Source organism: Aeromonas sp. 604176, assembly GCF_049170755.1.
GTDB classification, from domain to species: Bacteria; Pseudomonadota; Gammaproteobacteria; order Enterobacterales; family Aeromonadaceae; genus Aeromonas; species Aeromonas veronii_A.
In genome coordinates, this window is record NZ_JAAKNE010000022.1 from 1 (window position 1) to 45,907 (window position 45,907).

37 protein-coding genes are annotated in these 45,907 nt (G+C 49.3%); 28 read left to right on the plus strand and 9 right to left on the minus strand.

Annotation, left to right across the window (positions count from 1 at the left end; all coding sequences use genetic code 11):
* The 3 genes from G5358_RS05980 to G5358_RS05990 all read right to left on the minus strand — a co-directional run.
* Positions 1-260 (minus strand): cation:dicarboxylate symporter family transporter (locus G5358_RS05980; protein ID WP_421323794.1); only part of this gene is annotated, 260 nt, incomplete at its 3' end.
* A gap of 192 nt (positions 261-452) precedes the next feature.
* The gene (locus G5358_RS05985) at positions 453-1,016 is read right to left on the minus strand and encodes a hypothetical protein (protein ID WP_216951699.1); all 564 of its coding nucleotides are present in this window, start codon (positions 1,014-1,016) and stop codon (positions 453-455) included.
* Positions 1,017-1,121: 105 nt separating this feature from the next.
* The gene (locus tag G5358_RS05990) at positions 1,122-1,760 is read right to left on the minus strand and encodes a TetR family transcriptional regulator (protein ID WP_337072713.1); all 639 of its coding nucleotides are present in this window, start codon (positions 1,758-1,760) and stop codon (positions 1,122-1,124) included.
* Between the two features lie 140 nt (positions 1,761-1,900).
* Here G5358_RS05990 and G5358_RS05995 point away from each other — a divergent pair, with 140 nt between their 5' ends.
* The 27 genes from G5358_RS05995 (at position 1,901) to G5358_RS06125 (ending at position 35,407) form a co-directional block, all read left to right on the plus strand.
* Positions 1,901-3,094, plus strand: coding sequence for an efflux RND transporter periplasmic adaptor subunit (locus G5358_RS05995; RefSeq protein WP_021231193.1), 1,194 nt, complete (start codon positions 1,901-1,903; stop codon positions 3,092-3,094).
* Between the two features lie 17 nt (positions 3,095-3,111).
* Positions 3,112-6,261, plus strand: a complete 3,150-nt coding sequence (locus G5358_RS06000) for an efflux RND transporter permease subunit (RefSeq protein WP_216951697.1) — start codon at positions 3,112-3,114, stop codon at positions 6,259-6,261.
* A 589-nt stretch (positions 6,262-6,850) separates the two neighbouring features.
* The gene (gene rfbB, locus G5358_RS06005) at positions 6,851-7,957 is read left to right on the plus strand and encodes a dTDP-glucose 4,6-dehydratase (protein WP_421323795.1); all 1,107 of its coding nucleotides are present in this window, start codon (positions 6,851-6,853) and stop codon (positions 7,955-7,957) included.
* Positions 7,957-8,844 carry a dTDP-4-dehydrorhamnose reductase gene (rfbD, locus tag G5358_RS06010; protein WP_216954300.1) on the plus strand — a complete coding sequence of 296 codons (888 nt, stop codon included), beginning with the start codon at positions 7,957-7,959 and terminating at the stop codon, positions 8,842-8,844. The genes rfbB and rfbD overlap by 1 nt, the downstream gene beginning before the upstream one ends.
* Before the next feature lie 99 nt (positions 8,845-8,943).
* Complete coding sequence (gene rfbA / locus G5358_RS06015; RefSeq protein ID WP_216954298.1) at positions 8,944-9,822, plus strand: glucose-1-phosphate thymidylyltransferase RfbA; 879 nt, start codon at positions 8,944-8,946, stop codon at positions 9,820-9,822.
* A 62-nt stretch (positions 9,823-9,884) separates the two neighbouring features.
* Complete coding sequence (rfbC, locus tag G5358_RS06020) at positions 9,885-10,430, plus strand: dTDP-4-dehydrorhamnose 3,5-epimerase (protein ID WP_216954296.1); 546 nt, start codon at positions 9,885-9,887, stop codon at positions 10,428-10,430.
* Between the two features lie 38 nt (positions 10,431-10,468).
* Positions 10,469-11,866, plus strand: a complete 1,398-nt coding sequence (locus tag G5358_RS06025) for a mannose-1-phosphate guanylyltransferase/mannose-6-phosphate isomerase (RefSeq protein WP_108540002.1) — start codon at positions 10,469-10,471, stop codon at positions 11,864-11,866.
* On the plus strand, positions 11,847-13,256 hold the full coding sequence (locus G5358_RS06030) for a phosphomannomutase CpsG (RefSeq protein ID WP_302055988.1): 1,410 nt from the start codon (positions 11,847-11,849) through the stop codon (positions 13,254-13,256). Before G5358_RS06025 ends, G5358_RS06030 begins: the two co-directional genes overlap by 20 nt.
* Before the next feature lie 14 nt (positions 13,257-13,270).
* Positions 13,271-14,392, plus strand: coding sequence for a GDP-mannose 4,6-dehydratase (gene gmd, locus G5358_RS06035; RefSeq protein WP_108540000.1), 1,122 nt, complete (start codon positions 13,271-13,273; stop codon positions 14,390-14,392).
* Positions 14,393-14,394: 2 nt separating this feature from the next.
* The gene (locus G5358_RS06040) at positions 14,395-15,483 is read left to right on the plus strand and encodes a DegT/DnrJ/EryC1/StrS family aminotransferase (RefSeq protein WP_302055987.1); all 1,089 of its coding nucleotides are present in this window, start codon (positions 14,395-14,397) and stop codon (positions 15,481-15,483) included.
* 63 nt (positions 15,484-15,546) lie between these two features.
* Complete coding sequence (locus G5358_RS06045; RefSeq protein WP_108539995.1) at positions 15,547-16,332, plus strand: ABC transporter permease; 786 nt, start codon at positions 15,547-15,549, stop codon at positions 16,330-16,332.
* A complete protein-coding gene (locus tag G5358_RS06050; protein ID WP_108539993.1) occupies positions 16,329-17,087 on the plus strand; it encodes an ABC transporter ATP-binding protein in 759 nt (252 codons plus the stop codon). The genes G5358_RS06045 and G5358_RS06050 overlap by 4 nt, the downstream gene beginning before the upstream one ends.
* Complete coding sequence (locus G5358_RS06055) at positions 17,084-19,369, plus strand: glycosyltransferase (RefSeq protein ID WP_216954292.1); 2,286 nt, start codon at positions 17,084-17,086, stop codon at positions 19,367-19,369. The genes G5358_RS06050 and G5358_RS06055 overlap by 4 nt, the downstream gene beginning before the upstream one ends.
* Positions 19,360-21,000: a glycosyltransferase gene (locus G5358_RS06060; protein ID WP_216954290.1), complete on the plus strand. Its 1,641-nt coding sequence runs from the start codon at positions 19,360-19,362 to the stop codon at positions 20,998-21,000. Before G5358_RS06055 ends, G5358_RS06060 begins: the two co-directional genes overlap by 10 nt.
* Positions 20,972-21,622, plus strand: a complete 651-nt coding sequence (locus tag G5358_RS06065) for an acetyltransferase (protein ID WP_254204284.1) — start codon at positions 20,972-20,974, stop codon at positions 21,620-21,622. Before G5358_RS06060 ends, G5358_RS06065 begins: the two co-directional genes overlap by 29 nt.
* A gap of 16 nt (positions 21,623-21,638) precedes the next feature.
* A complete protein-coding gene (locus tag G5358_RS06070; RefSeq protein WP_216954285.1) occupies positions 21,639-22,127 on the plus strand; it encodes a GDP-mannose mannosyl hydrolase in 489 nt (162 codons plus the stop codon).
* Complete coding sequence (locus G5358_RS06075) at positions 22,105-23,229, plus strand: glycosyltransferase family 4 protein (protein ID WP_216954284.1); 1,125 nt, start codon at positions 22,105-22,107, stop codon at positions 23,227-23,229. Before G5358_RS06070 ends, G5358_RS06075 begins: the two co-directional genes overlap by 23 nt.
* A gap of 19 nt (positions 23,230-23,248) precedes the next feature.
* On the plus strand, positions 23,249-24,199 hold the full coding sequence (locus G5358_RS06080) for a UDP-glucose 4-epimerase family protein (RefSeq protein WP_216954413.1): 951 nt from the start codon (positions 23,249-23,251) through the stop codon (positions 24,197-24,199).
* On the plus strand, positions 24,199-25,224 hold the full coding sequence (locus G5358_RS06085) for an MraY family glycosyltransferase (RefSeq protein ID WP_216954282.1): 1,026 nt from the start codon (positions 24,199-24,201) through the stop codon (positions 25,222-25,224). Before G5358_RS06080 ends, G5358_RS06085 begins: the two co-directional genes overlap by 1 nt.
* A complete protein-coding gene (locus tag G5358_RS06090) occupies positions 25,221-27,206 on the plus strand; it encodes a nucleoside-diphosphate sugar epimerase/dehydratase (RefSeq protein ID WP_323912958.1) in 1,986 nt (661 codons plus the stop codon). Before G5358_RS06085 ends, G5358_RS06090 begins: the two co-directional genes overlap by 4 nt.
* Before the next feature lie 30 nt (positions 27,207-27,236).
* Positions 27,237-28,493: a lipopolysaccharide biosynthesis protein gene (locus tag G5358_RS06095; RefSeq protein WP_421323796.1), complete on the plus strand. Its 1,257-nt coding sequence runs from the start codon at positions 27,237-27,239 to the stop codon at positions 28,491-28,493.
* 8 nt (positions 28,494-28,501) lie between these two features.
* On the plus strand, positions 28,502-29,269 hold the full coding sequence (locus G5358_RS06100; RefSeq protein ID WP_254204282.1) for a glycosyltransferase family 2 protein: 768 nt from the start codon (positions 28,502-28,504) through the stop codon (positions 29,267-29,269).
* A gap of 1 nt (position 29,270) precedes the next feature.
* Positions 29,271-30,365 carry a glycosyltransferase gene (locus G5358_RS06105; protein WP_254204281.1) on the plus strand — a complete coding sequence of 365 codons (1,095 nt, stop codon included), beginning with the start codon at positions 29,271-29,273 and terminating at the stop codon, positions 30,363-30,365.
* On the plus strand, positions 30,362-31,495 hold the full coding sequence (locus G5358_RS06110; protein ID WP_421208018.1) for a glycosyltransferase family 4 protein: 1,134 nt from the start codon (positions 30,362-30,364) through the stop codon (positions 31,493-31,495). Before G5358_RS06105 ends, G5358_RS06110 begins: the two co-directional genes overlap by 4 nt.
* 18 nt (positions 31,496-31,513) lie before the next feature.
* Positions 31,514-32,794, plus strand: coding sequence for a sugar transferase (locus tag G5358_RS06115; protein WP_421323797.1), 1,281 nt, complete (start codon positions 31,514-31,516; stop codon positions 32,792-32,794).
* A gap of 17 nt (positions 32,795-32,811) precedes the next feature.
* Positions 32,812-34,539: a Wzy polymerase domain-containing protein gene (locus G5358_RS06120; protein ID WP_421258154.1), complete on the plus strand. Its 1,728-nt coding sequence runs from the start codon at positions 32,812-32,814 to the stop codon at positions 34,537-34,539.
* Between the two features lie 457 nt (positions 34,540-34,996).
* Complete coding sequence (locus G5358_RS06125) at positions 34,997-35,407, plus strand: H-NS family nucleoid-associated regulatory protein (RefSeq protein ID WP_216954269.1); 411 nt, start codon at positions 34,997-34,999, stop codon at positions 35,405-35,407.
* Positions 35,408-35,942: 535 nt separating this feature from the next.
* Here the strand turns inward: G5358_RS06125 and G5358_RS06130 are convergent.
* The 6 genes from G5358_RS06130 to nadK form a co-directional block, all read right to left on the minus strand.
* Entirely contained in the window at positions 35,943-37,307 is a 1,365-nt protein-coding gene (locus G5358_RS06130) for an efflux transporter outer membrane subunit (RefSeq protein WP_421323798.1), read from the minus strand.
* A gap of 2 nt (positions 37,308-37,309) precedes the next feature.
* Positions 37,310-39,283 (minus strand): MacB family efflux pump subunit, encoded by a 1,974-nt coding sequence (locus G5358_RS06135; protein ID WP_407956626.1) that lies wholly within the window; start codon positions 39,281-39,283, stop codon positions 37,310-37,312.
* Complete coding sequence (macA, locus tag G5358_RS06140; protein ID WP_421323799.1) at positions 39,280-40,443, minus strand: macrolide transporter subunit MacA; 1,164 nt, start codon at positions 40,441-40,443, stop codon at positions 39,280-39,282. The genes G5358_RS06135 and macA overlap by 4 nt, the downstream gene beginning before the upstream one ends.
* A gap of 249 nt (positions 40,444-40,692) precedes the next feature.
* Complete coding sequence (locus G5358_RS06145) at positions 40,693-41,583, minus strand: manganese-dependent inorganic pyrophosphatase (RefSeq protein WP_421323800.1); 891 nt, start codon at positions 41,581-41,583, stop codon at positions 40,693-40,695.
* A gap of 321 nt (positions 41,584-41,904) precedes the next feature.
* Positions 41,905-43,569, minus strand: a complete 1,665-nt coding sequence (recN, locus tag G5358_RS06150; protein ID WP_216954260.1) for a DNA repair protein RecN — start codon at positions 43,567-43,569, stop codon at positions 41,905-41,907.
* 250 nt (positions 43,570-43,819) lie between these two features.
* Complete coding sequence (gene nadK, locus G5358_RS06155; RefSeq protein ID WP_005338038.1) at positions 43,820-44,704, minus strand: NAD(+) kinase; 885 nt, start codon at positions 44,702-44,704, stop codon at positions 43,820-43,822.
* 291 nt (positions 44,705-44,995) lie between these two features.
* On the opposite strand from nadK, the gene grpE reads away from it, so the two are divergent.
* A complete protein-coding gene (gene grpE, locus G5358_RS06160) occupies positions 44,996-45,571 on the plus strand; it encodes a nucleotide exchange factor GrpE (protein ID WP_005338036.1) in 576 nt (191 codons plus the stop codon).
* The last annotated feature ends 336 nt before the right edge of the window (positions 45,572-45,907 follow it).

Here is a 45,907-nt window from a genome sequence, read left to right on the forward strand (position 1 = left end):
GTAAAGGCGAACAGCCCCGCCAGAATGGTAGAGCAGTAGGAGAGGGCCACGGTTTTGCCCAGCAGCTTGCCGGAGTTTTTCGGCAGGCTGGCGATGCCGCTCATGATGAAGAACAGAATGATGAGCGGAATCGTGAAGGTGATCAGCTGACCTATCACTGTCTTGGCCGTAAACAGCACGCGCGCCACCCACTCAGGGGCGTAGAGACCGAGCAAGAGACCGGCAAGGATGCCAGCAATGAGTTTCAGGACAAGTTTCATAAGGAAATCCGGAGTTGGTTGTATTGTCTGTTTTGTTATTAAATTTTGATATTAATTGAACTTTTTAACACGTAAGCCGTGTTATGTCTGCCTTTTATGCGTTAATGCCGAGTTAAATATTGTCGATAGCCAAGATCGCCGACTAGCAGCCGGCTTGGCATTGAATGGGAAAATCCGTGATGAATTAGCCCGTTAGGTGGCCTGATGATCGCCGCGCAGCAACATGACGTACTGGTTGGCATATTGACTTGCGGAGTCTGAGGTGCTGGCTGATACGGCTTCCATTGAAGCCAGTTGCAGCGCTACCCCGGATGAGGTGACGATTTGCTGAAGATGCGGGAGCTGCTGGTCGTGGCTCATTTCGCCGCTTGGCTGTAGGGGGAAACAGAGCGGAGCGCCCGCTTTGAGCAGGGTCGCCAGCTGTTGCAACAGGGGGACAAGAGTGGCCACGTCGCTATCAAGCGGGCGGCTCAGCCAGATGCCATCGTAAGGGAGCACCGAGTGCATCTTCGCCAGCGGGCAGACCCGCACAGCTTGCCCGGATTGCTGTGAGGCTACTTTGGCGTCAGCCAGTACCGCTTCACAGGCGGTGACCACATACCCTTCTGCACGCAGCCAGCACAGATCCTCCCCCATACCGCACTGACCATTGAGCAGGTGAGCGCCGGGTTTGAGGTGCGCCACAAAGGCAGCTCGAACGTGGGCGTGCTGGTCGTTAAATGGCCGGGAAGCGGGGATGGCGTCAGAGTGTGGCACAGGGGTTACCTCAAGCAGGGGGCGCACAGGGTAACAAATCGGGGCCTGACTGCCAAAACGCGCGGTCAGTCCCCGATTTGGATGTGAGGACGTTGCCGGAGCCTGTTAGCGGCCGCAGGCAGGTCCGTGGGGGTGGGCCAGCATGGTAAACATGCTCTCTATCAGGAAGGCTGATTCGCTCTGCAGGTCGATCCGCTCCGGAAAGTGGAGCCAGTTTATGATGTAGCCATCCAGGGTACAGTGGAGCAGGGTGGCTGCACGCTGCAGGTTGAGGTTGGCAGGCAGCTGCCCCCGGCGTACCGCGTTGGCTAGGGTGGTCTCCAGGTCCCGGAAAAAGTTGGCTGACTCGCTGCGGATATGCTCGCGCAGGGAAATGGCTTCCCCCTCCAGCGATTCGAGATTGAACAGTATGGTGAACATCTGCCGCTGGGCCGGATTGTGAATGAAGCTGTGGAGCACCCCTTCGAAGAAGAGGCGCAGTTGTCCCAGCGGATCGGGCTCATCTGGGTTGAGGCAGGCATCGAGCTGGTGGGCGAGGGGGCTGCAGAGTTCCTCCCAGAGCGAAATGAAGAGTTCATCCTTGTTCTTGAAGTGCCAATAGATGGCCCCGCGGGTCAGGTCTGCCGCCCTGGCGATGTCGGTCAGGCTGGTCTTGGCCAGGCCCTGAGAGCAGAACAGATCCAGCGCCGTGCTCATGATGTGGCAGCGGGTTTGCTGCGCCTCTTCTTTGGTTCGTCTGGCCATCGAAATTTGTGCCTCATGCAAGCAAAAAGTCACTTACATACATTTATGAATGTATGTATATTGCCTCATCTTTCGACTATTTACCAACAGGGCCCATGCGGCCCTGATTGTTCATTGACTGGCAAAGGCTCAGGTGTTTCATGCATAAACATATTCTTGCTCGTTCAGTTGGTCTTGCCTTGCTGGCTACAGGCTTGCTGGCAGGTTGTGGTGACAAGGGGGGCGCACCCCAGGGACAGGGCGGCATGCCCCCCGCGGCGGTCAACGTGGTGACCCTGCAGAGCGGCCCGTTGATGTTGACCACCGAGTTGACCGGCCGCAGCGCCCCGTTGCGGGTGGCTGAAGTGCGTCCGCAGGTGAGCGGCATCATCCTCAAGCGCCTCTTTACCGAGGGGAGCGATGTGAAGGCGGGCGACCTGCTCTATCAGATCGATCCGGCTGTCTATCAGGCGGCGGTTGCCAGCGCCAAGGCCAATCTGGCCAAGGCAGAGGCCAACGAGCAGAGTGCCCGTCTCAAGGCACAGCGCTATCAGGAGCTGCTAAAGGTCAAATCCATTAGCCGTCAGGACTATGACGACGCCGACGCCAGCTGGAAGCAGGCCAAGGCCGAGATCATGGCGAGCAAGGCGGCCTTGCGCACTGCAGAGATCAATCTCGGTTACACCCGCATCACCGCCCCCATCAGTGGCCGCATCGGTAAATCCGCGGTGACCGAGGGGGCGCTGGTGACAGCCCAGCAGGCTGACAGCCTGACCGCCATCCAGCAGCTCGATCCCATGTATGTGGATGTGCGTCAATCCACCGCCGATCTGCTGCGCCTCAAGCGACTGGTCGCCGAGGGCAAGTTGACCCAGGACGAGCAGAAGGGAGCCAAGGTGACCTTCCAGTTGGAAGATGGCAGCACCTATGGCGAAGAGGGCTCGCTGCAGTTCTCCGATGTGACCGTGGATGAGACCTCCGGCATGGTGACCCTGCGGGTGATTGTGCCCAACCCTCACCAGCTGCTGCTGCCCGGCATGTTTATGCGCGCCACCCTGCAAGAGGGAGAGCGGGCACAAGGACTGCTGGTGCCGCAAACTGCGGTGACTCGCACCCCCAATGGCGGCGCCACCGTGATGGTGGTAACCGCTGACAACAAGGTGGAGCTGCGCAACGTGCAGCTGAGCCGGGTCGTCGGCAGCAACTGGGTGGTGGAGTCAGGGCTCACCTCCGGCGAGCGGGTGATCGTGGCTGGCTTGCAGAAAGTACGACCGGGCGCCGTGGTCAATCCCGCCGAGCAGGGGGCTGATGCACCGTCTGCTCAAGCTGCGTCCAACACCCCGGCCAACAAGTAGGATGGAGTAGTCGCTTCATGGCTCGATTTTTTATAGACAGACCCATTTTTGCCTGGGTGATCGCGCTGGTGATCATGCTGGCGGGCAGCCTGGCCATCATCAAATTGCCGGTCGCCCAGTACCCGAGCATTGCGCCGCCTGCTGTCGGTATTTCTGCCAGCTATCCGGGCGCATCCGCCAAAACGGTGGAAGACTCGGTGACCCAGATCATCGAACAGAACATGACCGGGCTGGATCACCTGCTCTACATGTCCTCCCAGTCTGACTCCGCGGGGCGGGTGTCGGTGACCCTCACCTTCCAGCCGGGGACCGATCCCGATATCGCCCAGGTACAGGTGCAGAACAAGCTGCAACAAGCGATGTCGCTGCTGCCGCAAGAGGTGCAGCAGCAGGGGATCCGGGTACAGAAGACCTCCAGCAGCTTCCTGATGGTCGCGGCGTTCATTTCCAGCGATGGCAGCATGAACAACGACGACCTAGCGGACTATGTGGTCTCCAATATCAAGGAGCCCCTGAGCCGTCTGGACGGGGTAGGGGATATCACCTTGTTCGGTAGCCAGTATTCCATGCGGGTGTGGCTCGATCCCAACAAACTCAACCGGGTGCAGATGACCCCGGGGGATGTGCAGGCGGCCATCAAGGCGCAGAACGCCCAGGTGGCCTTCGGCAAGCTGGGCGGTACTCCGTCGGTGGAAGATCAGCAGTTCACCGCCACCATCATGGGGCAGACCCGTCTCTCTACCGTGGAGCAGTTCAACGATATCCTGCTGCGGGTGAATCAGGATGGCTCCAAGGTACGACTGAAAGATGTGGCCCGGGTCGAGCTGGCGGGCGAAAGCTATGACGCCGATGCGCTCTACAACGGCCAGTCTACCGCCGCGGTTGCCATCAAGCTGGCGACCGGCGCCAACGCGCTGGATACCGCCGAGAAGGTGCGTGCCAAGCTCAATGAGCTGTCGGATTACTTCCCGGCCAACATGGAGATCGTCTACCCCTACGACACCACGCCGTTTGTGAAGATCTCCATCGAGGAGGTGGTGCAGACCCTGATCGAGGCGATCTTCCTGGTGTTCTGCGTCATGTATCTGTTCCTGCAGAACTTCCGCGCCACCCTGATCCCGACCATTGCGGTGCCTGTGGTGCTGCTCGGTACCTTCGGGGTGATGGCGGCGTTCGGCTTCTCCATCAACACCCTCACCATGTTCGGTATGGTGCTCGCCATCGGCCTGCTGGTGGATGACGCCATCGTTGTGGTGGAGAACGTGGAGCGTCTGATGAGCGAGGAGGATCTCTCCCCGCTGGAAGCCACCCGCAAGTCGATGACCCAGATCACCGGCGCACTGGTGGGGATCGCCCTGGTGCTCTCCGCCGTGTTCGTGCCGATGGCCTTCTTCGGCGGCTCGACCGGCGCCATCTATCGCCAGTTCTCGCTGACCATCGTCTCGGCCATGGTGCTGTCGGTGCTGGTGGCGTTGATCCTGACTCCGGCGCTCTGTGCCACCCTGCTCAAGCCGATGAAACATGGCGAGTTTGGAGCCAAGCGCGGCTTCTTTGGCTGGTTCAACCGCGCCTTTGATGCGGGTACCAATCGCTATCAGAGCGGCGTGCGCAAGGTGATCAAGCAGGGCGTGCGCTACAGCCTGATCTACGGCGCCATGCTGGCGGTACTGGCAGTGCTCTTTATGCGGATGCCCACCTCCTTCCTGCCGGAAGAGGATCAGGGGGTCATCATGTCCATGGTGCAACTGCCGGTCGGAGCTACCAAGCAGCGCACCGAGGTGGTGCTGGCCCAGATGCGTGACTACTTCCTGGACAACGAGAAGGATAACGTGGATGCCGTATTGACTGTATCGGGCTTCAGTTTTGCCGGTAGTGGCCAGAACGCGGGTATGGCCTTTATCAAACTCAGGGACTGGAGCGAGCGCAAGAGTCCTGATCGCAGTGCCAACGCCATTATCGGTCGCGCCATGGGCTATCTGTTCAGCATCAAGGAGGCGCAAGTGTTCGCCTTCAACTTGCCATCTATTCCTGAATTGGGTACGGCGACCGGTTTTGACTTCTTCCTGCAGGATCGTGGCGGTATCGGTCACGACAAGCTGATGGCGGCGCGTAACCAGCTGCTCGGCATGGCGGCGCAGGATCCCACCTTGGTGCGGGTACGCCCGAACGGGATGGAAGATACGCCGCAGCTCGATATCAAGATCGACTACGAGAAGGCGCTGGCGCAGGGGCTCTCCATCGCGGACATCAACAACACCCTGGCTACCGCCTGGGGCTCGTCCTACGTCAATGACTTCGTTGACCGGGGCCGGATCAAGAAGGTCTACATGCAGGCGGATGCCCCCTTCCGGATGAACCCGGAAGATCTCAAGCTCTGGTATGTGCGCAACAGTGCCGGTCAGATGGTGCCCTTCTCCGCCTTTGCCAGCACCGAGTGGAGCTTCGGCTCACCGCGTCTGGAGCGTTACAACGGCGTGCCGGCGATGGAGATCGTCGGTGAGGCTGCGCCCGGCAAGAGTACCGGTGATGCGATGGCTGCGATCGAGCAGATGGTGAAACAGCTGCCGGAAGGGGTGGGCATCGAGTGGACCGGGCTCTCCTTCCAGGAGCGTCAGGCCGGTTCACAGGCTCCTGCGCTCTACGCCATCTCCTTGTTGGTGGTGTTCCTCTGTCTGGCGGCCCTCTACGAGAGCTGGAGCATTCCGTTCTCGGTGATGCTGGTGGTGCCGCTCGGGGTACTGGGAGCCATTGTGGCCGCCACCCTGCGTGGGCTGGAGAACGACGTCTACTTCCAGGTAGGCCTGCTCACCACCATAGGCTTGTCGGCGAAAAACGCGATTTTGATCGTGGAATTTGCCAAAGAGCTCTACGACAAGGGGATGGGGTTGGGTGAGGCTGTGGTGGAGGCGGCACGCCTGCGTCTGCGTCCGATCCTGATGACCTCGCTCGCCTTTATCCTCGGGGTGCTGCCGCTGGTGATCAGCTCCGGCGCCGGTGCCAGCAGCCGTAATGCAATCGGTACCGGCGTAATGGGGGGGATGATCAGCGCCACCGTGCTGGCCATCTTCTTCGTCCCGCTCTTCTTCGTGCTGGTGATGCGTTACTTCACTAGCCACAAAAGTAAAGAGGCGCGCATGGTTGCAGCAGTTGAGTCAAAAGGTGACTGAGCAAAGTAACCCCTGAAGTTCTGGGTGGCAGATCACAATAAGACAAATACATCAGGTATGACTGAGTAATAAATAGAGCGACTTGGAAAGTCGCTCTATTTTTTTTCCGTAAAAACGGTAACTTAAGCGTAATTATTAAGTTAATACTGCTTCTTTTCGAGAAATTATGTCGCCGTGAGGTGGTTTTCTATCGACTCCTTTTCAGAGGTGAGGGGCAAGTCAGTTTCTGCTGTGCAGCTCGGCTGGAAACAAGATAGAATCTGCGTCTTATAGGGTTGGATAGGTAGTGTCCGCTCTTTCTTGGTCTTGGGCCATAAAGCTGTGCTACACACCATCAAGACAGCAAAATGCTGGAGGACATGATGACCAACAGCAGACCTAATTTGGTTAAAAGCAGCAAACTGGGGGCTGTAACCCAAGGGCGGTAGCCTTGAGATTATTCAGCGATTTGCACAAATAATGTTCATTTATTGTTTTGCTGCTGTTGGCGCTGGTTAAATTGCAGTCTATTGGGTGTTTCAATAACGCATTAGTGGATAGCCAGCCTCTCTCTGATGTCATATCAACGCCTCGCAAGAGATACATATTTATGAAAATCCTCGTGACCGGTGGTGCCGGCTTTATCGGCTCTGCCGTGGTGCGCCATATTATCCGTGATACCCAAGATTCCGTTATCAATCTCGATAAACTCACCTATGCCGGCAATCTGGAATCCTTGGCCGATGTATCGTCAAGCGAGCGTTATGTGTTTGAGCAGGTGGATATTTGCAATCGCGCCGAGCTGGATCGGGTGTTTGCCTTGCACCAGCCGGATGCCGTGATGCATCTGGCCGCCGAGAGCCATGTTGACCGCTCCATTACAGGGCCGGCTGACTTTATCGAGACCAATATCGTCGGCACCTATATGTTGCTGGAAGCGACTCGCGCTTACTGGAACGGTCTGGACGAGGTACGCAAGGCGGCCTTCCGCTTCCACCATATCTCCACCGACGAGGTGTATGGTGATCTGCCTCATCCGGATGAAGTGGCTGCCGGTGAACCATTGCCGCTCTTTACCGAGACCACCCCCTACGCCCCCAGCAGCCCCTATTCTGCCTCCAAGGCTTCCAGCGACCATCTGGTGCGCGCTTGGCGCCGCACCTACGGTCTGCCGACCATCGTCACCAACTGCTCCAACAACTACGGCCCGTACCACTTCCCCGAGAAGCTGATCCCGTTGGTCATTCTTAACGCGCTGGATGGCAAGCCGTTACCTGTCTATGGCAAGGGCGACCAGGTCCGTGACTGGCTCTACGTGGAAGATCACGCGCGTGCGCTCTACAAGGTAGCGACCACAGGCGTGGTCGGTGAGACCTACAACATCGGCGGTCATAACGAGAAGCAGAATCTGGAGGTGGTACACACCATCTGCGATCTGCTGGACGAGATGGTGCCGAAGGTGGGCTCTTATCGTGAGCAAATCACCTATGTGGCGGATCGCCCTGGCCACGATCGCCGCTATGCCATCGATGCGACCAAGATGAGCGCAGAGCTGGATTGGCAACCGCAAGAGACCTTTGAATCCGGTATTCGCAAAACTGTGCAGTGGTATCTGGATAACCAGCAGTGGGTCAGCAACGTCAAGAGCGGTGCCTACCAGTCCTGGATTGAGCAACACTATTCCTCGATTGAACAGAATGATGGGGAGCGTGCCTGATGCATATTCTGCTGTTTGGCAAAAACGGCCAGGTAGGCTGGGAGCTGCAACGCGCACTGGCGCCGCTGGGGCGCATCACTGCCGTTGATTTTGACTCCACCGACTATTGCGGCGATTTCAGCAACCCGGCAGGGGTGGCCGACACTGTACGTCTGGTCAAGCCGGATGTGATTGTCAACGCTGCGGCCCACACCGCAGTCGACAAGGCGGAGAGCGAGCGTGAATTTGCCGAGCTGCTCAACGCGACCAGCGTGGCAGCGATAGCCAAAGAAGCGGAAGCATTGGGTGCCTGGTTGGTGCATTACTCCACCGACTATGTATTTGATGGCAGCGGTGAGCGCCCCTGGGGGGAAACCGATGCAACCGCCCCGCTCAACGTCTATGGCGAAACCAAGCTTGCGGGTGAGCAAGGGGCCGCACTTTGTTCCCGTCACCTGATCTTCCGCACCAGCTGGGTTTACGCCGCCCGCGGAGCCAATTTTGCCAAGACCATGCTGCGCTTTGGCAAAGAGCGTAGCGAGATGTCAGTGATCAATGACCAGTTTGGCGCTCCGACCGGCGCCGAGTTGCTGGCCGATTGCACCGCCCATGCTCTCCGCGTGGCGCAGCGCAAACCCGAGGTCGCCGGGCTGTACCATCTGATTGCCTCCGGTACCACCACCTGGTTTGACTACGCCCAGCTGGTGTTTGCCAAAGCCAGAGAGGCTGGCGTTGAACTGGCGGTGACACAACTCAATGCGGTGCCGACCAGCGCCTTCCCTACCCCGGCCAAACGCCCCCATAACTCCCGCATGGATACCGGCAAATTCCAGCGCACCTTCGATCTGGTGCTGCCGGAGTGGACAGTCGGTGTGGAGCGGATGTTGACCGAGATCCTTGGCAAGTAAATTACTGGCCAGGGATGTAGTGACTGCCTCCCTAGCTGGCAGGGATAAAACGGAAAGGTGGCCTAAAGCCATGCTTCCTCTATATAAGAAACAAGCATCATGACCAAACGTAAAGGCATTATTCTGGCCGGCGGCTCAGGCACCCGTCTCTATCCGGTAACCATGGCAGTGAGCAAGCAGCTGTTGCCTATCTATGACAAGCCGATGATCTACTATCCTCTCAGCACCCTGATGCTGGCGGGAATTCGCGATATTTTGATCATCAGCACGCCGCAAGATACCCCCCGTTTTGAGCAATTGCTAGGTGATGGCAGTCAGTGGGGCCTGAGTTTGCAATACAAGGTTCAACCAAGCCCGGACGGGTTGGCACAAGCCTTTATTCTGGGTGCAGAGTTTATCGGTTCAGACCCCTGTGCACTGGTGTTGGGGGACAACATCTTCTACGGCCACGACTTGCAGAAACAGTTGGAGGCGGCAGTGGCCAAAGAGAGCGGTGCTACCGTCTTTGCCTACCATGTGCATGACCCCGAGCGTTATGGGGTGGTTGAGTTTGATAAAGAGGGCACCGCGATCTCTCTGGAGGAGAAGCCACTGGAGCCCAAGAGCAACTATGCGGTAACCGGCCTCTATTTCTACGACAACAGCGTGGTCAAGATCGCCAAGAGTCTGACGCCGTCGCCCCGTGGCGAGCTGGAGATAACCGATGTAAACCGTATCTACCTGGAACAAGGTAATCTGTCGGTGGCCATGATGGGCCGTGGTTATGCTTGGCTTGATACCGGTACCCACGAGAGCATGATTGAAGCGAGCAACTTTATTCAGACCATCGAGACCCGTCAGGGGTTGAAAGTCGCTTGTCCTGAAGAGATCGCCTATCGCAAGAAATTCATTGATGCAGAGCAAGTAAAAACGTTGGCGACACCACTTGCGAAAAATGCTTATGGACAATACCTGTTAAAGATGGTTTCGAAAGTATGAGTTGGAGTTAAGGGTGTGCACCCGTTCCTGCAAAATAAACTAAATAAAATATGGATATGAAGATGAATGTAATCGAGACCACGATACCTGATGTACTTATTTTTGAGCCAAAAATATTTGGTGATGAGCGTGGCTTTTTCTTTGAGAGTTTCAACCATAAACTGTTCGAGGAAGCAGTAGGATACCCTGTTACTTTTGTTCAAGATAATCATTCTAAATCTTCGAAAAACGTGTTGCGTGGACTGCATTATCAATCATCACCACACGCCCAGGGAAAGCTGGTGCGATGTGTTGTGGGAGAAGTATTTGATGTAGCAGTGGATATTCGTGAAAATTCGCCGACCTTTGGCAAATGGGTCGGTGTTCATCTATCAGCTGAGAATAAGCGACAATTGTGGATTCCGAAAGGGTTTGCCCATGGTTTTATAACTAGAACAGAAACAGCAGAAGTTTTATATAAAGCAACCAATTATTATAGACCTGACTTTGAACATACAATATGTTGGAATGACCAGCAACTAGGAATAGAGTGGGAGAGTGATATGCTCCCTATATTATCTCTTAAAGATAAAAATGCAAAGCCATTTATGGCAGCTAAACATTTCTGAAAATCATATCAACACATTAAATACATTATGGTGTATCTATGACTGTCTTAATTCCTGCTATTATGTGTGGTGGAAGCGGTTCAAGATTATGGCCTGTTTCACGTGAACAACATCCCAAGCCATTCATTAAACTATCGGATAATCAAAGTTTTTTACAAAAAGCATTTTTACGTGGAGCAAAATTATCAGATGTCAGTGAAGTATTAACTATTACTAATCGAGACCTTTATTTCAAAACACTAGATTCATTTAAAGAAGTTAATAGTAATGAAATTCAGACTTCATTTATTCTTGAACCTTATGGCCGTAACACTGCAGCAGCAGTAGCATCTGCAGCAATTTATGCTCGCGATACATATGGCGATGATGCGGTCTTGTTGGTCTTGGCTGCTGATCACTTGATCACAGAGCAAGTTGCATTCGATGATGCTGTTTCCTGCGCTATTGAATTGGCAAAAGCAGGGCGGTTAGTCACATTTGGTATTAAACCCACAATACCTGAAACAGGTTATGGTTACATTGAAGCTCTTGGTACAGAGGTTTTGCGCTTTGTTGAAAAGCCAACATTGGATAAGGCAATTGAGTACGTTGAAAGCGGTCGCTTCTTCTGGAATTCAGGTATGTTTTGCTTTAAAGCAAGTACAATGATTGCAGAAATGGACTTGCATTGTCCGGAAGTATTGATAGCAACAAAAGCTTGCCTTGACAAGTCCGATTCGGTTCAAAGTAAAAAGGTCAAGCATATTGATCTGGACCCTGACACATTTATCCATGTTCCAGACATCTCGATAGATTATGCCGTGATGGAGAAATCAGGAAATGTTTCAGTAGTTCCATGTGACATAGGCTGGAGTGATATTGGGTCTTGGGCTGCAATAAGTGAACTACATCAAGCTGATGACGATGGAAACACCGTTCAGGGACATGCAATTTTACATGCTACCTCAAATTGTTATATTTCGAGCGAGGATCGGGTTATTGGTGCTGTAGGTGTAGAAAACCTAGTAATTGTTGATACTGCTGATGCTCTATTGGTCGCTCACAAAGAAAGTAGTCAGGATGTAAAATTAATTTATAATCACCTTAAGACGATAAACAATGATGCATATAAAATACATCGTACAGTCTATTGTCCATGGGGACGTTATACGTTACTTGAGGTGGGAGAGCGTTTTAAAATAAAAAGACTTGAAGTTAAACCTGGGGCTAGCTTAACGATGCAAATGCATCATCATAGAAATGAACACTGGGTGGTATTATCTGGTGTTGCAGAGGTTTTCTATGAAGATCAAATTGCCTTGCTAACTGCTAACCAATCTACATATATTCCTGCTGGGCATCGTCACCAATTAAAAAATCCAGGTCTCATCGATTTAGTTATGCTAGAGGTGCAAACGGGTGAATATTTAGGTGAAGATGACATCATTGATTATTGAAAAGGAATTTAATTTAGGGGGCATCATGAATCTTACTTGTTTTAAAGCTTACGATATTCGCGGCAAACTGGGTGATGAGCTGAACACTGAGATTGCATACCGTATTGGCCGTGCAACTGCACAGTATCTAAATGCAACGACAATTGCTGTTGGAGGCGATGTTAGACTCACGAGCGAAAGCCTAAAGCAAGCACTTGCAAGAGGGATTCTTGATGCCGGTTGTGATGTCATCGACTTAGGGACTACGGGGACTGAAGAAACCTATTTTGCAGCATTTACGTTAGACATTGATGGTGCTATAGAAGTGACGGCCAGTCATAATCCTATGGATTACAATGGCATGAAACTGGTTGGTCGTGATGCTTGTCCAATTAGTGGTGATAGTGGTTTGAATGATATTCGAGCATTGGCTGAAAAGGGTGACTTTATTGCATCCTCCCGGCAAGGAACATTGATTAAAAAATCGATACTAGATGCTTATGTCGATCATTTGCTGACGTATATAAAGCCGCATCAATTACGTCCACTCAAGCTAGTTGTGAATGCCGGTAACGGGGCAGCAGGGCATGTGCTTGATGTTATCGAGCGACGTTTCAATACCCTCAATGTTCCTGTTGAGTTTATAAAAATTCATCATGAGGAAGATGGTAACTTTCCCAATGGTATTCCTAACCCATTGCTTCCTGAAAATAGAAGTGCTACATCGGAAGCGGTAAAGTTCTATCATGCTGATATGGGTATTGCTTGGGATGGTGATTTTGATCGCTGTTTTCTGTTTGATGAAAATGGTGATTTCATCGAAGGATACTATATTGTTGGATTATTAGCAGAGGCATTTTTAGTAGATAATCCTCATGAGAAAATCATTCATGATCCACGCTTGACATGGAATACTATTGATATCGTTGAAAAGTCTGGTGGTACACCAGTACAAAGCAAAACTGGTCACGCCTTTATTAAAGAACGGATGCGCAGTGAGAATGCAATATATGGTGGTGAAATGAGTGCCCATCACTATTTCCGTGACTTTGGCTACTGTGATAGCGGTATGATTCCTTGGTTACTAGTAATTAACTTGCTATCACTAAAAAAATCCACATTGTCTAGTTTAGTTGCTGAACGTGTTAAAGCCTATCCATGCAGTGGTGAGATAAATTATAGAGTTGATAATGCTCTTGAGATAATAAAGAAGCTGGAAGAGGTCTATGCGCCACTTGCTGTCAAAGTAGAATATGTAGATGGTCTTAGTATTGAAATGAATGATTGGCGATTTAATGTTCGCATTTCAAACACAGAACCATTACTAAGGCTTAATGTTGAAAGCAAAAACGATATAAGCAAGTTAACGTCTGGTTTGAATTCATTACATAAAATGATCAACAACTTATAAGGAGAGTTCTGAAAATGTCCAAGAAAGTAGCGTTAATTACTGGGGTGACTGGTCAGGATGGTTCATATCTGGCTGAGTTTCTATTAGAGAAGGGGTATGAAGTCCATGGTATTAAGCGCCGTGCATCTCAGTTTAATACACAACGTGTAGACCACATTTATAAAGACCCTCATGAAGAGAACGTTGATTTTAAACTACATTATGGTGACTTAACGGATTCATCAAATCTAACGAGAATTATAGCCGAAGTTCAACCAGATGAAGTTTATAATCTTGGTGCTCAATCTCATGTCGCTGTTAGTTTTGATTCCCCAGAATATACTGCGGATGTTGATGCGATAGGTACTTTACGCTTATTGGAAGCTATTCGTTTCTTGGGACTGACAAAAAAAACTCGTTTTTATCAGGCATCGACATCCGAACTATACGGCCTCGTGCAAGAAATTCCGCAGCGAGAGACAACACCTTTTTATCCGCGCAGCCCTTATGCTGTTGCAAAAATGTATGCGTACTGGATTACGGTGAATTATCGTGAGGCATATGGTATGTATGCTTGTAATGGTATTTTGTTTAATCATGAGTCACCCCGTCGTGGAGAAACATTTGTTACTAGAAAAATTACTCGAGGTTTGTCAAATATTGCTCAAGGCCTCGAAAAGTGCCTGTATATGGGAAACATGGACTCATTGCGTGATTGGGGACATGCAAGAGACTATGTCAAGATGCAATGGATGATGTTGCAACAAGAGCAGCCAGAGGACTTTGTCATTGCAACTGGAGTGCAATATAGTGTCCGTGAATTTATAAAAATGGCCGCTGCTGAGTTAGGTATTGAATTGAACTTTGTTGGAAGCGGCGTCGAGGAAAAAGCTGTCGTTTCGGCGATTTATGGAGATAAGGCGCCGGCATTGAAGGTTGGTGATATTATCGTATGTGTTGATCCACGTTATTTCAGACCGGCCGAGGTAGAGACTCTTCTTGGTGATCCATCTAATGCAAAAAATAAGCTGGGTTGGGAGCCGGAAACGACACTCGCAGAAATGGTAAGTGAGATGGTTGCATATGATTTGCAGCAAGCTCGCCAGCATGCCTTGCTGAAATCTCATGGCTTTGATGTTAATGTCAGTGTGGAGTGACTATGATTCCAGTATATCAACCAAGATTATCTGGTAATGAAAAAAAATATGTTAATGAATGCCTTGATTCAACATGGATCTCTTCAAAAGGTGAGTTTATTAACAGATTTGAATCAGCATTTTCAAAGTATATTGGTGCAGAAAATTGTACAACAGTGAGTAATGGTACTGTAGCACTTCATTTGGCGTTGGCTGCTTTAGGTATTGGTCCTGGTGATGAGGTTATTGTTCCTTCATTCACATATATTGCCTCAGTGAATACAATCATTCAGACCGGTGCAAAAGCAGTCTATGTTGACTCGCTACCAGATACATGGAACATCGATGTCAATGATGTAATAGCAAAAATCACAACAAAGACCAAGGCTGTCATGGCTGTGCATCTTTATGGTTTACCATGTGATATGGATGCGTTAGTCGATGTTTGTAAGAAACATAACTTGTTTTTGATTGAAGACTGTGCGGAGGCGTTCGGTACTCTTTATAAGAATAAGCATGTTGGTACATTTGGTGATGTGGCAACATTCAGTTTCTTTGGAAATAAGACAATAACTACCGGCGAAGGTGGCATGGTTGTTTCAAAGGATAAAAATGTCCATGACTTGGCATGCCACTTGAAGAGCCAAGGTGTTTCGAAGGTTAAAGAGTATTGGCATGATGCGTTGGCATTTAATTATCGCATGACAAATATATGTGCTGCGATTGGCCTGGCACAATTAGAGCAAGCAGACGAGATAATTGCAAAAAAAAGAGAGATTGCCAGTTGGTATCAGCGTCGATTAAACCATTTGCCGATAACATTCCACAAAGAGATTGAGAATACCAGGCATTCATTTTGGATGTGCTCGATCCTAGTCGAGAATGCACAAGATAGAGACTTGCTCAGAACTGTTCTAAAGAGTCATGATGTTGAGACAAGGCCATTGTTTCCTTTAGCTAATACGATGCCACATGTATTTACAGAACATAAATTTCCTGTTGCTGAAAATATCAGCTCAAGAGGAATGAATTTACCAAGCTACCCTGAATTATTGGAAAAAGATGTTGATTATATCTGCAACGTAATTTCTGATTTTTATTTAAATAAGTAATGTTAAATAAATAACCCTTCATCTTTCGTTGGTGAAGGGTTATTTTAAGTTGGTGGGAGTTCTATGAGTCTTTATTATGTTAGGGGTATTTGGGATGCTAGATATTTTTGGCAGCATCTCGCTTTATCGGATCTACGCTCTCGTTGGCGGCGGTCTTTTTTCGGTGTATTATGGTCATTTATTCAACCTTTAGGTATGACATTATTAATATCTATAGTTTTTAGTAAAATGTTTAATACGGACATAGTGACGTATGCACCCTATATTTTGTCAGGAATTATAGTCTGGGATTTTGTAGTAGCCAATACCATTGGTGGTTCACTTGCGTTTGTGCAAGCAGATGCCTACATTAAACAATGCAAGCATCCATTAGCAATATATACATTACGAACTGTCTTGAGCAGCATTATAGTACTTGCACTTGCCAGTTTGGCTCTATTTGCTTGGTCAATAGTTGTATTGCCACAAAATATAAATATAACCTGGCTAGCCACCTTAACTGTTTTCCCAATATTGGCACTTATTGCATGGCCATTATCAACATTACTAGCCTATATCGGGGTTAGATTTAGAGATGTACCACATGCGATGGGATTAGTCATGCAAGCGATATGGTTTATCTCTCCGGTATATTTCGAAGAACGTATGTTCCGTTCTGGCGGATTGGATTGGCTAGTCGATTACAATCCTGTGTATCATGTATTGCAAATTATAAGAGCACCACTACTAAAAGGTGAGTGGCCGAGTCTGGAGAACTATACATTTAGTCTGATAACTGCTGCTTTCCTATTTTTGCTTGCGTGGCTGATTGGCCGAAATGCAGAGAAAAAAGTGATCTTCTACCTATGAAAAAGAATAAAATTAAACTTGAGAATGTTAACCTTCATTATGCATCAGTAGCTTACAAAGAGCGGTCACTAAAGTCTCTTTTCTCTGCTGCTTTTAAAAAAGGAAAAGCAGAGCGTTCTGTCTCTGATATTCATGCATTAAAAAATATTACGCTAGAAATAAATAATGGAGAGAGGGTCGGGCTCTTAGGGCATAATGGTGCAGGAAAAAGTACATTTCTTAAAACGGTGGCAGGTCTCTATCCTATATCTAGTGGTAAATTAATTGTTGAAGGGCAAGTTCGTTCTCTTTTTGATTTGAGTCTAGGTTTTGAACCTGATGCAACAGGCCGAGAGAATATTCTCTATCGTGGTCTTCTGCTTGGCCTCTCTCCGACTTTTATGAAAGAGAAAGAAAATGAGATCGTTGAGTTTGCTGGTTTGGGTGAGTTTATTGATTATCCAATTAAAACTTACTCTGCAGGCATGCAGGTAAGACTAGCATTTGCTATATCCACAGCAGTTGGTGGCGATATTTTGCTCCTAGATGAAGTGATTGGTGCTGGTGATGCTCAGTTTATGGCAAAGGCTAAAAGCAGAATAATGAGTTTGATTGAGAATGCTGAAATACTAGTTTTAGCATCACATGATTTCAGCGCATTGAAAAATATTTGTTCAAGAGGGATTGTATTTCATCATGGTGAATACATTTTTGATGGCCCCATTGATGATGCGATCATTGCCTATAAACGAGTCAATAATCTGGATTTAGCATGAAAAATCGAGTGTTGTGGCTGCTTAACCATTCAACATTAAGAAACTTTGAAATACCTCAGCTAATAGAGTTTGGTATTGAAGAAATATATCTTCCAAAAAAGTTTCCATATGATGAGGGAAATTTATCGGCAAGTATTACATTCGATTTTGACGATAAATTGACTATCCCTAGGCATGAACTTGATATTTTAAATGAACAAAATTGGTATGAGTCGCCCAGTAAAAACGCTTGGGATATTGTCAATAAATATTTTGATTATGCGATAATTGGCTTCTTCCCAAAGCAAATTAAGTCAACCATTAAAAATTTTAATGGTGCCGTCATTCTTCGTGTATTTGGATTATCTAAGGGATACAATTATTCTTCTTTACTAAGAAGTGAGTGTGGAGATAATGTAGTATCAACGATTAAATCGATGGGGAAAAGATTCTGGTTTGGTTGTGGCTATGAGCATATTTCCGATGTAGAAATGCCATATTTAGCAAAGCGCTCATGCTATTTGCCTGTTGGTTTAAAAGGTAAATATCAACCTGATAATTGGACTGGAAAAAGAAAGACGATACTATTTGTCTGTCCTAGAATAGGAACATCTCCATACTTTAAAAGTATTTATGAATCCTTTGTTCGTGATTTTAAAGAGTTTGATTATATCATTGGTGGTGCGCAGCCAATAGCTGTTAATGATAAGAAAGTACTCGGCTTTGTATCTAAAGAAGAGCACTCTGATAACATGCAACAATGCAGCGTTATGTTTTATCATTCCACTGAACTAAATCATATACATTATCATCCCTTTGAAGCTATACAAGCTGGTATGCCATTAATATATATGGCTGGGGGAATGCTGGATTTGATGGGTGGCGGGGATTTACCTGGCAGATGTGAAACAATTGCAGAGGCTAAGGCTAAGATTAGAAAAATTTTAAATGGCGATGAACAGTTAATCAATGATATTAGAAAAACACAGCATGTGCTTCTTGAGCAAATGATGCCAGAGTATTGTGCTTCAATATGGAAAAGAAACTTTAGCCTTGTCGTTGATGGATTAAAAGAGCATCGCCTCCAGCAGAAAGCTCGCCCTACATATATCACTAGAAAAAAGCGAATTGGTGTAATTGTTCCGATTGAGTATCGAGGGGGGAGTCTGCGAGGCGCTAAGCTTTTAGCTGATGCCATATTACTTGGTAGTCAACAGGCTAATGAAGAATGTGAGGTCGTTTTTGCGCATCCAACAATTGATGAATTAGAGCATGCTAATGAATTGCGGGATTTAAATCCAAAAATTCAAAGGAGAAGCTTCTATTGGCAACATCTTTCTAAAGATGATGCTACACGTGCTATGCAGTATGCTGGTCATGATGGCTGGTGTGCCGTAGATGAATCATATATGGTGCCCAATGACAGCATCAGTAATTTCTATGATTGTGATATTTGGGTTTTCGTTTCCGACAGGCTGGACAAAACGCTGCTTCCAGTAAGACCGATAGTATTGATGGTATACGATTATTTGCAGCGATATGTTTCAATTTTGCAAGGAGGTGCTGATCATCCCTACTTGAAAGCAGCAACACAAGCTGAGCGAGTCTTGGTTACTACTGAGTTTACTTGCCGAGATGCGCAACAATATGCTGGTATTGAGTCTGACAGAATTGCTAGGTTACCTATGTTGGCACCTGACTTTTCGTTTTCAGATGAGCAGCAAAAAGATGTTGGCGATTATTTCATTTGGACAACTAATCTCAGTCCACATAAGAATCATCTCAATGCTGTCAAAGCATTAGAAATTTATTATAATCAGCTAGCCGGTTCTCTTACATGCTTTATTACTGGAGTTAATACTCAGAGTATAATGGAAAGTAAACTTTCATATTTGAGCGAGTTTGTGAGAACTGTTGATAATAGTAAGTCGTTGAAACGTAAGATAAAATTATGTGGTGAGTTATCCGATTTAGAATATAAAAAAGCACTAAAAAAAGCAGCATTTATATGGCATCCTGCGCGCATTGATAATGGTACTTTTTCGGTTATTGAGGCTGCCTATCTGAATATACCTGCACTCTCCTCTGATTATCCGGCAATGCGTGAAATAGATAGACAGTTTTCACTTAATTTAACATGGTCTGATGCAAACTCGCCGGAGCAAATGGCTTGGCAGCTAAAATATATAGAAGAGCAAGCTTTGCATCTTCGAAAAAATTTGCCTAGTAAAGATATACTGAAAGAACAACGAGTGCAAAATCTGGCTAAGCATTATTGGGGGGTAATACGCGAATGTCTGTGAGAAAATTTGGAATTTATCTTTGCTATGCCCCATCTGTTGATTTACGAAAGGAGGGACTTGGTCGTTACTTGGCTGCCTTTCTTAAAGGTGCTGCAGCACGTGATGATGTAAAGTTTACCTTGGTTTGTCCTAGTTGGTCTACGAAAGATCTATATGACCTTTTTGATAGTGAGAATGTACCACATGACAGTTTTTCGATTCGCTCGCCAGATAAAAGACCACTTTTACTGGATCTTTACCATTGGTACATTAACCGTAAAACGAAAAGACAAAAAAGAAAAACACTCAAATCGTTTTTACTGGAGTTGGTTGCTAGCTTGAAGGAAAATATTTTCCATTATGTGGAAAAGCGTTTGTTAAATGCATACACAAAATTGGATCTGATCCTTTTAGGCATTGAAGGGTGTTTGTTATTTCTGCTGGCTTTAATCATTTTCCCATTATTTTTTATTTTTTCGTTTCCTTTTTTATTGGCGTTCTTTTTTATTCGTAGATTGAAACTAATTGTGCTGGGCAGGTTTTCCAAGTACATAGGCCGTTTCATGAAAATGATTTACTCGCCTAAAGATGATGGATTTGTATTGCGTCTCTACCGTAACATGGAGTTGGTGGAAGGGAAGCGTATAAGCGCATTAATCGATAGTATGCATGATATATCTGCATGGTATTGTCCAACAGCCTATTGGCCTGAGTTTAACAAGATCGATGCCCCTCGATTAATGTGTGTACCTGATGTTGTTTTACGAGAGTTTCCCGTGGCCTTTTCTCAAATTGGTGGTGATAGAACTCTATCGACGTTTAAATTGTTAGAAGAGGCTATCAGAACAGGGGATCACTTTGTAACTTATAGTGAAGTGGTAAAATGGAATACACTTATTGATGGCTATCAAGTATCAATGGACAAGGTGTCTGTAGTACATCACGCCGCTAATAAAGTTGATAGCTTCATTAATATTACTGGTCTACCAGATAATGAAGAGGCAACTACCCATTATGCCAAGTCGTTACTCATGTCCGCTATTCGCAAATCGAATGAGCAGAATTATGTTTCAATATTTAAAAATAAAGATGTAGAGTTTGTTTTTTATGCTAGCCAGATCAGGCCAAATAAAAACATAATAAGTTTATTCAAAGCGTATGAGTATCTTTTACGAAAAAAATTCGTTCAGTACAAACTGATCGTTACCGGCAGTGTTAGTGTTATGCCTGAAGTAAAAGAATTTGTTATTAGTCACAATCTGCAACACGAAATTTTATTTCTGCATGGACTAACAATGCAAGAGCTCGCAGCTTGTTATAAATTGGCAAGTTTGGCAGTTAATCCAAGTCTAAGTGAAGGTGGGTGTCCATTTACATTTACTGAGGCGTTATCTGTTAATACACCAGTTGTTATGGCTCGTATTCCTGTAACTGAAGAAATTCTTACTGACCCTGAGTTACAGGAAATGACATTTTTTGATCCATATGATTGGAGAGATATGGCTAAGAGAATAGAATGGGCACTCCACCATAAGGACATCTTACTACGAAAACAGTTGCAGATATACGATCAGTTATCAATGCGTACATGGTCTGATGTTGTAAATGAGCATATCGATATACTTGAGCGTATTAGTTGCTTGGAGAAATAATGTGGTAGATTCAAAGAAGTTGGCCATTTTAGGATGTGGTGGACATGCAAGAAGTGTGGCTGATGTAGCATTGTCGTTAGGATTTTCAACGTTATGCTTTATTGATGATAATGCAAAACCTGGCGAGAGTATTTTGGGTTATCCAGTTTTTCCTTCATGGGATGTAATCTCTCCCGATGAGTGGATTTTTTTTTCTGCAGTAGGTGATAATCATAAAAGAAAGTTACAGTTAGAGATATTGGGGAAAATGGGGTGGCAAGTTGCCACCTTGATTTCTGCCACAGCCACGATTGGTATTAACTCTATCATAGGTAAAGGAACATTCGTCGGTCATCATGGGCACATTGGTCCTTCAGTTAAAATTGGTGAGGGATGCATTATCAATTCAGGTGCAATAATTGAACATGACGTCTGTGTTGATGAATTTACGCATGTATCGGTCAACAGTACAGTGGCAGGTTCAGTTAATATTGGGACGTTATGTTTTATAGGTGCTGGCGCGACTATAATCAACAATATTACTGTTCGCGACGAGATTACTGTTGGTGCCGGTGCGTGTGTTGTAAACACTATAGATCAGCCCGGAATTTATGTGGGTGTGCCAGCAAAGAAATATAAATAACATCTTGGGGCGAGATATGCATCTTACGGATGATGATTTTTTAAAAACAATAAAAAACACCCCCTTAATCTCGATTGATCTGGTGATTTCTGATAGTTCAGGGCGATATCTTCTCGGTCTCAGAAGAAATAGACCTGCAGCCGATCATTGGTTTGTTTTGGGGGGCAGGATAAAAAAGGGAGAAGCTATATTAGATGCCTTTAAAAGAGTTGCTGAGAATGAGCTTGGTATGACGTTACAGAGTTCGAAAGCTAAATTTATTGGAGTCTACGAGCATTTTTATAAAGATTCTTTTTATGACGTTATGACTCCAACTCACTATGTTGTTTTAGCGTATTCAATAGAACTAGACCATGATATAAATTCATTCTCTGTTGCTCAGCATTCAAAGTATAAATGGTTTGATATAGTAGACCTTCTTGCATCACCAGATGTTCATCAATACACAAAGAACTATTTTTTAGATAAGGGCTTGGAAGATAATGAAAATTCTTCATTTTTTTAAAACATATTATCCAGATGCTTACGGTGGTGTGCAACAAGTCATATATCAGCTTGCGGAAGGTGCAGTAAAAAGAGGGCATGAGGTTGATGTATTATGTTTAAGTGCTGATAATGCTGGTCGAAATTTTAACATCGCTAATCATAGTGTGCATGCTGCAAAAGAAGATTTTTATATAGCTTCGACTGGTTTTTCATGGTCTGCGATTGTCGAATTCAGGCGACTGGCTGAGAAAGCTGATATTATTCATTATCATTTTCCGTGGCCCTATATGGATCTCGTTCATTTTTGGGTTAATCCTAAAAAGCCGACGGTGGTCAGTTACCATTCTGACATTGTCAAACAAAAATACCTGCTACAACTTTATAAGCCATTGATGATGTCTTTTCTAAATAAAGTTGATGCTGTGGTCGCTTCTTCACCCAATTATGTCAAGACCAGCCCTGTTCTCTCTAGCCTAAAAAAGGATGTTGAGGTGATACCATTCGGTCTGGAAAAGGTATCTCCAAGTTATGCAGAACTATCGTTATCGAATAAATGGAATGATAAAATAAAAGGGCGTTTTTTTCTTTTTATCGGATTTTTACGATATTATAAGGGGTTGTCATTTGTCCTTGATGCTATGCGTGGACTTGATTATCCTTTGATAATAATTGGTGAAGGCCCATGTGAAAAGGAGTTGAAGTCTCAGGCGGATAAGTTAGGATTAAAAAATACGTTGTTTGTTGGTCCAGTAAGTGACGCTGAAAAAAATATTTTACTGGAGTTATGTTACGCTGTGGTATTTCCATCTCATCTGCGTTCTGAAGCGTTTGGTATGACTTTGTTAGAGGCATCAATGTATGGTAAGCCAATGATTACTTGCGAAATTGGTACAGGCACTACATATATAAATCTGCATGGTGAAACCGGCTTGGCAGTTGAGCCAGCAAATAGTGAGGCTCTCTCATCTGCAATGAAAAAGTTATGGGATGATCAAGATGAAGCTGAGCGTATGGGGAAAAATGCAAAGGCTAGATTTGAACATAACTTTACTGCCGACGTCATGATTGATAAATATATGACGTTATATGAAAAGGTTATCTCAAATTATTATTCATCTTGAAATGCCTATCTCAAACTGTATGTCCATACCTAGAATTCTTGTCACAGGTGCCAACGGATTTGTAGGCAAGGCGGTCTGTGAACACTTGCTGGCGCTGGGGGCGAATGTTAAAGGAGCGGTGCGAAGTCACCCGCTGGCTTCTTACCATGTTCAGGCTCCCTCTCTGACTGCCGATGCAAACTGGACAGCCCAATTGCAACAGGTGGATGTGGTTGTTCACTGTGCAGCCAGGGTGCATGTGATGTCGGAAACCGCGACAGATCCTTTGGCGGCTTTTCGAGCGGTGAATACAGAGGGCACCCTCGCTCTTGCTCGACAAGCGGCTGAGGCAGGGGTGAAGCGCTTCATCTTTATCAGTTCGATAAAAGTGAATGGCGAGCAGACCGAGCCTGGCAAGCCATTTGATGAGAATGTGCAAAGTCCGCCAGAAGATCCCTATGGACGCTCGAAGTATGAGGCGGAACAGGGGCTGATGGCACTCGCGAAAGAGTGTGGTATGGCTGTAACCATCATTCGTCCTCCTCTTATCTATGGAGAAGGAGTGAAGGCTAACTTTGCCAGCATGATGACCTGGGTGCGCAAAGGGATCCCGCTCCCTTTTGCCCGTTTGACCAATGCGCGTAGCCTGTTGGCGTTACCTAATCTGTGTGACTTTATTGCCCATGCGATGGCGCACCCGGCTGCAGTGAATCAGGTCTTTTTAGTCGCAGATCCTGTCGCAGTGTCGACGTCTCAGTTGTTGGCGGCGATTGCAGAAGCAGAAGGCGTTAGCTGTCGGCTCTTTTATCTCCCACCAGGAGTAATAAGAGGGCTTGGACGCTGTTTGGGGATTGATGCCAAGCTACAACGGATTTATGGCTCTCTGGAAATGAATACCCGCAAGGCTCAGAGCCGATTACAATGGTCGGCACCCTATTCGCTCTCTCAGACCTTATCTCTGATGGCGTCAATCCATAGTGAGTCGTCTTGATGCTGGCATTTGTTTTGTTGTCGATATTTTGTCTTTTTCTTTCAATTACCATGACCGGCCTGCTCAGGCGCTACGCCCAGACCCGCTTGCTTGACCAACCCAATCATCGCAGTTCGCATCAGGTGCCTACCCCGAGAGGCGGTGGCATGGCTATCGTGGCGACCTTTCTGCTGGCAGCCCCGTTGTTTGTTACCCTGATCCCACTGCCCGCCGGCATATCCCAGAGCAGCTTTGCATTGATATGGGCTGCGGCGCTGGGGATTGCATTGGTTGGTTTTATCGATGACCACATCTCTCTCAAGCCTCGAACCCGCCTGATTGTGCAGAGCATGGCGGCCGCTTTGGTGGTTTCTGCGGTTAATGGTTTGCCAGCGCTGACCTTCTTTGGTTGGCAGCTCGATCTGGCCTGGTTTGGTTACCTGCTGGTCTGGCTGGGGGTGATCTGGTTTATCAATCTCTACAACTTTATGGATGGCATCGATGGCTTGGCGGCAGGTGAAGCCGTTGTCGTCTGTCTGTTCATGACGTTATTTCACTATCTGGTTGGGGGGGAGTGGTCGTCTGCCAGTTTGATCCTGCTACTGGGGATTTCGGCGGCTGGCTTCTTGTGCTGGAATTTTCCGCCCGCCAGGATCTTTATGGGGGATGGTGGCAGCGGATTTCTTGGCTTGATGCTGGCTTCCCTGATGCTGCTGGATGCCGCTTCTGCGCCTCAATTCCTGTGGGCATGGCTCGTCATGCTCGGAGTCTTTGTGGTTGATGCGACCTGGACGTTACTGAATCGCTATCGTCTGAAATGTCGTCTGAGCGAGGCGCATCGTACTCATGGCTATCAATATCTGGCGAGACGTTGGCAAAGTCATCGAAACGTGACCTTGGCTGTGCTTGTTTTAAATAGCCTCTGGCTTGCGCCGATCGCTGTCATGATTGTATTGGGCCAGCTCGATGGTGTGATCGGTCTGGTCATTGCCTACTTGCCGTTAGCCTTTCTTGCGTATCACCTGAATGCAGGAGTACCAGAATGAGAAATGAGCTTTTACCCGGAGGGAGCTGGCTACTGACTTGCCTGGGCTCCCTGTCACGAGCCAGCAAGCGTGTCATCTCTGTCGCCGTTGATATGCTCTTGATCACCATGACCTATTGGGGTGCGTACTGGATCCGGCTTGAACACAACTGGCCAATCGATAGCCCGCATCACTGGGCACTGCTTGGCGCAATTATCATTGTCAGCATCAGTTTGTTTGTAAGGCTGGGGCTTTATCGCGCAGTGCTGCGATATGTCAGCTTTCGGGTATTATGGACAATCTCGCTAGGGGCATTTCTTTCAACCTGTTTCTTTGTTCTCTCTGCGTTTTACTTTGATATCTTTCTGCCGAGAACGGTCTCGGTTATCTATCTCTCCTTTTTGGTGTTACTGGTTGGCGGTGTGCGGCTGTTTTTCCGGGCGCTCCTTAATACCACCCGTTTGGCTCGTACCCAGGTATTGATCTATGGCGCGGGCTCTTCGGGTCGACAACTGCAAATGGCCTTGTTGCAAGGTAATGAGTTTTATCCCGTCGCCTTTATTGATGACGATCCCGCCAAACAGGGATGCGTGATCCAGGGTTGTACCGTTTATCACAGTGCTCAGCTGCCAACTCTGATTGACCACCATGGGGTGCAGAAGATCTTGCTGGCTATGCCGAGCAGCACCAGGGCTCGTCGTCAGGAGGTGATTAATGCACTTGAGCCCCTCTCTTGCGAAGTGCTCTCTATCCCGGGAATGGCCGATCTGGTCAATGGCTCGGCTCGCATAGATCAGCTCAATGAGGTCTCCATCGACGATCTGTTGGGCAGAGATCCGGTAGAGCCTGTGACCACCTTGATGGAAGCCAATATCAAGGGCAAAGCGGTCATGGTGACAGGTGCCGGTGGCTCTATTGGTTCTGAGCTCTGTCGCCAAATCTTGCGGTGCCGACCGTCCACCTTGGTTCTGTTCGAGCTATCTGAATATGCTCTCTATGCCTTAAATAAGAATCTGCGTGAACAGTGTCAGCGCGAGCAGATCGAAACAGAGCTGGTGCCGTTATTGGGTTCAGTACAGCGCCAGCATCGTCTAAAAACGGTGATGCAGAGCTTCAGGATCCAGACCGTCTACCATACCGCGGCTTACAAACATGTCCCGCTGGTCGAGTTCAATATCATTGAAGGAGTACGTAACAACGTATTCGGCACTCTTTATGCGGCACAGGCGGCCATTGAGGCAGGGGTGGAAACATTCGTGCTGATCTCTACCGATAAAGCCGTGCGGCCAACCAATACCATGGGGGCCAGCAAGCGTCTGGCCGAATTGATCTTGCAAGCCTTGACCCGCGAGAAGCACAGCACCCGTTTTTGTATGGTGCGCTTTGGCAATGTTCTTGGATCTTCCGGCTCAGTGGTGCCGTTATTCAGACAGCAGATAGATAAGGGGGGGCCTATCACCCTGACTCACCCCGATATCATCCGTTACTTCATGACGATACCTGAGGCTGCCCAGTTGGTGATCCAGGCCGGCGCCATGGGGGAGGGGGGCGACGTCTTTGTGCTCGATATGGGGCAACCGGTACGGATCATGGAGCTGGCCAAGCGCATGATACGCCTCAGCGGCCTGACACTGCGTGATGAGCAGCGTCCCGATGGTGATATCGCCATAGAGGTGACGGGGTTGCGGCCGGGCGAAAAGCTCTACGAAGAGTTACTGATTGGTGATGATGCCAGAGGAACCGAACACCCCAGGATCATGGTGGCACAAGAGAGCTGGCTGCCCTGGTCCCGACTGCGCCCCTTGCTGGCCTCGCTGGATGATGCTTGTCACCGTTTTGATCAACAGCAAGTGCGCGAGATCCTGATGCATGCTCCTGCTGCATTCGAACCGACGGATGGTATCTGTGATCTGGTGTGGCTAGCGAAGCAGCAGCATACAATAACGGAGAACATCGTGAAGCTACCAGTACACAATGTTAATTTTTTGCTGGCTAGAAATTGAGTTACCTGTTTCTATAATGAGGCAACTTGGATGCGATTAGGCTTGGTTGTGGCATTTTATCGAGAATATGCCGCAATTATTACTAATGTTAGTATTCTATTATTTGAAAAAATGGTGACCATTGGGTTGGTTTTTTTTTGCGAGGGGGTAATTAGTCATCTACTCGGTGTGTCATTATATGGGAAATGGCTATATTCGCTTAATGCCGTCATTTTATTGTCATCAGTTACATTGATTGCCGGCTCGGAAGTTGTTGTTCCGGCATTAGTTCGGCATCCTCATTTGCGTTGGAAGATACTATCTTCAGTATTTGTTTTTCGTCTACTTTTCGCTTTGGTTGCTTTGCTTGTCACATTAATCTACGCAAATTTTATTGTCGCAGATCAAGATGTAAGATTAATGCTGATGCTATTGGCACTGGCGCTCATTTTTAATGAACCATTTTCAGTAATAGCCAACTACTATCAGGCCACCACAAATATAGGTGTTGTTGTAGCGATTCGTCTTGCAATTTTATTATTAAGGGTGCTTTTGGTAAGCCTCGCTTTTTTACTTTCATCTTATGTCATCATCTATTCAAGCAGGGCAATAGAAGCAATGTTTTTAGCTATGTCACTGAGTTGTGTTATTTATTTTAGAGGTGGCATCTGGGACTGGCATAAAAAAGTGGCAGTGGTAATGTTAAGTCGAGGTGGGGCGCTCTGGGTTCCATTAATGCTGATGCTGATTTATATGAGGATTGATCGCTTTTTCATCGAGCATTACTTAGGGTATGAACAACTAGCCATGTATGGCGTAGCTAGTCAAATGCTAGAACAGGGCGTACTTGTACTTGGTATAGTTGTGCAGTCTATAGCCCCAATGATGTTATATGGGCGCAGAGTAAAAAAAATACATACGGTCTGTTTAGGGCTGTTATTAGTTGCATGTATCTTGCAATTAATGGGTTGGTTATGGCTACATGAAATTGTCTATTTTATATTTGGAAAAGATTATGAGTTAGCAGCAGAATTAGCTATTATGATGTTGCCTGCGCTTTCTTTTTTCGCTGTGGATAGCGTTTTAATGCAACGATTATACCGTGACAAAAAATATTTTTTGATAATGTGCAAGTGGTTCTTTCTATTAATTATAAGCATATTCAACTATTGGCTGTTGCTAAAAGTATTTCGTTCCGGTGACATTTACATCGTTTACATAACTAATGCTTTTTTGATGATGGCTGCGACGATGTCGATATACTTCATTCATCAATATAAAGGTTGCGTGTGTAAGGTCGTGCAATGATAACAATAATGACGCCAACTTATAACAGAGCATATGTTTTACCAAGGTTGTATGACAGTTTGTGTCAGCAGACAAGGCAGGACTTTGAATGGCTCGTAATCGATGACGGTAGCACTGATGGTACCGCCGAGCTTATTTTTGATTATAGAGTTAAATCTGACTTTTCCATCAATTATTTTTATAAAGAAAATGGAGGGAAGCATCGCGCTATAAATGAAGGTGTGGTTCATGCGACCGGTGATTGGATTATCATTGTGGATAGTGATGACTTATTAACTGGTGATGCTGTTGCCAAGCTATATGATGTTATGAATCGTATTGGCTCGGAATTTGTTGGGATGTGTTTTAGAAGATCAACATTATCTGGTCACATAATTGGTATCTCCGACACCGCATGGAGCAAGTCAATAGTAATGCAGCCCATCATGGCAGGGCATGTATTAAAAGGTGACTTGGCTTATGTTTTTCGCACTAATGTTATGCGTGAGTGTCCTTTTCCTGAGTTTCCGGGCGAAAAGTTTGTACCAGAGTTATATATATGGAATAAAATTGCCGATATAGGTAAGATAGTTTTTTATGTAGACCAAGTAATATACTTGTGTGAATATCTTCCTGATGGCTACACCTCAAATTTTAAAAAAAATCTAAGAAGTAATCCATGTGGTTTCGGTTTGTTTTATCGAGACCAGGTGATCCGAGATACTCGATTGTTCGGCAAGGTCAAAGCATGTGTCAGAAGTCTCCAGTGTATTCTTTACTATTGGTTGAAGAGATAGCATGAAAATTGCGATGGTAATCACAGGCCTTGGTATGGGGGGCGCTGAACGACAAGTGTGCGATTTGGCAGATCAATTTATTAGGTTGGGCCACCATATATTAATTATCTCGATGACCGGTGAAATTAAAAATCGCCCACATTCGACTGCAGCAGACATCGTTTCACTGCAGATGAGGAAAACTCCATTTAGTGTTTTCAAAGCATACTGGCAGGCGATCAGGTTACTTAATCAATATAAACCGGATGTGGTGCATAGCCATATGGTGCATGCTAATATTTTTGCTCGGTTATTACGATTGTTTGTATCATTTCCGAAACTTATCTGCTCTGCACATAGTGTTAATGAGGGAAGAGGGTGGCGGATATTGGCATACCGGCTTACCGAAAGGTTATGTGATCTTAACACAAACGTAAGCCAAGAAGCAGTTGAGGCTTTTATTAAACAAGGTGCGGTATCTGCCGGGCGAATGAAAGTCATGTATAATGGTATTGATACGGAGCGTTTTTATTTTAACGCCAAAGTCAGAAATAAATTACGCTCTCAGCTTGGGATTGATGACAATAACATATTGTTAATTTCAGTAGGCAGACTGACCGCTGCCAAGGACTATACAAATTTGCTTGTTGCATTTGCGATGTTATCTTCGAGATCCAATAATGTTAAGTTGGTCATCATAGGTGAGGGTGAGGAAAAAGAATACTTAACCACAATCGCTAGCGCACAAGGGATTAGCGAGCGAGTTCATTTCTTGGGGCTGCGCTATGATGTTGAAGATTGGATGAGTGCAGCAGATATATTTGTGTTGTCATCAGCTTGGGAGGGGTTTGGTTTAGTTGTGGCTGAGGCTATGGCTACTGAGCGGGTAGTGGTTGCCACCGATTGTGGTGGAGTGAGGGAAGTGGTTGGCTCTGCTGGATTGCTTGTCCCCTCTAAAAATAGTCAGCAGCTATTTACCGCGATTGAGCAGGCTATGATGCTTTCGCCGCTTGAGAGAGAGGTGATGACTAGGGAGGCTCGGATTCGGGTTATTAGCCATTATTCAATAGAGACTATCTGTCTGCGTTGGTTAAATTTGTACCAGGACTACACATGAGCAAACATCTTTGTATGGTGAGCAATACAGCGTGGTCAATGTGGAATTTTCGCCGCGGATTATTATCTGCACTTATACAACATGGATATCGCATAACCATTGTTGCTCCACCTGATAATACAGTTTTTTCGCTCTGTGATTTGGGGTGTTCATTTATACCGTTGGCACTATCCCCTAAAGGAGTCAACCCAATTGTTGAACTAAAATTAATATTTGATTTCGTAAGAATATATAGAAAAATTAATGCGGATTTAATTATCCATTATACGGTAAAACCAAATATATATGGTTCTTTTGCTGCACATTTTTGTCGCACACCTGCCTTGGCTATAACCACTGGGTTAGGATATGCCTTTATGAATGATGGTTGGGTGCCCAAAGTAGTAAGGTTGCTTTATAAATTCGCTTTTAAATATCCTAAGCTAGTCATTTTCTTAAATGAAGATGATCGCCTTGAATTTGTATCAAGACAGTTGGTAGATGAAAGAAAGACTCTGTTACTGCCTGGCGAGGGCGTTGATTTGAGTTTTTTTTATCCTTCAGAAAAATTTGCTGAAGATGACTCGGTTAGTTTTTTGCTCATTGCGCGGTTGTTATGGGATAAGGGGATTGGAGAATATGTAGCAGCCGCAAAGCAGATTCATATTCGTCATCCAAACATAAAGTTTAAATTGCTAGGCGATGTTCAGGCTGATAACCCACGAGCGATCGGATATGCACAGTTGCATGAATGGATCAATGACGGTGTGCTGGAATATCTCGGTACTACACATGATGTTAGGCCTATCATAATGGAAAGTGATTGTATTGTGTTACCTTCTTATCGCGAAGGATTGCCAAGAACTATGATCGAAGCTGCTGCAATGGCAAAGCCAATTATTGTTACCGATGTTCCTGGATGTAGAGATGTACTGCTACATGAGAAAACCGGGTTACTCTGTCAAGCTAGAAATGTTTCATCATTGGCTGATGCGATGATGACATTCATACGAATGACTACAGCTCAAAGAACCTTGATGGGTAATGCTGGGAGGCAATTAGTTAGTGCCAGATTCGATGAGAAAAAAATCATTGGCATATATTTTGACATATTGGCTCAGCATATCGATGGCGCTCAGCCCTGTGGTTGATAACTAAATGAGTTTTTCATGATAAATAATAGCTATTATCCATATGGTGGTCGTTGGTATGACCTTGTACGGTTTAATTATACAATAATGTTCTTTTTTACATCCTTGGTATCAACATTATTACCTGCATTTTTGTTTTGGGGCGAGGACTTTTGGAATTTCCTTGATGATGTAAAAATAAATTCACTTTTAGGAATCTTTATAACATGTATTACTGCTGGTTTTTTCCTGAGTCGAGTGCTTTGCTATCCTGGAGTTAATGCTTTATCTTATATGATTCCAACAGTAACCGCTGTGTATGGAATATTATTCGGTGTGTTGCTGCTGTTTCGTCTTGAGTATAGTAGGCCAGTAATTATAAGCTCGTATATATTGGTTTTAGTATCTTGCTGGCTTATTTATTACTTAGGGGCACGATCTGGCAAGGTTAAGTATTCTATCATCCCGGTTGGTAATTATCAGAAACTGTGTGCCTTGACTACTGTTGAATGGAATATTCTTCACAAACCAGATTTCTCTCTGTTTTGTGGTAATGCCGTAGTTGCTGACTTTCACTCGTCTGATTTGACGAGTGAATGGCAAAGGTTATTAACTGATTTCGTTTTGTTAGGGATACCAATCTATCACAGCAAAACTATATATGCATCATTAACAGGCCGAGTGAGCGTTGAGCAATTATATGAAAATGACTTGGGTTCCGCTATTCCCTCGTTGTTTTATTTCTTTTTAAAAAGACTAGCTGATCTTTTGGTTGTTATAATGGCACTCCCCTTTTTTATGCCGGTGTTACTTATAACAGCAATATTAATAAAGCTGGAAAGCCCTGGCCCTGTTTTCTTTAAGCAAAAGAGAGTTGGGCTGGGTAATAAAGATTTTGTAATATATAAATTTCGTAGTATGCATGACAGTTCATCATCAGACAATGCATATTTTGCTCAGGAGGTTGACAAACGGATTACTCGTGTTGGTAATTTTATTCGTAAATATAGAATTGATGAGCTCCCGCAATTCTTTAATGTTCTTAAAGGGGATATGAGCTTGATTGGTCCACGGCCTGAACAGCGTTTTTTTGTGGAGAGGTTTGAGTCTGAATTACCATTCTATATGTATCGTCATATGGTTCGTCCTGGTATAAGTGGATGGGCTCAGGTGATGCATGGCTACTCAGCTGATACAGATAGTACTCGTATAAAATTAGAATATGATTTTTATTATATTAGAAATTTTTCGCTTTGGCTTGATCTATTAATAGTAATCAAAACTATTAAAACAATGCTGACAGGGTTTGGGGCTCGTTGAGTATACGGAAATAATATATGAGCAGCTTGTATTGGATTTTATCTTCATTATACTGGTTACTTGGAGTGCATTTTTTTATGCACAACCCGGGAGGAGCAGGGCTATATCTGCCCTTTAACGCATGGGGATGGGTGTTTGCCTCGCTGGCTATTGGATTAGGATTGTGGCAAGTGACGTTACGCCAGCGTCTGCTCTTTTCTCCATTACAAGCGGGCTTATGGATAGGGGCACTCTTGCTACTGCTGCCGATGTTCTATCCAGGTTTTGCACTCAGGGATTATGCCATTCCCAGATTATTGGGGCTTTTTGCTGGTCTGCTGTTTTTATTCGGGCTCTATCAATGGCGCTTCAATCGGTTGCAGCGTGATCGCTTGCTCTATATCGTCCTGATAGCGATCGCGATGGAGGCTTTACTCGGTCTGATACAGTTCTATCTGTTGACACCCGGTAACTGGATTGGCTACGACACTAAAACCAATCGTCCTTACGGGATCTTTCAACAGCCAAACGTGATGGCAACCTTTATGGCAACTGGTCTTGCCCTTGCTATTTGGCTGGAATTACGCCGAGAGGGTGGTCGTTTGCTGATGGCTCTGCGCTATGGCGTCATTCTATCAGCAACACTGTTGCTGGTTGTTTTGCAATCCCGAGTGGGTCAACTTGGCGGTCTGCTAGCTCTGTTTTTATTGATACCGCAACTCCATCGCCATCGATTGCTATGGCGTATGTTGGCGCTGGTTATTTTTGCGGTGGCCCTTGGCCTGCTATCACAGTACTGGATGGCAGGCGCAAAGCGCGGGTTGGAGATTTATCAATCTGGTGGTATGCGATCTATTTATTGGCCTTATGCAGCCAAGCTGATTGCCGAAGCACCATGGAGTGGTTGGGGATACGGCAGTTTTGAATCTGTTTTTCTCCATCACTACATGGCTGATAAGGCGCTGAATCCATCTATGGTGCAGATTGAGTACAATCTTGACCATCCCCACAACGAATTCCTTTATTGGGCTGTTGAGGGAGGGGTGGCTCCCATGGTTGGTATGGTGATTATGGGGTGCGCATTATTGTGGCGCCTGACGAAGGTGCGTTGGGTAAATGCCATGGCACTGCTTGCCCTGGTGACACCGATATTGCTCCATACTCAGACGGAATATCCCCTTTACCATGCAATCGTGTTGTGGTGGTTGTTGCTGACGCTGATCTATGTCGTTGACACCGAGATTGAAGAAACCCGTTTCGTGAGTTGCGGTAGCCCATCGTGGTTGGACATTGAGTATCGCCCCTGGTTGTTGCTCCGATTTATGGCAATAGCTATCCCTCTATTGGTTGTCCCATTTATGCTGACAGCCCTTCATACTGCCTGGGTCGTCACCAAATACGAGCGGGGAGGTTATAAGGAGCCGACGCTCTTGCTGGAGATTATCAATCCTATGGCATGGCTGACACGAGTTGAATTTGATGTGAACTCGGTTCGTCTGATGGTCGGTTTGCAGACAAACAACAAGGATGAACTGGAAGCTTATCTGGAGTGGGGGCAGGCCTTCGTACTTCATACACCACGTGCTAATATATACACCAATATGGTGACAGCACTTAACGCTCTGGGTCGCAAAGAGGCAGCCGATGCGATGCGTCTGGAAGCGCTCAGACTCTATCCTGCGGAACCTCTGCTGAGTGGCTCTGTAGCTATACCGGTGATCAGTGGTGTTGATCAATCTGCACAAAGTAATGCTCGCGCAAATTAGCGTAATTTAACAACCGGGTAAGATCGGTTATGTTAAAAAACAGATTGTTTATTTGTCTTTAGATATATGGGCTGGTGTTGTAAGCTTATGATTTTTATGGATAAAAATTATGGCCTTTTAAGTCGTCGTTGCTGAGGAATTGCTTTGTGGCTTTTTTATTTCACCTTGATGGGTAACTGGGCGGGGGGGAGGGCATATCGGGTGTCACTATAACGAGAATCTTCTGACTGCATGCAGTGGGATATTAATGAGCCCTGTAATATCTGAGATCATCATCTGTCAGATTGTATAGCAATCACAACTGAGCATTGATTTGTTATCACGCTTCGCGTCAAGAGAGTATGGTGAGTGAAAAATAAAAAAAAGGAGTGTAAATACAGAAAACGGTATGTTGTTATCAATTGTCCATGCTATTCTGACACGGTAATCCCTGTGACCGACTTTTTGTGAGGAAATAATGAACGAGTTTCTGAAAGTTCTGCTGAACATTCGCAGTCTGCGTGCGGCTGTTCGTGAGCTGCCGTTTGAGCAACTGCTGGAAGCTAAAGAGAAGTTTGACCTGGTTTACCAAGAGCGCGCCGATTCTGTTGAACAGGAGCGTGCTGAACAGGAAGAGCGTCAGCGCAAGCTGAATGAATTCACCGAAATGCTGCAGCAGGCTGGTATTGATCCTCGTGAGCTACTGGCGACTGCCGCTGCTCCGGCTGCTGCAACTGGCGCAGCCAAGAGCAAGCGAGCTCCGCGTCCGGCTAAATACAAGTACGAAGAAGATGGCCAGGAAAAAACCTGGACCGGTCAAGGCCGTATGCCGAAAGCCATTGCTGCTCAAGTAGCATTGGGTAAAGACCTGAACGATTTCCTGATCTAATTCGTCAGGTTCAGAGATTGAATAATGCCGCCCTCGGGCGGCATTATTTTTGCCGTTTTACTCGTGGTTATCCAACCAGTATTTCCACCTTATTGTTATCTGCATTCCTCGTTTGTATCCTTTCTCTCTCGCCTTACCCGCAGTTCCTTTACTCAATATCATTCGTTGTTTACGATTAATTTTGTCCTGTGGCTCACCAACGCAATATCGCTATTTGTATGCGTTGTGCTGATACGAGCTTCGGATATGTTTCTCACGATTCACGGTGCGTCGTTCGGCAAGAGAGAAAGCCCTATGCAGATGAAATATCCGGTAATCGTTATCTCCGTTCAGGGAGCGTGAGGGATAGAGAGCGCCCCAAGGTAAGGCCGGGATATTCTGGGTCGCCAATGCATGTAATTGGCTGCGCTGTCATACCTGCCCCTGATGATGGGCAATGGAGTTCGGTTGCCGTGTGGGCGAGGGAATTCTGTGCGGTCTATGGCGATGGCATCCCCCACTCTGCCGGCAGAGTGGGGGATGGCCAGGTGAAGTGCTATCGGGGCATCACACTATCGCTGCCACCCAGCGCACGATAGATTTTGGCAGTGGTGGTGAGCTGCTCTTTTTGCTGGGCCAGCAGGCTCTGCTGGGCATCCCACAGCCGGTTCTGCTCATCAAGCCAAGCCTGTACACCGGTCGCACCCGCCTGGAAGCGAGCCTTTGCCAGGCGTTCGGCCTCCTGGGCATAACTCAGCTGCTCCTGCAGATAATCGAGTCGCTGCTGGCCATAGTGGCGGGCGGACAGATTGTCTTCCACTTCCACCAGTGCGGTGTAGAGCTGTTTGCGAAACTCGGTTTCAGCGATCTGGTAATCCAGCTTTGAGCTTTCGATGGCGAGCTGGGTGCGGTTGTATTCAAGGAAGGGGAGGGCAAGGCTGGCTCCCAGCGTACCAACCGGATTTTGCAGCACTTGCGCCAATCTATCGGATGCGGTGCTGGCGCTGCCGGTCAGGGTCAGGCTGGGGTAGAAGCTGGTGCGGATCTCATCCCCTTTAGCCAGCGTCTTGCGCAGCCGCAATTCGGCCGCTTTGACATCGGGGCGGCGGGCCAGCACATCGGCCGGAATACCCACCGCAAGTTCAGGAATAGCCTGCTTTGCAAGGGAAGCGGGTGCATACTCCAGCGGCCCGCTGCTGCGGCCCAGCAACAGACGCAGGGCATTGCGAGCCTGCTCCTGCTGCGCCTTGAGGGAGGCCAGCTCAGCCTGCTTGCCTGCCAGTTGCTGGCGTGCCTGCGCCAGATCGAGTCGGGTGATGGCGCCTGCCTGGTATTTGGTTTGGGTCAGCTGCTCGGTTCGCGTCAGGTTGGCCAGCTGCTGTTCCCCAAGTGTGATGGCAGAGCCGAGATAGCCGAGCTGCCAATACTGCTCCAGGGTATTGCCGATCAGCAGTAGTCGGGTGCTGGCGAGATCCTGCTCGCTTGCCGCCGCCTCCCAGCTTGCCTGATCTCGCACCGAGGCAAGCTTGCCCCACAAATCCACTTCGTAACTGAGGCTCAGCGAGGGGCCCAGACTGTTGGTGCCTTTGCCGGTTTTCAGATCCTTGTTGCCACTGGCGGCGATAGTGCCATTGACCGAGGGGGTGAGGTTGGTATCGGCCTGCTCGGCGCCCAGTCTGGCACTTTTGAGCCTGAGGGCCGCCACACGCATGTCCGGGTTAGCGGCCAGAACCGCCTCGACAAGCTTGTCGAGCTGGGGATCATGAAATTCCCGCCACCAGGGGCCAGCCTGCGCAGCCAGTTGGGTGCCCTCTACCTGTTGCCATGTGGGGGCAATCGTCAGCTCGGGTCTTTGATAGGTGCTGTGCTGACTGCAGCCGCTGAGGGCCATGCAGAGAGCCAGCCAGGAGAGTTTGTGCATTGTTATTCCCTCGCCAGTGCGACAACAGGGTCGAGCCGCGCCGCATTGCGTGCCGGCAGGTAACCAAACAGGATCCCGATGAGTGACGAGCAGCCAAAGGCCATCAGGATGGAGAAGAGCGAGAACTGCATCTTGATGGAGTCCACCAACAGTGAAAAGAGCGCGCCAATGCCTAGCGAGAGGCCAACGCCGAAGATCCCCCCCAGCAGGCTCACCATCACAGCCTCAATCAGGAATTGCTGCAAAATATCTGACTGGCGGGCGCCCACGGCCATGCGAATGCCGATCTCGCGGGTGCGTTCGACCACCGACACCAGCATGATGTTCATCACGCCCACCCCGCCGACGATCAGCGAGATCACCGCGATGGCCGAGACCATCAAGGTCATGGTTGCCGTGGTTTTCTCCACCGATTTGATGATGCTGTCGCTGCTGAAGGTGAAGAAATCCTTCACCCCGTGGCGCTTGGTGATCAGCTCGATCACCGCCTGCTCGGCCAGTGCCGGTTGTACCCCGTCCTTGACCCGGATGGTGATCTGGCTGAAGTGGTGCTGCGAGATGAGGCGACTCATCACCGCGCTGTAGGGCAGCCAGATATTGACCGACTGGCTGGTGGGGCCAAAGCCGGTCTCCTGCGAAACCACACCGACAATCCGCACCGGCAAGGTGCCGACCAGTACCACCTTGCCGACCGGTTCCTCTTTGCCAAGCAGGCTGGTGATGCTCTTCTTGTCCACTACGGCAACGGCTGCCCGCTGCTGGATATCTTGCCACTCCAGTAAGCGACCACTGACCAGCGTCATCCCCTTCACCTTGAAATAGTCGTTACCAACCCCGGTCACATTGCCGCTGTTGGTCTTGTTGCGATAGCGCAACTGGCCGGAGCTGCCAATCTCGGGGCTGGCGCCCGCAAGATAGGGTTGCCCCAGCAGAGCATCGAGATCCCCCTTGTTGAGGGTCTGGATGCTGGCCATCTTCTCATCGCCCCATCCTTTACCCGGGAAGATTTCGATGGTGTTGGTGCCCATCGCATTGATCTGGTCGATCACCTTGGCGCGCGCCCCTTGCCCCAGCGCCACCACGCTCACCACGGCGGCGATGCCGATGATGATGCCGAGCATGGTGAGGAAGGTGCGCATCCGGTGGGCGAGCATGGCATGCATCGCCATCCGTCCCGCTTCCCGATAGCGATCCCAGTCGTGACCCATGGCACCTTTAGTGGACACTATTTTTTGAGGGGGTGTGGCGGTGGTTGGAGCCAACACGGCCGTTTGGCTGGGGCCACTATCTTGTTCAATCCGACCATCTTTGAGAGTGATGATCCGGTCGGCATGGCTGGCCACGTTCATATCGTGGGTGACCAGAATGATGGTGTGGCCCTGAGCGTGCAGCTCCTTGAGGATTGCCATCACCTCCTTGCCGCTCTGGCTATCCAGTGCGCCGGTCGGTTCATCGGCGAGGATCACTTCGCCGCCATTGGCCAGAGCCCGGGCGATACTGACCCGCTGCTGCTGACCGCCGGAGAGTTGGCCAGGGGTATGGTGGCTGCGATCGGCCAGCCCCAGTCTACCCAGCAGCTGACGCGCGCGCGCCTGGCGATCCGGGCGACTGGTGCCGGCATAGACGGCGGGGATCTCCACGTTGGCGGCGGCATCGAGATGGGGCAGCAGGTGGTAGCGCTGAAAGATAAAACCGAAGTGGTGGCAGCGCAGCCGGGCCAGCGCCAACGCATCCATGGTCGCGGTGTCCTGACCGCGAAACAGATACTGGCCGCTGCTCGGGCTATCGAGACAACCCAGCAGGTTCATCAGGGTCGACTTGCCGGAGCCGGACGCGCCGACAATGGCGATCATCTCTCCTGCCGTGATGGTGAGATCAAGAGGGTGGAGCACGGTGACTTCGCTGTCGCCGCTCTGGTAGCGTCGCTCGACCCCTTTCAGCTGGATCAACGGCAGCTGGTTCAGGGGCTCACTCATAGCATCACCGCCATCTCATCATTGTCGGCGGGGGCTCCGTGATTGAGCTGCACCTCCTCCTTCTCGCTCAGCCCGCTGATCACCTCAATGCGGATCTCATCCTTCATACCGGTCTTGATATGGCGGGTTTCGGTTGTCTCATCGTCCTTGATCACGGTGACTTCATACTCGTTGTCACCCAGCGACTTGCCGAGGGCGGTTTGCGGCACAGTGAGCACCTGCTTGCGCTCGCCGAGCACTATGGTCACCTGGGTGGTCATTGCCACTCGCAGGGTATGATCGGGATTGGGCACATCGAACAGGGCGTAGTAGTAAACGGCCGCATTATTGGTGGTGGTGCCTGTGGTGGCCTGATCATTGATGTTGGTAGGCGCTAACTCCACGGCGCGAAGCGTACCCTGATAGCGGGTATCCGGATCGCCAATGAGGGTGAAGTAGACTGGCATGCCGGCTTTGACCTTGGTGACATCGGCTTCGGAGATCTGCGCCTTGACCGTCATAGTCTCGAGGTTGGCCAGCTTGAGCACGGTCGGCACCGTCTGGCTGGCAGCCAGGGTCTGGCCCTGACGGGTCACAATGCTGATGACGGTGCCATCCATCGGCGCCAGGATCTTGGTGTAGCCCAACTCGGTCTTGGCCCGATCAACTTTGATCAGGGCGTTGTCGATATTGGCCTGGCTGTTTTGCAGTTCGGCGCGGGTGACCGCCAGCAGTGCCTCGGCACTCTCCAGATCGGCCCGTGAGCTCGCCTCCTGCTTGAACATCTGCTGCTGGCGCCGCCAGGCGAGCTCGTTCTGTTTGAGTTGTGCCTGCTTGATCTTGAGCTGGGCGCGGTTGCTGGCAAGTTCCGCCTCGGCCGTCTTGAGGTTGTTCTGGGCAATCAGGGGATCGATCTCGGCCAGCAGGTCTCCCTGCTTGACCTGATCACCGGCCTCGACGGCCAGCTTGGTAACCTGACCGGAGACTTGTGCCCCCACATCCACCTGCTCCACGGCCTGCAGCACGCCACTGGCCAGAACGGTCTGGGCAAGATCCTCGCGGGTCACCTGAGCGGTCAGCATCGCCTTGGGGGGTTGACTGGGCCAGAGCAGCCAGCCGAGGAGCACCACGGCGATCAACATGGTGATGGCCAGGGTTCTCTGCTTGGGGGTTATGTTCATCGATCACCTGAATGGAAACGGAAAGGTTGTGCGCGGCGATTATCCTGCAGCAAAGCCCTGATAAATAACAGCCGCAAATATGTAAGCAAAGTTATGGCGTTAACTGTCAATAAGCCGAGAAAGGAGTAAGCGAGAGGCCGCAGTCGTGAGCAACATGATCAGCAAGAGGGGGGGGAGTGCGGCTGGCGGTGGCGATGAAAAAGCCCTGCGCAGAGGCAGGGCTTTGGAATAGGTGATGGCGAGGGAAGATCAGGCCTTGGCCAGCAGATCCATCACCCAGGGCAGACCCTGCTTCTTGCGGCTGACAAAGCCCGGGTGGTAGCTGGACTCTGCCGGTACTTTGGCGTGCTCGGTAAAGTAGATACGGCTGGCAGCCGCAGTCAGGTCAGTCACCATCAGCACGAAGAAGTCGAGCCCTTCGCTCGCCACGCGCTGGGCCATCTCCTGCTGCAGGGCTGGCAGGTGCTCGGCCAGCTGTTGCTCGCTGCCCACTTCGATCTGGCTCATGATGAAACTGCAACCTTCCGCCTGGAACGCTTTCTCATCCTGCTGCAGCAGTTGAGCTGGGGTCAGGCCGCTCAGGTCGGTTTTCGCCATCAGCAGCTGTTGGCCGAATTCGGTCAGCGATACTTCGGCCAGCGGTGCCAGACGCTCACAGGCGATCTTGTCCTGCTCGGTGGTGGTCGGCGAGGTGAGACAGAGGGTGTCGCTCATGATGGCGCCCAGCATCAGGCGAGCCTGGCTGCGGGTCACAGTGCCTTGCTGGCTCAGCAGATCGAAGGCGATGGTGCTGGTGCAGCCGACGGCCCGGATCCAGGCATCCAGCGGAGACTGGGTGACCAGAGTGCCGAGACGGTGGTGATCCACCAGACCCAGTACATTGGCCTGTGCCAGTGTGGCAGGGCCCTGTTCCAGATCACTGAAATCCACCAGCCAGACATCTTCACCGGTCAGATCTTTGGTCAGCAACTTGGGTTCGCTGACGCCAGCCTGCTCCAGAATAAAACGGGTTTCGGTGCGCAGGTCACCCAGACGCCATGGGGTGGCCTGACGGCCCTGGCCATTGAGCCAGTCGGTGATAACCAGCGCACTGCAGATACTGTCGCTATCAGGATTCTTGTGACCAAAAACGTGGATCATAGACAAAGCCTCACAATTGGATACCCATAAAGGGGGGCAACACTATGCGAAATCCGCCACATGAAGGCAACCGGATCCACGCCCATGTTGCTGCCAGCTTCGCCTAACTCGCCATTTTATTGATCTGGGTCGGTAATCCTGACGCGAGTTCAGTTATCACAGTTGGCTATTGGCTATTGGCTATTGGCTATTGGCTATTGGCTATTGGCTATTGGCTATTACTGGCTGCGCAGGCCATAGATCTCGCCTGTGCCTGCGCAGTCAGCATGTTCGGTCAGCGCTATCAGTCGCCATCGCTGCAAATCGGCTTTATCACCTGATTCATCGACGCAGCAGCTCGCGGGCATTGGCCAAAGTGTTGTCGGTGATCTGGTCGCCACCGAGCAGCCGTGCCAATTCATTGAGACGGGCAGCCTCATCAAGGGCTCTCATTTGGGTTTCGGTGGTTTTGCCATCGGTATGCTTGCTAACCACCATATGCTGGTGGCCGTTGCCTGCCACCTGAGGCAAGTGAGTGACCACCATAACCTGAGTCGACTCCCCGAGCTGGCGCAGCAGGCGACCTACCACGGCGGCAGTCGGGCCGCTGATCCCCACATCCACCTCATCGAAAATCAGGGTCGGGGTGGAGACCTTGCGGGCGCTGATCACCACGATGGCGAGACTGATGCGCGACAGTTCACCGCCTGAGGCCACCTTGCCAAGCGGTTGGATCGGTTGGCCCGGGTTGGTGGTGACCATAAATTCCACCCGATCGATACCCAGTGGTGACAGGCTGCTCTGGGCGTCGGGGCGCACCTCGATGGCGAAACGGCCATCGGGCATCGCCAGTTCGTGCATGCTGCTGGTCACCTTGGCGCCCAGCTCCTCGGCATAACGCTGACGGCTCTGACTCAGGGCTTCGGCGGCCTGGACAAAAGCCTGACGGGCTTCGGCCAGTTCATCTTCCATCCCCTCTAACCGCTCTTCGTCAGAGTTGAGGCGGGCGAGATCCGAGGCAAGCTCCTGATGGTGTTGGGCCAGATCTGCCGGTTTGACATGGTGCTTGCGGGCCAGATTGATCGCCTTGGAGAGGCGGGCCTCCAGCTCGTTGAAACGCTCGGGATCCAGCTCCAGCCGATCGAGGTAGCTGCGCAGTTCGCTGTGACTCTCCTGCACCCCGATCAGCGCTTCGTTCAGCATCTCCAGTACCGGGGTGAGGCGGCTGTCCATGCTGACCAGCCCCTCGGCCCGATCGACGGCCGATTGCAGCAGCCCTGCGATAGTGGTCTCTTCGTTGTCATAGAGCAGGTCGAGGCAAGCCCCACACTCTTGCATCAGTTCTGTGCCGTTGGCGAGACGCTGGTGCTCCTCCTCTATCTCTTCAAACTCCCCCGGCTGCAGGGCGAATTCGTCCAGCTCCTGCACCTGATACTCGATCAGTTGGCGACGGGCCTCCCGCTGCTGCTGCTCGGCTTTGAGGCGGTTCAGCTCGTTTTGCAGTTGGCGCCACTGCTGATAGTGCTGGCGCACCTCGTCGAGCAGCAGATGGTGACCTGCATAACCGTCGAGCAGAGCGAGCTGGTAGTCGGGTTTGAGCAGCATCTGGTGGGCATGTTGACCGTGCACGTTGACCAGCAGCTGGCCCAGATTCTTGAGCTGGGTGAGGGGGACGGGCACGCCGTTGATATAGCTGCGTGAGCGGCCCTCGGCGGAGATGACTCGCCGGACGATACACTCACCTTCGTTTTCCAGCTCGTTGGTGGCGAGCCAGGCGCGGGCGGCCGGGTTGTTGTCCAGCAGGAAGCGGGCGCTGACCTCGCTTTTGTCGCTATCGGGTCGTACCATGCCGGCTTCGGCCCGCTCTCCAAGGCAGAGACCGAGAGCATCGATGGCGATGGATTTACCGGCGCCGGTCTCACCGGTGATGCAGGTCATGCCCGGTTGCAGATCGAGTTCGAGAAACTTGACGATGGCGAAGTTGTTGACGGTCAGCTGGGTCAGCATGGTCTCATCCTGTATAGGTCAACATTACTGTGTATGCATCCAGTATATACTGGTCTTATATACAGTAAAGAGGGCGCCGTCATTTTTAGTACAGGAAAGGTGCGTCAGTGCGCTATGGCTATGAGAATGCGGTACTGACCATTGGCACGCGGTACGGATATGAGAGTGCAGGGGCGGTTGCTACGAAAGAAAAGAGAAGGGCGCCAATTCAGGCGCCCTCTGTGGCAATGCCGTTGTCGGTCAGCGCCGATTAAAACAGCTTGCTGCCCCAGCCGAGCTTGTTGCGCAGCACGTGGAAGTAGCTGTAGTCGAGGGGATGCACCAGATGAAGCTGATGGTGGCTCTTCTTGATGAGGATCTCGTCCCCCGGGTGGACCGCCAGCGTCACCTGGCCATCACAGCTGACCTGCATGGCATCGTCCTGATTATCCGGCGAGACCAGCAGCCGTACTTCGCTGTCGGCATCGAGCACTATGGGGCGACTGCTCAGGGTGTGCGGGAACATGGGCACCAGCGTGATGGCGTTGAGCTTGGGGGTGAGGATGGCGCCGCCCGCTGACAGGGAGTAGGCGGTGGAGCCGGTCGGGGTGGCGACTATGATGCCGTCCGAACGCTGGCTATACATAAAGCTGCCATCGATATAGACCTCGAACTCGATCATGTGGGCGATCTTGCCCGGGTGCAGCACCGCCTCGTTGACCGCAAGATTGCTCGACTTGCGCTCGCCGTGGCGATAGACCGATGCCTCCAGCAGGAAGCGGTGTTCGCTCTTGTAGTGACCGGAGAGCACCTGCTCCAGCGGCAGCAGATAATCCTGCGGCGAGAGATCGGTCAGAAAGCCGAGGTTGCCCCGGTTGACTCCTATCACCGCCACATCGAAGCGCGACAGCACCCGCGCCGCCCCCAGCATGTTGCCGTCACCGCCGACCACGATGGCGAGATCGGCCTGCTGACCCAGTTGCACCAGATCCATCACGTTTTCATCGAGGATGCTCAGGGTCTGGGCGACCCGGCTCTCCACCAGAACCCGAAAGCCGCGGGCGGTCAGGTATTGATGCAGGCCGGTCAGCGTCTGGTTGGCCCCCTCATGGTGGGGTTTGCCAATCAGGGCGATGGTTTTGAACGGAGAATCCATAGTCAGTCAGATCTGGGATGGGTATTGCGGGCCAGTATACAGTGCTTTGCTCCGCTTGTGACGCTCTCCCGTATGACGGGGATGGCTAGCCCCTTGAGGCTACTGGTTAAACGGTGAGCGGTAACCCGGATAACCCGACGGTTGCTGCTATTCAGCAACCCTGATTGCCCTTTACCCCTTGAAAGCCGGGGATGCATCCCCATAATAGCGCCAACATAGTCGGTCTGTTGTCGTCCGGTCGCTCAACCAGACGTCAGGGCCCTCATAAGTAACCCCGGAATTGGAGATGTCATGAACCACGAAGAGCAAAAGGTTGAAGCGATGGAGCAAGTGGAAGCCCAGCCAGTCGAGCCGACCGATGTAGACAGTGAAGTGACAGCCGAACAGGCCCGCATTGCCGAACTGGAAGCGCAGCTGGAAACCGCCATCCAAAAAGCGGCGGAAGAGCGTGAACGCGCCCTGCGTACCGCCGCCGAGATGGAGAACCTGCGCCGTCGTACCGAGCTGGATGTGGAGAAGGCGCACAAATTCGCTCTGGAGAAGTTCGCCAATGAACTGCTGCCGGTGCTGGACAACCTTGAGCGTGCCATCGAACTGGCCGACAAGGAGAACGAAGCCCTCAAGCCGATGATCGAAGGTGTCGAGCTGACCCTGAAATCCATGCAGAGCGGCGTGGCCAAGTTTGGTCTGGTGGCGCTCGACCCGATCAACCAGCCGTTTGACCCCAACGCCCATCAGGCGATGAGCATGGTGCCGAGTGCCGATGTGGCCCCGAACACCGTCATTGCAGTGATGCAGAAGGGCTATGACCTCAACGGTCGGGTGATCCGTCCTGCCATGGTGATGATCGCCAAAGCGGTCGACTGATTGGCTGTGGGTGCCCGAGCCCGCCCCGTGGCGGGCTTTTTGTTTAGCAGTGCAGCACCCGCTCATCTTGCCTGGTTTACGGCTCAACGTGACCGCGCAACCATGACAAAGGGTGTGGTTTTTTAGGGTTGGGGCTTGAAGCTGCGTCTGGCGACCCCATATAGGTAGCAAGGCCGCGGCGGCACAAAAAATTTGATGCCGGGAGCTTGAAAGCCAGATTGGCAGCCCCCACCTAGCCGTTAACGCATTAAGGCGAGTTCCTCGCCAGTTTATTCAAAGTATTTGGAGATTCGTCAAATGGGTAAAATCATCGGTATTGACCTGGGTACTACCAAC

Excerpts from the sequence above, each read along its gene's own strand:
- G5358_RS06030 (WP_302055988.1), top strand. The coding sequence starts at position 11,847 with ATGACATCATTGATTATTGAAAAGGAATTTAATTTAGGGGGCATCATG.
- grpE (WP_005338036.1), top strand. The coding sequence starts at position 44,996 with ATGAACCACGAAGAGCAAAAGGTTGAAGCGATGGAGCAAGTGGAAGCC.
- recN (WP_216954260.1), bottom strand. The coding sequence starts at position 43,569 with ATGCTGACCCAGCTGACCGTCAACAACTTCGCCATCGTCAAGTTTCTC.
- G5358_RS06085 (WP_216954282.1), top strand. The coding sequence starts at position 24,199 with ATGCTGGCATTTGTTTTGTTGTCGATATTTTGTCTTTTTCTTTCAATT.
- G5358_RS06120 (WP_421258154.1), top strand. The coding sequence starts at position 32,812 with ATGAGCAGCTTGTATTGGATTTTATCTTCATTATACTGGTTACTTGGA.
- G5358_RS06135 (WP_407956626.1), bottom strand. The coding sequence starts at position 39,283 with ATGAGTGAGCCCCTGAACCAGCTGCCGTTGATCCAGCTGAAAGGGGTC.
- G5358_RS05995 (WP_021231193.1), top strand. The coding sequence starts at position 1,901 with ATGCATAAACATATTCTTGCTCGTTCAGTTGGTCTTGCCTTGCTGGCT.
- G5358_RS06145 (WP_421323800.1), bottom strand. The coding sequence starts at position 41,583 with ATGATCCACGTTTTTGGTCACAAGAATCCTGATAGCGACAGTATCTGC.
- G5358_RS06115 (WP_421323797.1), top strand. The coding sequence starts at position 31,514 with ATGATAAATAATAGCTATTATCCATATGGTGGTCGTTGGTATGACCTT.
- G5358_RS06055 (WP_216954292.1), top strand. The coding sequence starts at position 17,084 with ATGAAAAATCGAGTGTTGTGGCTGCTTAACCATTCAACATTAAGAAAC.
- G5358_RS06100 (WP_254204282.1), top strand. The coding sequence starts at position 28,502 with ATGACGCCAACTTATAACAGAGCATATGTTTTACCAAGGTTGTATGAC.
- G5358_RS06095 (WP_421323796.1), top strand. The coding sequence starts at position 27,237 with ATGCGATTAGGCTTGGTTGTGGCATTTTATCGAGAATATGCCGCAATT.
- G5358_RS06045 (WP_108539995.1), top strand. The coding sequence starts at position 15,547 with ATGAGTCTTTATTATGTTAGGGGTATTTGGGATGCTAGATATTTTTGG.
- G5358_RS06025 (WP_108540002.1), top strand. The coding sequence starts at position 10,469 with ATGACTGTCTTAATTCCTGCTATTATGTGTGGTGGAAGCGGTTCAAGA.
- macA (WP_421323799.1), bottom strand. The coding sequence starts at position 40,443 with ATGAACATAACCCCCAAGCAGAGAACCCTGGCCATCACCATGTTGATC.
- gmd (WP_108540000.1), top strand. The coding sequence starts at position 13,271 with ATGTCCAAGAAAGTAGCGTTAATTACTGGGGTGACTGGTCAGGATGGT.
- rfbC (WP_216954296.1), top strand. The coding sequence starts at position 9,885 with ATGAATGTAATCGAGACCACGATACCTGATGTACTTATTTTTGAGCCA.
- rfbA (WP_216954298.1), top strand. The coding sequence starts at position 8,944 with ATGACCAAACGTAAAGGCATTATTCTGGCCGGCGGCTCAGGCACCCGT.
- G5358_RS06125 (WP_216954269.1), top strand. The coding sequence starts at position 34,997 with ATGAACGAGTTTCTGAAAGTTCTGCTGAACATTCGCAGTCTGCGTGCG.
- G5358_RS06080 (WP_216954413.1), top strand. The coding sequence starts at position 23,249 with ATGTCCATACCTAGAATTCTTGTCACAGGTGCCAACGGATTTGTAGGC.
- rfbD (WP_216954300.1), top strand. The coding sequence starts at position 7,957 with ATGCATATTCTGCTGTTTGGCAAAAACGGCCAGGTAGGCTGGGAGCTG.
- G5358_RS06000 (WP_216951697.1), top strand. The coding sequence starts at position 3,112 with ATGGCTCGATTTTTTATAGACAGACCCATTTTTGCCTGGGTGATCGCG.
- G5358_RS06110 (WP_421208018.1), top strand. The coding sequence starts at position 30,362 with ATGAGCAAACATCTTTGTATGGTGAGCAATACAGCGTGGTCAATGTGG.
- G5358_RS05990 (WP_337072713.1), bottom strand. The coding sequence starts at position 1,760 with ATGGCCAGACGAACCAAAGAAGAGGCGCAGCAAACCCGCTGCCACATC.
- G5358_RS06130 (WP_421323798.1), bottom strand. The coding sequence starts at position 37,307 with ATGCACAAACTCTCCTGGCTGGCTCTCTGCATGGCCCTCAGCGGCTGC.
- G5358_RS06090 (WP_323912958.1), top strand. The coding sequence starts at position 25,221 with ATGAGAAATGAGCTTTTACCCGGAGGGAGCTGGCTACTGACTTGCCTG.
- G5358_RS06070 (WP_216954285.1), top strand. The coding sequence starts at position 21,639 with ATGCATCTTACGGATGATGATTTTTTAAAAACAATAAAAAACACCCCC.
- G5358_RS06075 (WP_216954284.1), top strand. The coding sequence starts at position 22,105 with ATGAAAATTCTTCATTTTTTTAAAACATATTATCCAGATGCTTACGGT.
- G5358_RS06105 (WP_254204281.1), top strand. The coding sequence starts at position 29,271 with ATGAAAATTGCGATGGTAATCACAGGCCTTGGTATGGGGGGCGCTGAA.
- G5358_RS06060 (WP_216954290.1), top strand. The coding sequence starts at position 19,360 with ATGTCTGTGAGAAAATTTGGAATTTATCTTTGCTATGCCCCATCTGTT.
- G5358_RS06040 (WP_302055987.1), top strand. The coding sequence starts at position 14,395 with ATGATTCCAGTATATCAACCAAGATTATCTGGTAATGAAAAAAAATAT.
- G5358_RS06050 (WP_108539993.1), top strand. The coding sequence starts at position 16,329 with ATGAAAAAGAATAAAATTAAACTTGAGAATGTTAACCTTCATTATGCA.
- rfbB (WP_421323795.1), top strand. The coding sequence starts at position 6,851 with ATGAAAATCCTCGTGACCGGTGGTGCCGGCTTTATCGGCTCTGCCGTG.
- nadK (WP_005338038.1), bottom strand. The coding sequence starts at position 44,704 with ATGGATTCTCCGTTCAAAACCATCGCCCTGATTGGCAAACCCCACCAT.